Origin of the sequence: uncultured Microscilla sp. (genome assembly GCF_947493425.1) — a bacterium.
In the GTDB taxonomy this organism is placed as follows: Bacteria; Bacteroidota; Bacteroidia; order Cytophagales; family Microscillaceae; genus Microscilla.
The window spans coordinates 1-48,822 of sequence record NZ_CANLRP010000048.1 but is presented as its reverse complement, the minus strand read 5'-3'; the positions used below and the strand labels follow the sequence as shown (position 1 = coordinate 48,822).

Annotated in this window: 34 protein-coding genes; 12 read left to right on the top strand and 22 right to left on the bottom strand. The window is 40.8% G+C overall.

Annotated elements, in window-relative coordinates:
* Positions 1 to 702, top strand: a 702-nt coding sequence (locus tag Q0954_RS14360; protein WP_299457983.1) for a transposase, incomplete at its 5' end; no start/stop codon positions are given.
* A 199-nt stretch (positions 703 to 901) separates the two neighbouring features.
* On the opposite strand, the gene Q0954_RS14355 is transcribed toward Q0954_RS14360, so the two are convergent.
* The 8 genes from Q0954_RS14355 to Q0954_RS14320 all read right to left on the bottom strand — a co-directional run bounded on the left by Q0954_RS14355 (position 902) and on the right by Q0954_RS14320 (position 22,503).
* Positions 902 to 6,529 (bottom strand): hypothetical protein, encoded by a 5,628-nt coding sequence (locus Q0954_RS14355; RefSeq protein WP_299457981.1) that lies wholly within the window; start codon positions 6,527 to 6,529, stop codon positions 902 to 904.
* Positions 6,530 to 6,549: 20 nt separating this feature from the next.
* Positions 6,550 to 13,515 (bottom strand): hypothetical protein, encoded by a 6,966-nt coding sequence (locus Q0954_RS14350; protein WP_299457978.1) that lies wholly within the window; start codon positions 13,513 to 13,515, stop codon positions 6,550 to 6,552.
* Between the two features lie 17 nt (positions 13,516 to 13,532).
* Positions 13,533 to 14,852, bottom strand: coding sequence for a hypothetical protein (locus Q0954_RS14345; protein WP_299457975.1), 1,320 nt, complete (start codon positions 14,850 to 14,852; stop codon positions 13,533 to 13,535).
* Positions 14,853 to 14,858: 6 nt separating this feature from the next.
* Positions 14,859 to 18,875, bottom strand: a complete 4,017-nt coding sequence (locus Q0954_RS14340; protein ID WP_299457972.1) for a hypothetical protein — start codon at positions 18,873 to 18,875, stop codon at positions 14,859 to 14,861.
* A gap of 107 nt (positions 18,876 to 18,982) precedes the next feature.
* A complete protein-coding gene (locus Q0954_RS14335) occupies positions 18,983 to 19,312 on the bottom strand; it encodes a hypothetical protein (protein WP_299457969.1) in 330 nt (109 codons plus the stop codon).
* Between the two features lie 43 nt (positions 19,313 to 19,355).
* Positions 19,356 to 19,754, bottom strand: coding sequence for a hypothetical protein (locus Q0954_RS14330; protein ID WP_299457966.1), 399 nt, complete (start codon positions 19,752 to 19,754; stop codon positions 19,356 to 19,358).
* Complete coding sequence (locus Q0954_RS14325) at positions 19,735 to 20,496, bottom strand: leucine-rich repeat domain-containing protein (protein WP_299457963.1); 762 nt, start codon at positions 20,494 to 20,496, stop codon at positions 19,735 to 19,737. The genes Q0954_RS14330 and Q0954_RS14325 overlap by 20 nt, the downstream gene beginning before the upstream one ends.
* A gap of 456 nt (positions 20,497 to 20,952) precedes the next feature.
* A complete protein-coding gene (locus Q0954_RS14320; protein WP_299457961.1) occupies positions 20,953 to 22,503 on the bottom strand; it encodes a GTP-binding protein in 1,551 nt (516 codons plus the stop codon).
* Positions 22,504 to 23,666: 1,163 nt separating this feature from the next.
* Between Q0954_RS14320 and Q0954_RS14315 the strand changes: the two genes are divergently transcribed.
* Positions 23,667 to 24,050: a hypothetical protein gene (locus Q0954_RS14315; RefSeq protein WP_299457958.1), complete on the top strand. Its 384-nt coding sequence runs from the start codon at positions 23,667 to 23,669 to the stop codon at positions 24,048 to 24,050.
* A 76-nt stretch (positions 24,051 to 24,126) separates the two neighbouring features.
* Positions 24,127 to 26,412, top strand: coding sequence for a TonB-dependent receptor (locus Q0954_RS14310; protein WP_299457956.1), 2,286 nt, complete (start codon positions 24,127 to 24,129; stop codon positions 26,410 to 26,412).
* A 62-nt stretch (positions 26,413 to 26,474) separates the two neighbouring features.
* Here the strand turns inward: Q0954_RS14310 and Q0954_RS14305 are convergent, their stop codons facing one another.
* Both Q0954_RS14305 and Q0954_RS14300 read right to left on the bottom strand, forming a co-directional pair.
* Positions 26,475 to 26,789, bottom strand: coding sequence for a hypothetical protein (locus tag Q0954_RS14305; protein ID WP_299457954.1), 315 nt, complete (start codon positions 26,787 to 26,789; stop codon positions 26,475 to 26,477).
* Between the two features lie 133 nt (positions 26,790 to 26,922).
* Complete coding sequence (locus Q0954_RS14300) at positions 26,923 to 27,135, bottom strand: hypothetical protein (protein ID WP_299457952.1); 213 nt, start codon at positions 27,133 to 27,135, stop codon at positions 26,923 to 26,925.
* Positions 27,136 to 27,189: 54 nt separating this feature from the next.
* On the opposite strand from Q0954_RS14300, the gene Q0954_RS14295 reads away from it, so the two are divergent.
* Positions 27,190 to 28,128 carry a leucine-rich repeat domain-containing protein gene (locus tag Q0954_RS14295; protein ID WP_299457950.1) on the top strand — a complete coding sequence of 313 codons (939 nt, stop codon included), beginning with the start codon at positions 27,190 to 27,192 and terminating at the stop codon, positions 28,126 to 28,128.
* 87 nt (positions 28,129 to 28,215) lie between these two features.
* Here the strand turns inward: Q0954_RS14295 and Q0954_RS14290 are convergent, their stop codons facing one another.
* A complete protein-coding gene (locus tag Q0954_RS14290) occupies positions 28,216 to 28,959 on the bottom strand; it encodes a GNAT family N-acetyltransferase (protein WP_299457948.1) in 744 nt (247 codons plus the stop codon).
* 32 nt (positions 28,960 to 28,991) lie between these two features.
* Positions 28,992 to 29,441: a DMT family transporter gene (locus tag Q0954_RS14285; RefSeq protein ID WP_002698321.1), complete on the bottom strand. Its 450-nt coding sequence runs from the start codon at positions 29,439 to 29,441 to the stop codon at positions 28,992 to 28,994.
* A 181-nt stretch (positions 29,442 to 29,622) separates the two neighbouring features.
* On the opposite strand from Q0954_RS14285, the gene Q0954_RS14280 reads away from it, so the two are divergent.
* Positions 29,623 to 30,843: a leucine-rich repeat domain-containing protein gene (locus tag Q0954_RS14280; RefSeq protein ID WP_299457946.1), complete on the top strand. Its 1,221-nt coding sequence runs from the start codon at positions 29,623 to 29,625 to the stop codon at positions 30,841 to 30,843.
* A gap of 76 nt (positions 30,844 to 30,919) precedes the next feature.
* On the opposite strand, the gene sufD is transcribed toward Q0954_RS14280, so the two are convergent.
* The 8 genes from sufD to Q0954_RS14240 form a co-directional block, all read right to left on the bottom strand.
* Positions 30,920 to 32,248 carry a Fe-S cluster assembly protein SufD gene (gene sufD / locus Q0954_RS14275; protein ID WP_299457944.1) on the bottom strand — a complete coding sequence of 443 codons (1,329 nt, stop codon included), beginning with the start codon at positions 32,246 to 32,248 and terminating at the stop codon, positions 30,920 to 30,922.
* Positions 32,249 to 32,308: 60 nt separating this feature from the next.
* Positions 32,309 to 32,884: a pentapeptide repeat-containing protein gene (locus tag Q0954_RS14270; protein WP_299457942.1), complete on the bottom strand. Its 576-nt coding sequence runs from the start codon at positions 32,882 to 32,884 to the stop codon at positions 32,309 to 32,311.
* A 55-nt stretch (positions 32,885 to 32,939) separates the two neighbouring features.
* Complete coding sequence (sufC, locus tag Q0954_RS14265) at positions 32,940 to 33,698, bottom strand: Fe-S cluster assembly ATPase SufC (protein WP_299457940.1); 759 nt, start codon at positions 33,696 to 33,698, stop codon at positions 32,940 to 32,942.
* A 112-nt stretch (positions 33,699 to 33,810) separates the two neighbouring features.
* Positions 33,811 to 34,893 carry an AAA family ATPase gene (locus tag Q0954_RS14260; RefSeq protein WP_299457938.1) on the bottom strand — a complete coding sequence of 361 codons (1,083 nt, stop codon included), beginning with the start codon at positions 34,891 to 34,893 and terminating at the stop codon, positions 33,811 to 33,813.
* Between the two features lie 188 nt (positions 34,894 to 35,081).
* A complete protein-coding gene (sufB, locus tag Q0954_RS14255; protein WP_299457936.1) occupies positions 35,082 to 36,527 on the bottom strand; it encodes a Fe-S cluster assembly protein SufB in 1,446 nt (481 codons plus the stop codon).
* 248 nt (positions 36,528 to 36,775) lie between these two features.
* Positions 36,776 to 37,117: a hypothetical protein gene (locus tag Q0954_RS14250; protein ID WP_299457934.1), complete on the bottom strand. Its 342-nt coding sequence runs from the start codon at positions 37,115 to 37,117 to the stop codon at positions 36,776 to 36,778.
* Positions 37,118 to 37,911: 794 nt separating this feature from the next.
* Complete coding sequence (locus Q0954_RS14245; RefSeq protein WP_198145037.1) at positions 37,912 to 38,217, bottom strand: hypothetical protein; 306 nt, start codon at positions 38,215 to 38,217, stop codon at positions 37,912 to 37,914.
* A 277-nt stretch (positions 38,218 to 38,494) separates the two neighbouring features.
* Positions 38,495 to 39,673, bottom strand: a complete 1,179-nt coding sequence (locus Q0954_RS14240; protein ID WP_299457931.1) for a hypothetical protein — start codon at positions 39,671 to 39,673, stop codon at positions 38,495 to 38,497.
* 136 nt (positions 39,674 to 39,809) lie between these two features.
* Here Q0954_RS14240 and Q0954_RS14235 point away from each other — a divergent pair, with 136 nt between their 5' ends.
* From Q0954_RS14235 to Q0954_RS14215, 5 genes are all read left to right on the top strand, one after another.
* Complete coding sequence (locus Q0954_RS14235; RefSeq protein WP_299457929.1) at positions 39,810 to 41,093, top strand: dihydroorotase family protein; 1,284 nt, start codon at positions 39,810 to 39,812, stop codon at positions 41,091 to 41,093.
* Positions 41,094 to 41,132: 39 nt separating this feature from the next.
* Positions 41,133 to 41,699, top strand: coding sequence for a DUF4199 family protein (locus Q0954_RS14230; RefSeq protein WP_299457928.1), 567 nt, complete (start codon positions 41,133 to 41,135; stop codon positions 41,697 to 41,699).
* A 27-nt stretch (positions 41,700 to 41,726) separates the two neighbouring features.
* Positions 41,727 to 42,026 (top strand): hypothetical protein, encoded by a 300-nt coding sequence (locus tag Q0954_RS14225; protein WP_299457927.1) that lies wholly within the window; start codon positions 41,727 to 41,729, stop codon positions 42,024 to 42,026.
* 12 nt (positions 42,027 to 42,038) lie between these two features.
* Positions 42,039 to 42,533, top strand: a complete 495-nt coding sequence (locus Q0954_RS14220; RefSeq protein ID WP_299457925.1) for a hypothetical protein — start codon at positions 42,039 to 42,041, stop codon at positions 42,531 to 42,533.
* Between the two features lie 303 nt (positions 42,534 to 42,836).
* Entirely contained in the window at positions 42,837 to 43,244 is a 408-nt protein-coding gene (locus tag Q0954_RS14215) for a hypothetical protein (protein WP_299457924.1), read from the top strand.
* A gap of 16 nt (positions 43,245 to 43,260) precedes the next feature.
* Here Q0954_RS14215 and Q0954_RS14210 read toward each other — a convergent pair whose 3' ends face one another.
* Together Q0954_RS14210 and Q0954_RS14205 are read right to left on the bottom strand one after the other, a co-directional pair.
* Positions 43,261 to 43,707, bottom strand: coding sequence for a GNAT family N-acetyltransferase (locus Q0954_RS14210; RefSeq protein WP_299457923.1), 447 nt, complete (start codon positions 43,705 to 43,707; stop codon positions 43,261 to 43,263).
* 112 nt (positions 43,708 to 43,819) lie between these two features.
* Positions 43,820 to 44,173 (bottom strand): rhodanese-like domain-containing protein, encoded by a 354-nt coding sequence (locus tag Q0954_RS14205; protein WP_299457922.1) that lies wholly within the window; start codon positions 44,171 to 44,173, stop codon positions 43,820 to 43,822.
* A 363-nt stretch (positions 44,174 to 44,536) separates the two neighbouring features.
* Between Q0954_RS14205 and aspS the strand changes: the two genes are divergently transcribed.
* Together aspS and Q0954_RS14195 are read left to right on the top strand one after the other, a co-directional pair.
* Positions 44,537 to 46,321 carry an aspartate--tRNA ligase gene (gene aspS / locus Q0954_RS14200; RefSeq protein ID WP_299457921.1) on the top strand — a complete coding sequence of 595 codons (1,785 nt, stop codon included), beginning with the start codon at positions 44,537 to 44,539 and terminating at the stop codon, positions 46,319 to 46,321.
* 295 nt (positions 46,322 to 46,616) lie between these two features.
* On the top strand, positions 46,617 to 48,602 hold the full coding sequence (locus Q0954_RS14195; protein WP_299457919.1) for a SpoIIE family protein phosphatase: 1,986 nt from the start codon (positions 46,617 to 46,619) through the stop codon (positions 48,600 to 48,602).
* The last annotated feature ends 220 nt before the right edge of the window (positions 48,603 to 48,822 follow it).

The window sequence follows — 48,822 nt, the reverse complement described above, 5'->3', positions numbered from 1 at the left end:
CAGGTGGAAAAGATTTGCGACCTGATTCTGGAAGCCACTCACCCTCACCAACCACTTTTAAACAAGCATCTAATAAGTGTAGATGAAAAGAGCGGAATCCAAGCCTTAGAGCGCATCATTACTTCAAATAACGGAAGCCAACGCTTGGAATATGAGTACAAACGTCATGGTACTACCTGCCTGATGGCTGGGATGAATGTAGCAAATGGAGAAATCTCTCATCACCAGCTTAATGATACACGCAATGAACAGGATTTCCTGTCTTTTATCAAGGTATTGATAGAAAAATACCCTATAAATGATGAGATAACTATCATTGCCGACAATTTAAATACTCACATGTCTGCTTCTCTAACCAAATGGGTAGCAAAACAAATAGGTTTTGAGGGGGATTTGGGCGAAAAAAGAGGTAGAGGCATTTTAAAGTCTATGGTAAGTAGGAAAGCATTTTTAGAGGACAAAAGTCATCGGATTAGGTTTGTTTTTACACCAAGGCATTGTTCCTGGTTAAACCCTATTGAAAACTGGTTTTCTAAAATTCAAAGGCAACTCATCAATCGGACAAGCTTTACATCTAAAAGTACGCTTTGTCAAACAATAGAAAGGTATATCAATTGTTATAATCAGCATTGGTTAAAGCCTTTGAAGTGGAAGTTCAAAGGCTTTACAAAGGAAAAGGAAATTAATATCATACTAACTTAGTTCCTTTTGCACTAGTACCTTAAACATTAAGTAAATGCGCTATTATTTGGGATGAGTTTTGTTTTCTGACGAACTTCAAAAATCGCGCATAGCCTTAGCTACGCAAGTTTTTTTAAGTAAAGTCAGTGGGCAAAAATCGCCGAAATAATGGGTTAGGTATTTAGTATTTAAGGTACTAGTCGCCAGAACCCTGTTGTTGCTACGAATCCTCAGCAACCGTCAATATTTTTTCTTCATTGCTCCACAAGCCCGACGAGTTTTCGGCTACTACTTTGAAGTGATGGTATATATTGGCGCCTTCCGTGTTTTTAAGCAACAAACGATTGCTTTGCAGCGCTGTGTCTACCAGCCCTACTACCAATGAGGCATTGTTAGACACCAACTCATACACTTTTTCCCAACCGCCTTGTTTGTTCATCTTATACAAATGATACTTGCCATTGTGGGTTGTTTTAGTCCAACTTAAGCGCACATTGGTCAGCTCAAACTGGGCATTGACCGGAGCAGCCTCCAAAGCAAGCGATGGAGTGGAGGGAGCGCGACCATCTACCATGCTACTAATGAGTAATTTAGAAGGTAATGACGCCACTTTGCCTTGCACAATGTTTCCTTGTTTGTCGGCATAAGTTACCGCGCGGTCTACTGTAAGCCTGTAATACATTGGTTCGCCATAAGGAATAAAATCAATGTCAGTAAAATCATCTTTGATTACCCAAACACTTTTTTGGGCTTGTTGGTCGCTTAGCTCTATGGTTTTCACCAAATCCATTGATTGAACCGACAAGCTATTTGTGGGGTTGGTAGTACGAAAGACGTTGATTGTTTGAATGTTTTGCAGCGCAGCATAAGCGTTGATTTCAAACTGCATGCCAGGTACGTTCTGGGCAGTTTCATTGGCCAATACTGGCATCACGCTTTTTACTTGTGGCGTCTCTGGTGCCTGGGTATTGACCAAAGTAACCGGACCAAGTATTGGGCTAAACTCTCCCAATTGCATTGTACTACCCATTTCTCGTACTGCATAAAAATACACATTATTGGAGGTGCCGTCCAAACCAAAATCAGTGAACAATACTTGGTGAGTGCCTGTTTTTTTGGCCATAGGCGCTATATCAAAATCGGGATGTTCGGGCAACAGTAGCTGCCCATTTTTGCCCCTTACTACTTGCTTTTTGGGGCTTGGCTGGTAGCTCTCCCCTTTGATGTGTTGATACAGCAAAGGGATTTCTGTCAAGGGGACAAAAGCATTGAGCACGGCTTGACGAATCTTATCCTTGACTTGTCCGGGCGCCTCAGTCCCATTAAAAAACGTAGGGCGATCGGGGTTGGGCAAACGATACCCACTGGCTGTAGGAGGGTATACCCCAAACTGACCATTTTCATTTACGGGGTCGTCTGTGGGATAATTGTAATCAAAAGTCAATACGTTTCTCCAACGATTGGTTACATAAGCCGTGTCTTGCAACCCTGCTAGCGCGGTTCTGATGGTCTTTATTGTATCAGGGCGATACAACGCATTGAGTAACGCCTGCTCGTCCATGCGGTAATACAACAAGGCATGAGGGGAATGGGCAAACTGAGTAACCAAGGTATAGTGAGCTTTGCCAAATACATCAGGGCGGGTAGCATACAAACTCCCCTGGGGCAGTTCTGGTCTTTTGGGTGGCACTACCTCTTGGGCAAACATGAGTTGAGGCGTGCTGATATTAGAAACCATTGCCTGGTGGGTAGCCAGGCTTCTTAGCCCAAAAATACTATAATGCACCCCTTCGCCTACTTGGGGCAACACATTACTTTCGGTCAAACCCCAGGCACTATCGGCGTAGAGGTGTACTTGATAACCGGGGTAAAAATTGACTGAAACCTGGGTACCTGTTTGAATAACATCTTGAGTAATGGTGTTTTGCTGGCGTTCGGCGTCTACCACATACAGCACCAAGTCAGTTTGCCCTATCCCTTCAATTTTCATGACTTGCAAATTTTTTCGCTTGCCTAAAGTGTTGGCTGCTTCATGAACTCTTACAATGCCTTGGTACCAGTTTACCGAATTGCCCTGAGGCTTAAACTGAGGATGATTGGCCAGCTGTGTACCGTCTGTAAACGATATTTTGTATACGCCCACTTGCCCGGTGGTGGCTACCGTGGCCTGCCCCCAAATACCCCGACTCTTTTCTACAAATGTGGCGTTTACATTACTGCCTTCTGGTTGCTGAATCACCTCGCGGTGTACCGCCCATTGTGCCCCAATTTGTACTTTGAACCCAGATGGATTGGCGTTGCCCCAAGCCTGATTGCCTTGCATGTTTTCGACCGCCATGAGTTTGCCATCTGCCTTAAGGGTGGGCAATGGCACCCCTGCATTGGAGGGCAAGTCTGAGTCGATACCACCCGTCATTTCTTGTTTATATATTTTAATGGTAGGTCCACTTCCAGCGTTGGCGTTGGGTACGACCTCTTTGATAAGGTATTGCTTGTCTTCTAACACCAACACCCCCCCGGCAAAGTTACCTGCCTGGTTGGCGGCTACCGTAGGCACCCACTCCGAACCATTGCTCACCACCCGATAAGTGGTGGTGCTTACTACCGCCACCAAAGCATCTTGAGGGTCGGGCTGAATGTGTTGGGCTTTACCCAATAATTGTTGGGGGGCACTGCTTCTAAAAAATATTTCTACCGCATCGGCAAACAGCTCCTCTGCATCTGGAAAAATGGCGTCGGGATGGAGCGCATTGGTAGCACTTCCCATGTCTTCGGGGGTAATCTTGTACCTCACCAACTCCTGAAACCCATGGTATTGAAAATGAAGCCGTACCAAAGTTTTATCTGCGTTTGTGATTTGCTCTAGTCTTTGTTGGTCGTTTTGCGAAGTAAACAACAAGGGACTTTCGGGCTGTACCAACACTGCCTGCAGCCCCGAAGGTGGCAATAAATTATTTTTTAGCGGGAAGTTGGTCGTGACTGAATGTGTTATGCTACTACGGGTGGCTCTGCCAAACCAATTGATTCCATAAGAGCTATATACATGGGTTCCTGCTTTTTTTTCACGGTGTACATACAAGGCTTCGCCAGGGTCTGGCAAGTGTAACACTACCGACTCGGCATAAGGCGTCACTCCAGTAGGCACTGCAGCCAGGTGGCGTGTATTATTGAGCAGTTCGGGGCGTTGCCAACTGCCCCCTTGCGTTTTGTACTCAATGCCTGCATACACTGGGTAAGTACTCTGGGCAAAATTGAAAGAGTCAGGGGTAGCAAAAAAGCCTCCCTCATTGTATTCGGGCAATGCTTGGGCAAACAAGCTAATAAAACGTGTTTTGCCATCTTGAGTATAGCCTTGCTCATCTGTAATCCTGACTTGATTTTCTGCACTTTCGCTGTATTGAATGCCCATTTGTGGCGCCTCCAAATCTACGGCATAAGGCAGGCATTCGTCGTCTATAGCCGTGGGCAACGATAAGTAGGTATGTGCCACAGTTCTGGCTCCTTCGCCGTCTCCCAAATCGGCGGTAGTAGTGTATTCGGCCTTGTACACAAACTTGCCCGACATCACCGCTGGGTCGGTATCCAGGTAGCCCAAACCCAGCATTCGAGCCACGTGGTAGTCAAACGAAGCCAATTGCAACATATCAAGGTTAGAAATTTCCATTTGATCGGTGGTGCCTTCGTCTGTGGTAAACTGCACCATCTCCGTGGCTTTCGGGTTGTTGGCTTGGTCGCTCAGGGTGAGGTACTTTTGCACTACTTCTTTGATGTTACGGTCGGGTGCCTCACGCGTACCGCTCCACTTGTCGTGGTAGCTGGCCGTATTCACAAACGTTTGGTCATTGTAACGCGGCCATTGGCCATGCACCAACCCTGGGGTGGGTTCTAAACCTTGAAAAGCAGTGGCGTCATCGGTGCTCAGGGCAAACTTCCCCAGCGCCTTCCAAACACGATTTTGGTTCATGTCTTCAAGTAGCTCGTCATACAGCTCCAGCTCAAGGGCTGTTACCTCGCATTGCCTGGCGCGCCACCTCACGCTGCGTCCGTTTTCCAGGTTTACCCGAGCCGACGAGAGCGTGGTTTGGTCAAAAGTTTGGCGGGCAACGATATTTTTAGGCGAAGCCAGGGTGTTTTCTTCTACCCCAAAACATTCTACTTGCAATTGACTGTCGGCTTGCCCTTGGTTTACAACCCACCTTACCGCAAAGAATACATTTTTTTCAGTGCTCACTTCTATCAGTCCATCCCCATAATTTTGAATAAAACCGCGAGGGTTTACCAAAGGGTTTATGCTGGATCGAATGGTTTGGTAACGATCGGCTTGGTGGAAGTGAACAGAGATGAACTGTTCATCTACGCTGTACATCCATTGTTGGTTGAGGTCGTCTACGGTTTGGGGCGGAGCGCTCAAATCTAATGAGGTAATTTGGGGAGTATAAACCGCCCGATAGATTTTCACAAAGTCGTTGGGTTTGTTCAAATGATGGGCAGTGTTGGCCAAGTTTCCTTTGGGCAAGTGATGGGTCAGTTGTTTCTTGAGCATCCAACGCAAGTGAATGCCCCGCGCGCTGCCATCTGCCCCGGTAGAGCCTGCCGCTTGGAGGTAGAGGTGAGGAGATTGAATGTTAATAGTGGGGCGATGCAAACAAAATTGCTTATCAGTCCAGTTAAAATCAGTAATAGAATAGAGAGCAATAGATATTGGGCTATGCCCTATAGTATTAGACGACACAATAAAGTTTTCAAGTGTAACATTTGTTTCACCAATAGAAATAGATTCTTGCACATTATTTTGTAGTACTAAGCAATTTGGGGCAATTAGTGGTGCTATGGCTACACTACTATCGTCACTCAATCCAATTATATGATTTCCAATAAATTTTAAATGAAATCCGTCCTTTTGATTGCCCTTAAAAGTACCTTTTAATACCGTATTGCTACCTAAATCAATAATATCAGTTACATTACTATTACTCTGAGCAACATGTATATATCTGAAAACTTTATTCATTGCAAAACCATATTCGGTAATTCCAGTAGCTCCGAAATCATTTGCAAATGATTTGATGGCTAAATCGCCCAATGATACACTTTTAGGAATATTAATGTAATAGTCCTTAGGGTATCTAGATAGAATCAGTTTATAGCCATCTTGTTTAATAGCAAAGTATATTCGATGAAACTGGGTTGTATCATCAGTGATTTCAGCAGGGAATTTTATCTTTCGATTTTTTATTGGGATTAAATCACTGTTTAGAACAAGTACCCCAAAATCTTCTAAATTATGACCGTTTCCATTGGAATGTAAGATCACAAACTCATCATTATCCGCATCATAAAAGATTTCTTCAAGTCCTTTACCATCATTAATATTAAATTTATTTACCTGATTGATATCACCTTTTGAGCTTAATTTAAAAATTAGAGTAACAGCATTACCGAATTTCAATAGAGAAACAACTGAGCCATCATTTGTAACCACCAACGAGAACTTACTAGGAATAGATGGTTCTTTAATGGCTGTATGCCACTTCACTATACCATTTCTACTAATATTAATGATCATAACTTCTTCTGGCGTACCATTTTTTTGCCCTAATATGATAGCCCCTCCATCCTTAGTACACCTTACCCTTCGCACATGTAGGTTATCAATTCTTTTTGCCCATAGTATATTACCTAAATTATCAATATTATATATAAGAAACCCGTCATTTATGCCAGCAAATTTATCTGCAATTAACAATTGACCTTCTACATAGTCTATGAGGTTATTGTCTGCTAATGCAGGTATCTTATTTACAGGATTTCCATTTTTCTCAAAAATAAATTCCTTAATAAAATCCATGATTGATCGCTTTTGGGTGTTTATTGAATAATGAGTTGATTGGTTTGAATAGTTTCTACGACTTCGTAATCATTGCCATTCCATTTTTTGTACTGAAACCGCACCACCAGATTACTGGCGCTGATGGCCTTGCTACTGTGCATAATCAAAGCCTGGGCATAGTCTTGACTCAACAATACCTTGTAGTGAGTGTCTACACTGGCGCCATTCATTACGGCTATAGTAGGGAGGGCTTCTGCCCGAGGCATCTTGGGGTCATTCAACGGTTCGGGGTTGCGAATGAGCAAGGCCACCACCTGCCCCGAATTGGTATCTTTGATGGGGTGAAACTCAGTAGTAAGCGCAGGAGCCAGAGGAGGCATGCCCAATGCCCCCTCTATAGCCCGTGCAAACAAATCGTTCCATTGGGTAGCCAATGCTTCACTGGCAGGGTCCGACACGTTGTTCACTATGTGGTAAGCCGTATTGATGGCGGCCGTGTCTAAGGTCAGCGGCACGGTAAACACCGCATTTTGTGCATTGCCTTGGTTGTCTTGCAAGCGATAGCTATTGACTTGCTCGGCAAAGTGGGCATAACGAGAGGTTTGAAACACAAAATTATGCACCTCGACTGTAGCCCCTTCAAACACATTGTTTACAATGGCGGTGTACATTTTTTGAGGTTTCAAATGGGTAAGTGTTACCTTGGTGACATAGCTCAACGGCTTGATTAGCTCTCCGCCCACCAGCAAACATTGCAAGTCGGGGTGATGGGTTTGTGCCTGGACAAAATTGTTGAGCTGTTGCAAATGAGTGGGCATTGGAGGGGCATCATCTACCTCCCAACTCACTACTGCCTGGGGTATTTCGGTAGTAGTAACGTGGGGCGGAGGCGGGTTTTCAACACTTAAGCCTTCGATAGGGTCTTTGACCACAATTTGTAGCTTCCCCTGCAACGAAGCCAAGCCCTGATAAGCAGGCCACTCGTTCATCAAGTGTGTAGTGTAGGTCTGGGTAAAAAACAAAGCAATGGTATTGTGGCCATTTTCGCTGCTGTAAAACAAGGGCTTAGACCTGAGCAAGTTGCCATCAGCGTTGGGGTAAGAACGTGCATAATCGATGTACTTTCTCATATTTGCGAGGGCATACTTTTCGGGGTTTATCAATTGCCCTTGAGCATTGCGGCTGGCGCCGTAGCGCACCCCCGCTGCATTGTGAAAGTGCCCTACCGGACCAACCGTTTTAAAACCATAGTAATACTCAAAATCGGCCAGCTGCTGCCCATCGTCTACATTGTCTCTTAGTTTGAAATGAACGTAATAGGTCGAGTTGGGGCGCCATACCGGGCGCACGGTTTTGTTGAGGGCATTGACCGACGCCTGGTAGTCTTTCTGAATGGCCGCTTGCCCCGGAATGTGTTGGTTGAGCACATAGTCTTCTACCGATTGCCAGTTGACTTCATGCAGGTAAGATTTAAACGAAAACTTGGGGGTGGGTTTTCGCCCCGTAAACGAGCACAAAGATTGAGGGGTAGACACTACCTCGCCTACGGCCAGGTCTGAGGCGTGTATTGTGCTCCACTGTTCTCCAGCAAACAACCTGCCTGGGAAGTTGCTTGTAATGTTGACATCTATTAGACTCAGGGCAGGGCCTGTTTTTGACCTGCAACTGCCCACCCCAGGGTCGAGCCGCGCCAGGTAATGCTCTTCGTCCTGGGCATCGCTGTGCAACAATACGCTTTGGGCTGTTGCCCAGTCTAGGTGTACAGTTTGGGCTTCCTCACCAAAAACATAATTGCCCACCAGGTTTAACTGACGATCAAACTTGTAGATACGCTCGTTGACCCCCACCAACACAAATTGTGGGCTACACTTAAGGGCGTAGCTGAGGGGATTTACCAGGTCTGTTTCGTTAAACACCTTGGCGGCAAGCTCATGAGGCAATGGAGCAGAGGCATCAAACCTGGCCACAAACCGATCTACATTGCCCAAAGGCACCAAAGGATCGCCGCCATGACGCCTTGGCTTTAGCTCTGAAGCCAGGTCGCCCACTACCACAAATTGTCCTTCACTATAGCACACATGCCTTAGCAAGGCAATACTGCCTGATACGCCTCCCCAAAACTTTTGCTCTACCAGCTGAAAATTTTCGTCCAGCTTGACCGCAAAAGAGCCGAAACTATACCCCACCAACAACAAGTGTTGACCATCAAAAGCGGCTCCCTGTAGTGCAGTACCCACAAACAATTTATTAAACCCTGAGAGGTCGCCAACAGGACGCCTGCCCCCCCTACCTCCATTGCCTCCACCGTTATTCGTTCCTCCTGTTTTGAAAGCAGTATGCCCCCCTGTCAAAAAGAATTGGTCATTGTTCATCTTTACCAAAAAGGAGTGGTGGTCGTTGTCCGGAAAATAGTCATAAAAAGTAGCTTGAGCATCTCTGAGGGCACCGTTGCTTTGCACCCTCAACAAGCCAAACAAGGTAAACAACACCGAACGACGGAGGGGCACTACATGGTGCACCAACAACATCAGGTCGCCATTGTCGCACAACACTGCCTGGCGAAAGCTAAAATCGTTGCCAGAAGAAGGCACATAGCTTTTCTCCCAGAGTACCTCGCCTCGCACATTGAGCTTGGTGATCAACCCTACCTGCTTGCCCGAGGCATGCAATACTTCGCCCACGGCATAAATATCGCCCTCGGGGGTTTCTATTTGGTGGTAATAGGCATGAGGGGCTTTTTCGTATTGGTTCAAGAAAAAATCCAACGTTTCTGCCGGAGTATCATCGGGCAACTTGGTGCCCCCTGCTTCATACAATGTTTCTAGTTGGGTAATGAGCAAATTGAACTGACCCACAAAGCTGGCGCCGTTCAACTCGGGCAAACCAGTACTAAGCGAAGCCACGTAGGCGTCAAAATACAGCTCCGCCAATTTTTGCCTCACGGTCATTACAGCTCCGTGGTCTATCTTGTCAGGAACAATCAATATTTTGGAAACCCCTTGAGTGGGGTGGCTATAGGTTACCGGGTTCGCCAATGCAGCCTTGGTTTTGTATTCTTGCGTCACCAGGCCATACTGTACCTCTGGCGCTGTGTCGGCTTGTATCGCCCCATAGTATTGAATGGTGACTCCGCGCGCCTCGGTAGACAGGTTCAATACAACGGTTTGGGCAGCTTCGGGCAGCTTAAGCTCCAGGTCATTGGAATTGTCGAACTGCAGCGATTGGGCAAAAGCAGGCGTGTTGGCGTCTTGTGCCACACGTCCACGCATTCCCCAGGTTTTTCCTTGCAAATCGCTGAATGCCTGGCCGCTGAGCTTGTAATACATGCCCTGCTGCTGATAATAGCCGCGCAGGTTGGTGGTATACAAGGTATTTGAAGACACAGTTAACCAGTTGATCACCCCTTGTGTACGGGCCACCCCCTCGCAAAACATATTTGCCGCTGTAATGCCCATCTGTTCGGGTACAAACCAACCAGGCTCGCCTTGTTCGGTATAGCTAAACGGGGCGCTGGCCAACAAACGAATGGCGTTGTATTGTTGGTCAGACTTTTGCCAGTGGCCTATCTTCAGCTGAGACAAATCGGCGGTGGTGTTGGCGTGATTGGTCATTGCCTCGTAAGGATGGTAGGTTTGCCAGGCGTGGCCATTCCAGATGTTGATGTTGATGCTTTCGATAGAGTAACGGTGCTTTACCTGGCGCACATCTTTGCCTCCCTTGATGGTTTTTTCGGGAGGGATCAAGTCGGTGTAGCCCGCTGGCGGGTGATTTACCCCACCAATTTTGTGGGCAACTGCATTGGGCAATACTGCCTTGGTAAACTTGAGGTCAATGTAAGTGTCCAGAGGTAACACGCTTTCGGTAATGTTGGCCGCCAAAGGCAGCCCATCAAACTTTTGCAGATCAAAGGTTTCGCCCGTGAGCATGTGCACGCCTTTGACCAGTTCGTGAGCCCTGGCGGGCAACAAGGGGGCTATAGGGCTACGGTCTACCTGTCGGTCTTTTTCCCACTTAAGCTCTACATTGACACATTTCTTGATTTTGATAAAGGCAATTTTGATTTTGCCACATACTCGAAACTGGGCATAAATCAGGAAAGGTTTGGCGGCTTCGGCGGCCAATATGGCATCAAAAGAAAGCCCCAAACTAATAAACCAAAGAGATACCTCTAGCCCGCCTCCTACGGCCAGGTGCCCGCCCAACTGGGAGCGCTCAAAGCTGAGCCTGGCGCCTACCTCGGCATATAGCCAAGCCTTGACGTGGGCTGGGCCAAAGCGTTTGTCAAAGTTAAATTCGGCACGGGCACCTACTGCTATGCCCTTGGCCGATAGCATCAGAAAAGCCCTTACGTCGAGCAACGAAAACAACCGCGCCGAAATGGGTTTTTCTTTGGTGCCAAAATGAATGTACCAGGCCGAAGGATGGTCGAAGAAAAATCCTGCTTGTACTTCGGCATACAAATCTATGATGTGGCCATTGTTTTTGGGCAATTGATAATCGGCTCCAAGGCCCATTTCTATAGAGCGATCGCCTATGGCCAAAAAAGCAAAGAAAGGGGGCTCATTGCTGGCATCCAGGTCAAGGCGTTGGCTCAAAATATTGGCCTTGCCCTCTAGAATAAACACACTGGGCAACGACAATAATAAAAACAACCGAGTAGACAGCAAGAACCCATCGTCCATGGTGGCTAGAGTAGCCCCTGCCCCCACCGAAAAAGGGAATGCGTAGTCTGCAGTTTTGTCGGGACCGCTCAACTTTTCGGCATGAATGCCACTTCGCGGGTGTGCCATGTAGTCGTACCAAGAGTCTTTGCCCGACTCTAGACCAATGGCCTCTTTTTCGGCTACGTAACGGTAGCCCAACAAACCCCTAAAGCCATAAAACCCCAAGCCAGTAGCCCCCAATGGAATGGGCTTGGGCAAGCCTATTTGGGCATCGATCAAAAATGCCGGATATTGAGGAGCCAAACGCATGTCGGCGTTGCCACTGATGCGGGCCTTGGGAAGCTTTACCGACACTCCTCCTTCGTACTCAATCGACTCGCCAGGCTGAGGAATAGACAAATAGCCTTGAATAATGGCGGTGGCACTTTCGGGGGTGGCGTTGCCCGGAATGGTAATGTCTACCTCTATAGTTTGAATGCTGAAATAATCGTGGGCGGGTTTGCCTTGGGCAGGGTCGTTGTCTATAGTAAAAAAGTACTGCATGCCCTTGCCTCGTGCCTCTACTCCAATGGGCCCCAAGCCCAGGGCGCCGTCAAAGCCAAAAACATAATATTTACGCATGACGCCCAAATGCTCGCGTTGGTAAGAGCCAAAGTTGATGCCCGAAATGCCCACTTCTAATGGCCCCAGGTGGAGGCTAAAACTGGCGGGTACGGGAATGGTGCCGCCCACAATCTCGAAGCTGCCATCGCTGTAAATGCGCATGCGAGACACCTCAATCGATTGCCCCTTGAGCATTTTATCCATCACTTGGTTGGTAAAGCGCAACTTGCACCCAATGCCAATAAAGAATTGGTCGTCTTGGCGACCCAGCTCTAGCGAGGTAATATGAAGGGCAAGCACCCCTGGGAGGTTGAAGGCCTCGAAACCTCCCTGGTTGGCAGCAGTAAGCAAGAAATCACCTTCGGCATTTAGGTGCCCATTGATGTCTATGACCGCCTCCTGGCCTTGGCTGTTTTTCAGGCGTGGTATTTTGAGCCGTCCCGCAATGTTGGAGGCCGTCACCACATTTTGTTGAAAGGTGAGGCCAAAGGCCTGAAAACCCACCTCAAAGCCCTGATCGGCGCCTATTTTGGTAGTAAGGGTAGGTGTAGCACTGTGACCCCCTACGGCCTCCAGCGCAAGGGTGCCCGAAAGTCCTCCCGTACCCACCAATAAGTGGCGTGCCGTGATTTTGGCCTGCGATTGGTCTACTTGTTTGAACCATTTGGTGGGGAGGGTAATGGTGGCGGTTTCGGCGTAAATGCCCATGAAATCTTCCAGTCTCCCGTCAAAATCTGCCTCACTTATATTACTGTTTCTGCTTAAGTCTAATTTAAGGTTGGTAAAATCAATGCCAATGCCTGTATTACCAATTTGGGAGGGATAATTGAGGCTTGCTACTTGGTCTTTGTCAAAGCCAATCCCTCTATAGGTGCTAAAATTGAACGTACCAACATCAAACACTATGATAGATTGTTCAGGTTCGGGCAAGGGATTGCCTGTGATAGCATCCAATGGGGTCAAAATGTTTCGGGGGAATGCCAAACCCAAAGATAAATCAAGACTTGCCTGAATATTAGGAGTGATAATTTTTTTGATATAATCCAGCAGGCTTTCTTTATTAAGCTTGTAAGACAACAGGTCTAGGTTTTGATTATAAGTATGGGGATCAGACGAAGCAATGTAAATGGCTTTGATCGCATTGGCAATGCTATCTGTAATTAGAAGGTGCTCTTCCACAGCCCAGCGAATATCTTCTGCCATATTTAGTGGATCGTCTTCAGTGGGGTAAGTTATTTGGTCAACTCCAGCAAGATTATAATGTTGATTTAGCTTATCTACAAGCCTCTGATAACTTTCTAGAGTAGTGTCTGTCTCAAAGGCTTCTATAGCAGTCTGAATCCATGTATTGTCATCCAGGTTTAGAGTTCGCTCCAGAATGTTTTGCATTTCTTCTGGCAGGTACGAAAAATCCTGAAGGTTGAAATTGTTGACCAACGAAAGAATTCCCCAGTTGTAATGGAGCCTCAAGGGTATAAGAGTTTCGTCTGCATTGCCTGGGTTCAAAACCAGCGAAAGCCCACTATTGAACAGGTCTAGTTTGAGGGCTTCGCCAGTGACCAGTATCAGGTTGTAATAAGCTTGCGTACCTTGATCGTTTTTGGTAAACTGGAGGTTTTTATAATAAATATTGTCCAGGGCATGTTGCAGCCCATTTTCCAGAAACTGCAGCTCTGGTGGAAAGTCGTTGAGGGTAACTATAGTACCTAGGTTTGGATAAAATGGTTGGGTGGACATGGGTTGTATTGTTTACTCTACTGCTCAAAAACATTTAAAATTTTTGCTATTCCCTTTGGTTTTTCAGGTTTATTATGATAATACTTCAGGCTTTCAGGAGTAATGGGTTGATTACTTATTCTGTGGGCTCTCAGAGCTTTTTGAGTGATAGTAAAACTTACTCGTTTACGCTTATTGAAATAATGAGTCCTATAAAAAGACTTGCTCACTTTTTCTATGTCATATTGTTTCTGTTTTAGTTTTTGAAGTGTTGCTTGGTTGATAGCAGTTTGGTGATACAAATCAATAAGATAGGTACCAGGGAGGAAGCGCAGTGCTTCTATAGTTATTCCAGGTTGGGTATGGCGCAGGTAGTTGGCTAGGCTAACATAGTTATTACTTTCTTTGCCCAGATACAAATATACATGCATCGTCTTATTTCCTTTTTTTAGCGCATAGTATATCAAAGACTTATAAAAGGTATCTAGTTTCTTAAAAATCATTCTCTTATAATGTTGGTGATCTTGTGTCAACCAAACCAAAGAAGCCTTATAAAGCTCACCATTTGTAAACAAACCATCTTTGTTCAAAACACCTAATCTCTTTATTTGAGTGCTTTTGGTAGTCCAGTTGCACCATAAATATATACTTCTTAATACCTCTGGCTTCGTACTAATGGGGAGACCCTGTAATATTGTTTGAACTGTTGGTGGCTTTTGATCTTTGAACAAGTAATACCGGAGTTGATCAGGGCCAATAAATTTTGGACTGACCTTAGCTTTCAGTAATTCCTTTCCTTTAATTGTCCATACCTCATCTAAGAGAAGGTGTTTTGGAATGGTTGTTTGAACTTGCTCTCTGACCGTATCGATAATGGAAGCTGAGTTGTCAAAAATATTGATGCAATATGTCCCTTCTTTAAACTTAAAGTCATTCAGAGTGATCTTGTGGTGCACAAGATCCTTCATTCTATGATCTACATATACATAGATCATCATCCACTTACCCCTTTTTTCCAAAGCAAACCCATGTACAGAGTTTGTGGCGTAATACCCTAAATAACGGTAAACTCTGTGGGTGATGCCTTTTTGGTTATGCCTTGGATAATCCTTTCCTATAGTTAAAAAATCTTTTTCATACATCAACCAAGACTGCTTTTGCAAAGTTAAACTATCTGTATGATCACCTGTCAGCAATGCATCAATAGCAATTTTGCCCAAGCAATATACTTTTATAGAGTCCAATTCAGGGCTTTTTTCTATTGACAAAGAAGCATAGTCAAAACGTTGGGCTTTTGTTGTTTGTGTGGCCAATATCAAGAGCCATCCTAAGCAAAAACATTTTATAAATTGTATCATTTTTTATTATAGTAAGGGCAAAATTTTATTTTGAAGAGTATCTACAATATCAGCTATCATTTTCTTACGATCGGTATCCACATTATCATACAAAAAGCCCACATGAATATGCCCTGTCCTTACTTGATGGAGGTTTGATTTATTGAACTTTTCCCTTAGAAAAGCTACCCGATAATGTATTTCATTAGACAAATAACTTCCTCCTGATCCATTTCTTGACAGGAGCTCTCTATTGCTATTAATAGAGGTGGCATATATGTTAGATGGATAATTGACAATGTCAGGAAAGCTTTCCAGAGTAGATCCGTCATTTACAAGATTGGAACCTATATAGTTACTCCCGCTGTTGTCATCAATTATTATTTTACCAGAGCTATCGGCTCCTCTAATTGCAAACTTGTAATTTTGGGCAAGTTTAAACTTCTTTGTTGAGTCCAACCAAGGTTTAAAGTCATTTGTGACAGCAAGTTCTCCCAAACTATTTTCGATAAACTCCTTATCATCTTTATCTTTTTGACTTAAATAGTAAGACTTTCCAGCTAACTTAAACTCATTGTCATGCAATGTTGGGTTTCTATGCCTTGAAGCAAATCTATCTAAATGAAAACGTGATGAAGTCTTATGCGCATTAACAAAACCATAACTAACTGTTACAATAATTTTTAGAGGATGAGTTACAAAGTTTACATAGCTTTTATGTTCAAGGTGGTTTTGATCAATGTAGCGTTGAAAATAACTTTCTACTATCCCGTTGTTAAAATCATCGTAACGTACTGGAAATATACTAGTAAGGATTTTCGCTTTTTTGCTCCCATTCACCAATTCTGTATTGTGTAATGCAAGTGCTATATTTCCTGATGGATTAGATAAGTGATACTGTCCATCTAACCCGTTATACTTTCCCCACCCCCGACGAAAAGAAGAGCGATAAATTGATCTGAAAGGATCATAACCAGTAATCAATATAGGGATATGGTTAGGGTAAGTAGTAAAATTTGGCAATGTATCTCTATGTAGTCCTCGCGACACTTTTTCTATTAAATCAATGCACCTTTCCATATCATCAATAGATAAAGTACCCTTGTTTATCAATGACTGTACTAAAGGGTGTTGTTTCAAAGTTTTACGCATTTGCAAACGAGCCAAGTACAAAGCACCATCTTTATTGTACATTGCACTCGTTGCAAGCCTAATTTGCTCCCTGGCTTTGTTTAGTAGTTTTGCTGCCTCATCTCTGATTATTTTCTCTATTTTATTCGCAAAGTTGACGGGAGTCAAAGTATCTAGCTTTGTTTTAAAACCATTAACAATAACTTTGAGAGGTGCACCTATATTGGTATATAAATACTTGTATGTTGAATTTGCTCCATTATGCTGTTTCCCGTATTCAAAGTCTCCTGGTGGCGGTGTTGTAGTCAAATGAAACAATTCTTCATAAGTTAGTTTCGCTTGTCCTAGAGCTTGTTCTTCTTTGTTGGCAAACTCTGGTGTAGTAAAAATCAGTCCATCCCGGGAGTAAACCACAATTGGAGTATTGGGATGAACATTAGTATATGTATTTGATGATTTTTCTAACCCATATAAGACCAGTTCATATTTATAATAAGGTTGGTTGTTAACATCTTTTTTGAGCCCTCCACTTGGGATAAGACGGCACATGAAAAGGTGGTATTGATGCAACAGGTTCTTTGCCGAGATTTGTAAATTCTGCCAATTATCCCTATCCAGTCCCAACAAAAATATATTCTCTTTTACAACAGAAGGTTTGCGATACGCCAAGGTAAAGATATAGTTACCAGGAGCCTCTTGTATGCTTAATTTTTCAACCTGAAAGTCCTTGTTAATTTTCTGAATGGTTTGAAAAAAGCTTTTGTTGTTAAATGTTCCACCTGCGTAATTGAAAAAAGTTCGTTTGTTGCCATTGATGTTCGAAAAATAACTTTGAGGTGCTGCATACAAAATAACTCGATCAATATCTCCAGACGGAGAGCTGTTGAAGTCATTTTCCAATACCATTCCAGTCTCCATCCAACCTCCAAAACCTATGTTGCGTCGTTTGGACAGTGTAATATTCTCTCGAGTAGTAAAAATAGTGTTTTTGCCATCAAATACCCGACTATCAAGTGTATAGCGAACTTTGTGTCCTTGATTGGTGATATTATGTAGCCATATTTTCTGGGCCAAAGCGGTAGGAGTAGAAGCAGGTGATGGTTTAAATGCCACATTATTGGACAGGTCAATACCCAAGGCTACTATTTTCTTGTTTTTGTAGTCTACATTTGCCAAAGATTTTAATTTAAATATTAAGGTAGAATGAGACCTCAATAGCTCAATATCTGGTAATACATCTTGTAACACAACCATCGTTGTTATTCCATTAGAGTGCATGCTTTTAACCTTATATAACCCACTAAGGTCAGGTCTTATGCTACTAAGTATTTCGATTTCGTCTATATCACCCACTAAAAATTGCCCAAAATCAATTGTTTGTTTAGAAGGAAACTGTACAGTTGCATCAATTTGTACTTCGGCCTCACTCTCAATAATTCCAATGCTTAAACCATCCACATACTTATGATGGTGTGAACTTATCCACTGCACTCCATCACTGGAATTCCAAGGAATAAATGTATTGACTGGCCCAAATAAATAATCAGTGTAATGCTCATAGGGAAACTTTGTTGTACCCAATGTATTTCCTACCTCCCGTTGTTTGGCATAGTTTAATTTTATGAGAGTTGTCAATTGCTTTCCAGAGGGGGTACCTGGAGCATTGGGTACCCTGCATCCCAGAGGTTTTGTCCAAACGGGGTCATTTGCATCTACCAAATCATTTTCAGTGACAAACGTTGTCTGCCTATCAACTTTAGATGGTGAGGTAGTGATTTTAAGGTGCTGTCCTACCAGCATTGGGTTTTTATTATCACTTGTTAACCGTAAACTGATGTATAAGGAATTGCTGGTTTTGGTAGTATGTGGGGTGGGATATTCAAAAATATGCACAGGCCATCCTTCTGTATAGTATTCCTTAAGATTAGCCTGTAAAGGATTTACCCCTATTTTCAACTCTTTTTCGTCTTCAGCAGCATTGCCTGTATTACCTTTATAGTTGCCATAGTAGTTGTAGGAATTCCCGTTTTCATTACGAATGTCTATGTAAATCCGGTGTTTACTAAAAAAAGGAACCAATAGATTGTTATATACATCATTTGTAGTTTTTACTTCTTGAGTTACTCCTAGGTTCCTATAATATAATTTGGTTGAGCTTTCCCCTCTAAAAATCTGGTCAGCCAATAAACCGTAAAATGCTGCTACATCTACAAAATGTCTAGACTGCTCATATTGGTAGGCTTTTTCTGAACTGTTGGTAGCATTTGCCAGCAAAACAAAAAAAATCTCCCTACTCATGTCTATGGTGGGATAATACTCTGGGTTTTCTAATACAATATCTACCCCTGCTAACTCATTGGCCTTGAAGTTTCCTAAATGCATGCCTGATTCAGCCATAAACAGCTGAGAACCTGTATTGTTGGCAATAAAAAAGTAATTATCCAAGTAATAGTGATGGGGTTTTATGCCTGTAGTGGGCATTTGGTATTCTCCAAATAGGGCACTGGTAGGCACCTTAGCCCCAGGCTGTCTTTTTTGCTGGATGATTTGTAGAGCATTTATAAATTCTGAACCTGTAGTTAGTACATTTCCCGTATTGCTATCTATAAAATCATCTCGCTTGAGACCACGATAAATAATATATTTGATAGGGAAAAAACCTTGTGGTTGTTGAAAAGGCCTAAGTATAATATTCACCAAACCACCAGGGTTTCCGGTACCATTCCCATTCTGAGATTGAACCAACACATACCCTTTAAGCATGGCATAAGCTGGCACATCACTATTGATTTGAAAAGAAGAGGTAGTACGAAAAGCATCTGAGGACAAAGGTCCAAAGCAATCAGATGCTATTTGAGGAGAAACTAGAGCATTGTTTATGTTCTTATCCACAAAATGATATATAGACGACATACAATTTTTGGTTTTTGATTGATACTAAACTAGGTCACTTACTTGCAAAAGCTGGCGTACAACAAATATTTATTTTTCACTTTTTGTTTCCAATACGGGTAAATCAATCACTTTTGGTCAATATTTACCCAGGCTAGGCTTGGAAAAACGTTGGTTGGAGCATTCGCAGCTATAATTCCATCATCTACAAATAACCTCCCTTTTGCCTGTCCATCCGACACATTGCCTTTGAGCCCTTGGTGTTCTATCACTCCCCCTCTGGTTTGTACCCCTGAATCAATCACTCCCACAACGATACTTGGGTCGCCGTGCCTAATGTCGTTGGGGTTGCCATTGTTCAAATCAATATTGTTTCCACCATTCAAAAGTGTCCAAGCTTCTTCTGCCTGGATAATTTTGAGGTGCCAGTGTTGGGCATAATGTCGGTTCAAAGGCATATTGTGATGTGTTTATGTGTTGAATCATTTGTATCGCTACTACTTAAAAGGAAATCCCACATTTGGGCAACCACCGTCTAATCTTTCGCTGCCTGGCTTTGGAAAAGTGGTTATGCTCTAAATACAATTTTTGTAAGTTGCTCAGTTGGCCTATTTCTTCGGGGAGGTTTCTCAAACGGTTATTCTCCAGGTCAAACTCTCGCAAACTGCTAAGCTGGCCTATTTCTTCAGGAAGCCTTCTCAAACGATTATTCTTTAGGTTAAACTTTTGTAACTTGCTCAGTTGGCCTATTTTGTTAGGCAACTTTTTCAAACGATTATTCTTTAGATTAAACTCCTGCAAATTGCTCAGCTGACCTATTTCGTTAGGCAGTTCTTTCAAATGATTATTTTTCAGGTCAAACTTTTCCAACTTCCTTAACTTACCAATACCAGTATGCAAAGCAGTTAACAGGTTGTTTTCTAAATACAACCGCCTTAAGTTTAGTCAATTGTTGAATTTCATTAGGCAAGCTATTTAGGCTGTTATACCCCAAATACAATACTCTTAAGTTTTTTAGGTTTCCTATGCTCTTGGGCAAACATTCAAGCTTATTACCCACTAAATACAATAATGTTAGCTTCTCCAAATCACCTATCTCTTGGGGTAACTCCACCAGCCGATTGCCATGCAGTTCCAAGTAAATTAACTTTGTTAGTTTCCCTATCTCCTTGGGTAGCTTCATCAGTTGATTAATACCTAAATCCAGTTCCATTAAACTTGTAAGCTGACCTATTTCCTTGGGAAGAGAGGTAAGTTTACCTCTGCGTATCGTCAAATCTTTCAATTTTTTAAGCTTGCCTATGCTCTTGGGAAGAGAGGTAAGTTTACTCCCTGATAATGTTAAAATCTCTAAATTTTCAAGCTCGCCAATCTCCTCAGGTAATTTCTTGAGTTGCTTATACTCAATCGTAAGGCGTTTTAGGCTTTTAAACTCTGCAATGCGTGAAGATAAAACAGTCAATGAATCGTTTCTCAATATCATGCTTTTGAGCCCCGAAGAAGAATGAGCCAGGGCATCTTGCCAGGAAAAAAAGGCCTTGGCCTGCCCTGCGGAGGCTTGCCACGAAAAACACAACAACACTCCAGCAAAAAGCTTGAATCTATCAAAAGCGCTTAGAAAACGTTCATTCAAAGGTTTCATATCCATTATTTTTAGTAGGGTATTTTTAACAGTAGTGAGACGCAATCTGTGATAAAACACCACTACTTTTACTTTTATTGGTGGTATATTAGTGTTGTGAGAAACCAGTCATGTAATTTTACAAAAGTTACTCATTTATTTTGTGAACCATTGATGATCGGCGGTAAAGTTTTCATAGGGAGGGTAAATTTGGTCATTTTTTGGCTAAAATTTATCAATCTTTGGGTAGTCAATGTGTAAAGAAATGTTTCCCTAATTCTTTGAAGTCTTAATCAATGCTGTTACCCCCATTCAATAGCTGCCAGGCTTCAGGCACCTTGGCTAGACGCAAATACCATTGCTGGTTATAAAACTTATTGTTCACCATATATTTTCACTTTAGTTGCTGCTCTCGAAAAAGAGTAAAGCGTGACAACAAAATTTCACATGAGGCATGCACCCTTTGTGTAGATACATTTAAAAATCGGTTGCCCCAGGAGAAGCCCGTTCCTTAATGGCTTTTAGTTCCTCCTGCGAAAACTTATTATGGGCAATGAATAAGTTCATCAAATCAAGTTTGTAAAAACTTTTGGGCAATGCCTTTAATTGATTGTAGCGCAGTTGTAAATACACCAGCCCCTTAAGCGCTCCAATTGATTTTGGTAAACTTGTCAGTTGGTTATGATTTGCGTTCAAAGCACCTAAACCACTTAATTTACTTAAACTTTCAGGAAACCGTATCAAGCGATTGTGCGATAAATTTAAATTACCGAGATTCTGAAGGTTGCCAATGCTTTCAGGAAGCCGTGTCAATTGATTGTGAGACAAATTCAAGAGAACAAGATTTTGAAGATTTCCAATGCTCTCAGGAAGCCTGGTTAGCTGGCCATTTCTACCTCCCCAACGATACCTCAGCGACTCGCCACTTGGGTTGTACCTGTACCGAAACAACAGTTCTCTTAGGTTTTTCAAGTTGCCAATAGCTTCAGGCAAAGTAGTTAATTTACTTTTCAATACTTGAAGTGTTCTCAGCTTTTTTAGGTTGCCAATGCCCACGGGCAAGGTGGTGAGTGGCACATTCAACAAAAATAACATTTCGAGGTTCGGCAAGTCTCCTATGCTTTGGGGAAGGGTAGCAAACTGTCCATTGACAATTTTTAAATACTTTAGCCGTTTAAACTGCCCTATGCCTGGGGTCAATGCTACCAAATTATTTACCTCTAACTCTAACATTTCCAACTCAGGAAAGTTGCCAATGCTTTTAGGCAAAGTACGCAGGTGATGTGCTATTAATGTCATTTTTTTTAGCTTGGGGAGTTGGCTCAGGCTTTTGGGTAAAGTGGTTAACCTGTTTACCTGTAATACCAGCTGCTCTAAATTTAGGAGTTTGCCTATGCTTTTTTGGGGTAATTTTTTCAAAGCATCTGCTCTTAAGATGAGTTTTTTTAAATTTTGAAGCTTGCCTATGCTTTGGGGCAAAGTACGAAGACCATGGGCTTGTAACCTCAGTGTGTCTAATTTTTGAAGTTTGCCTATACTTTTAGGCAAGGCACGAAGGTTATTAGACCTTATTTCTAGCCTTTGCAACTTTTGAAGTTTGCCTATCCCTTTTGGTAATCTCGTTAAACTATTTACATTTAACACAAGGTAAGATAAATTCTTAATTTTACTTATGCTTTTAGGCAAAGCAATAAGGCTATCTGCTTCTATCCTCAAAAAAGACAGGTTAAGCTCTCCAAAATTCTTTGGTAATGTCTTTAGGTTTTTACACCTTATTATAAGGCCTCTTAAGTATTTAAGCTCGCTTATTCGTGGAGACAAATTTATTACATTATCACTATATAATACCATGGCTTTTATACGACGAGAAGATTTAGTTTGGGTAGCGAGGGCATCTTCTAATGAAGCAAACTTTTTGTAATATTGCCCATACCCAACCGATATTTGAGCCATTACACAAAACAATAAACAAGCAAAAAGCTTGAATCTATCAAAAGCGCTTAGAAAACGTTCATTCAAAGGTTTCATATCCATTATTTTTAGTAGGGTATTTTTAACGGTAGTGAGACGCAATCTGTGATAAAACACCACTATTCAAAAGCTCTTTTAAGTCTTCTGCAAGAGACTTGAAAGCTTCAGTCACTCGATCCTTACAGGACAAGCTTTCCTTGCGCAGCAAAGCTACTTTGCTTATAACTCCGACATTTAATGAATGTAGGCAAGGGCTGCATTCGGAGAATTTAGAGACTCGCCCTTTGGGCTTCGGTTTTTGTGCTGGCGAGGCGTATTTTTAAGGGAACCGATGGCTGTAGCTATGCTGTGCCGAGCTCGGCAAAGCTAATAGCCATAGCCCCGAATACAAGTTCGCATTAGCATCTACTTAACTTTTTAGTTGAAGAGTTAAGTTGCTGATAAACAATGTATTAAGTTTAAAATAAGCCACTTTTAAAGTTACTTGATCTTGATGTACACACGCGGGACGCGTGCGCCAGCCGTGAGAATAGCTATAGCCCCGAATACAAGTTCGGGGACACTTTTTTAACCCTGATTATAACTGAGCGTAAGCGAGTTTCTAAATTCTCCGAATCAAGTTCGGAGTTGTAAACCGAACTTGATTCGGAGCTCTGTTTCACCATTGACAATAAACAAGAAAACTAATTTTTAAACATACTCTTTGTTTTTCGGATAAAGATACAAGGTTTTTAGATAAAAGTGTAGGGGGCTACTCAAGCAAAAACATCATCCCCCTTTTACTACTACAGCTTGCCCACAACAAGCCTAAGGAATGGTACCAAAATAAATTTACATTCTTAACCTCATCTTTTGAGGCTATACTTTGTTAAAAAATAGCCGAATAGCGATGCTATTAGCCGATTTTTTACCGCGTCTAGCAACAAAATATTTTAGCGTTACTATAGAAATTTATTTTTACACCATTCCTAAGCAGTCAATGAAGTAATATTGGCTATTAAATTTAAGTACATTCAACCTAATACTTTTTTAGCAATACATTTAAAATACAAGCACTAAATTATAATTAGGTACCCTCCATTACTAGGTGTAATTGTTTGATAATAAGTGAATTACTGCCTGTTGCAGCTTTTACCTAATTACTTGCTACTGTTTATTTATAAAAAACAGCAGGTAAAAACTGTTGAATAACCTCTATATTTGAAGCCGCATCATTGATTGTGTCATTCTACAAAAAATATATCGCCCCTTATTATATATATCTACTTCTGTTACTGGGAGCAGTAGTGCTAGAAGTAGGGCATTATTGGTTACACCATCTTGATGCACATCACTCTCATGGTGCGCATCATCATTCCCACACTCATACCACAGAAGATCACCATGGGCACGATCACATCAAAGAGTTGTTTGTATTGGTGGCACCACCTACGCACTTGCATACTCATCAACCATCTGTAGTTGCGCCTACAGGCAAATACTTTACTAAACCAGGGTTATTTTTTTGTTTAAAACAATCCTTGTACACCTTTTCTCTGTCTTTTTATCAAGCAAGCAATGTTTCAGTTACAATTGTGCCTGCTTCTCCTCCACCTCAAGTCTAATGTTTTGTTTATCAGTTGTTTAACCAGTCTTACCACTTAATTTTTTTCACTTAAAAATTGTAGTAAAGATATTATTATGTCTTTTTTAAAAAATATTTTTACCTGTGTACTATTATTGGTAACAGGTATAAGCAGCTCATTTGCAGCTCATCAAGGCTCTATACAAGGAGTGGTGCAAAGCGTTAACGATCATTTACCATTGGCAGGAGCCAGTGTGTTATTAGTGGAAACCAACCAAGGAGTTGCCACCGATGCTTTTGGCAAATACCAATTCGACCACTTAAAGGCAGGACAATACACATTGAGGTTTTCTTATATTGGGTACCAAACCCAGCAAATAAGTTTAACAATAAGAGACAATGAAAGTGTAAAACTGACTACTTTGTTGGTTTCCAGCAATCTTATGTTGTCAGAAATAATGGTATCGACTCCAAAGATCATAGGAAGCGAAACGCTCAACCCACTGAGCAATGTCGATATTTTGTTACGCCCCACCCAGTCCTCACAAGACATATTGCGCATTGTGCCTGGGCTTTTTATCGCCCAACACGCTGGAGGCGGCAAAGCAGAACAAATATTTTTGCGTGGCTTTGACATTGACCACGGCACCGACATTCACTTGTCGGTAGACGGCCTGCCAGTAAATATGGTGTCGCACGCACATGGGCAGGGTTACTCAGACTTGCACTTTGTTATTCCGGAAACGGTAGAAAAGGTAGACTTTCAGAAAGGAATGTACAACGCCGATAAAGGTAACTTTGCCACGGCAGGCTTTGTGGCTTTTCAGACCAAAGACGCGCTAGAGCAGAGCAGCATTTTGCTGGAAGCAGGGCAATTTGATACTTATAGGGTAGTAGGTATGTTTGATTTGTTGAGTAAAAAACAGAAAAGAGAAAACCGTCAAAGTGCTTACCTTGCCGCCGAATATATGGGTATGAGAGGTTATTTTGATAGCCCACAAAACTTTGGTCGTTTGAATTTACTGGCAAAGTATCACCATTATTTGAGCGACAACAAAGTACTGACTGTACAAGCGTCTACTTTTAGTAGTCAGTGGGATGCCTCCGGACAAATTCCTCAACGAGCCATTGATCAAGGGTTGATTTCGCGCTGGGGCGCAATAGATGATACCGAAGGGGGCGAAACCAGCCGTACCCAAGTGTCAGTAAAGCTTAGGCAAATGATGAACAATGGGGCTGTTTGGGACAATCAAGTATATTTGATCAATTACAACTTTGAGCTGTATTCTAACTTTACCTTCTTTTTGAACGATCCGGTGAATGGCGATCAGATTCGCCAGAAAGAAAACCGTAACATCTTTGGTTACCAAACCAACTACCACCTAGAGAGTAATTTTGGTGGCACTACTTTATTTAGCCACTTGGGGGGTGGCATTCGCCGCGACAATGTGTTAGATAATGAACTTTCGCGTACCTTGGGGCGACGTACGACCCTTAATCCAATCTCGTTGGGCAATGTGTATGAAACCAATGTTTTTGCGTTTGTAAACGAAACCCTGCAGTTGACTCCCCGCCTTAGGGCAAATCTTGGGGTACGGGTAGACCACTTTGACTTTGAGTATGTAGACGCGCTCAGCAATAACTATCAACGACAAAACCAAGCGCAAACCATTGTAAGCCCTAAACTAAGCTTGAGCTATACATTGAACCCATTGGTAGAGTTGTTTGCCAAGTCGGGTTATGGTTTTCACTCAAACGATGCGAGGGTGGTAGTGGCACAACAGGCTACTCAGACCTTGCCCAGAGCCTTGGGTGCCGATGTTGGGGTAAACCTGAAACCCTTTGCCCAGATGTACCTTTCGGTAGCGGGTTGGTGGCTCGACCTTGAGCAAGAGTTTGTATATGTAGGTGATGAGGGCATAGTAGAGCCCAGCGGCGAAACACGTCGTCTGGGGGTAGACTTTGCTTTACGTTACCAAATTACCCCCTGGCTATATGCCGATGCCAACGTAAGCTGGGCGCATGCACGTAGCACCCAAGCGCCCGAAGGCGAAAACCTGATTCCGCTCGCGCCTTCTTTTACCAGTATAGGAGGTTTGACTTTTAAAACCAAAGCGGGTTGGAGCGGTAGTTTGCGTTATCGTTGGATGGACGACCGGACTGCCAACGAAGACAACAGTGTGATTGCCCAAGGGTTTTTCTTATTAGACGCCAGCCTAAATTATACCCGCAAACGGTTTGAGGTGAGTTTTTCGGCGCAAAACCTGTTAGACCAAGCCTGGAACGAAGCCCAGTTTGATACAGAGTCACGTTTACGCAACGAAACCAACCCTGTATCTGAAATTCATTTTACCCCAGGCACCCCATTTTTTGCCAAAGTAGGGGTGAAGCTCTTTTTTTAGTAGACTTCTGTGCTGAGCAAAAGCCCTTGTACTATCACAATTAGTACAAGGGCTTTCTTTGTTTATTCAACTTCAATGCTTCGATTTTGTTCCGCGTTTTTAGTCAGGTATGTACATGCTTGTACATCAGGTATCAAATTGTCTATTTTGTTGCGTAATAGACGTAAGCTTGGATACAATTGACTTACCGTAATAGTACACTTAATGCCCAGTTGGTAAGGATACATCTCTAGCAAATCGTCTGCATCGAACTTGATCATTTCCAGGGTTTCACGAATGTTTTGTTGTAAACACCATATTTCCGCGGCAAGCATATAGGTTTGGGCTTTCTCTTGGGCGGTGTTTTTCTGAGCCAAATAATTTTCATTACTTTGCATACTGTAATAATTTTTTGTTACAAAAAGCCCTTGAGGTAGATCTCCAAATCTTTGACCTCTTGGGCTATATTTCACTTGAAATACAAAGTAAATATAGTTAGTTTATGTTGTTTATGAAAATAATAGACAATGTTTATTCTTCCTTCTTTGTGAATTGGTATACAGTTTTAAACTCGCCATATTCGCTTAAAACCCGCTTCATTCTTTTCTCTGATACCTTTCTATCTTCACTATAATAAGAAAACTTTACATCTCGCAGTTTTACTTTAGATGTGGTAGGTAACTCAGGAAATACGTTTTCAAGAAACCATCTAAAGGCTTCTTCTATGGTGTCAAATTCTTGCATGGCAATGTTTGTTTTGTTGATAAATATACAGGATTTTTGGGTAAAAAAGTATTCATGAATTTATTGAGCTACCGTCACCAGGGTTTAAGGGAGTTTCCTGAAGAAATACGGCAAACACCCAACATTACCAACCTTAACCTAAGCGATAACCAGATTGAACGAATACCTGCCTGGATTGCGACATTAAAAAACTTGCAAGTACTTTATCTCAATAATAATCAAATTACCAACATAGACAAGCTGTGCGCTTTGCCTCATCTCGAAGTACTTCAGTTGAATAATAACCAAATTAGTCGTATTCCTGAGTCAATCAGAGGTTTAACCAACTTGAAACGCTTGTACATCAATAATAACCTGCTGGTAGAGGTGCCCACAGCATTGGGAGAACTTACCCAGTTGAACCAGTTATTACTTGCCAAAAATCAATTAATTGACTTGCCTGACACTATAGGCAAACTTATAAATTTAACAAGCTTAAACTTGTTTGACAACCGCCTGGAGCAACTCCCTGACACTATAGGCAATCTTACCCAGCTTACCTATTTGCAGCTGGGTTTCAACTGCCTTGTCCGATTACCCCACACCCTAGAATGTTTACAAGCGCTCACTCATTTAGAGGTCTTTTCTAACCAATTGCATACATTGCCAGGGCTTGCCCACCTTCAAAACCTCAAAAAGCTCAATGTAGGCGATAATTATTTGTCATGTATTGAGCAACTCCCTACCAGTTTAACCGAAGTCAGTATTTACCATAACCCCCTCAAGGCGATTGACTCAGGACTGACCAGCTACATTGAAAACAAAGGAGATAATAAGTTTGAGTATTTGTATGTAGATACTCAACAGGTTCAAAGGCTGAATATTGACCCTCAGGTGCTTGGCAAAACCCTCAAAGTAGTAGATTTGGCAAACAAGAAAGCGAGTGCGCTAGACCTAAACTATATGCCTATGGAGTTACGACAAAAATGGCAAATTATAGGTGAATGGACTTAAGCTTGTTGCTTTCTGTTGGCAAGGGTATAGAGTGATTTCCGACAAATTCAGCATTTAAAAGTTAACCTGATAAACAAACCCCTGCAATTACAAAACATAACTCTTCATCACAAAGTCTTCTTCGAAACCCAACTTAAAGTAAAGGCCTTTGCCTATTGCCGAGGCTTGCAAGGTAGCATACTCAAGCTGTTGGGTAGTGGCAAGGTGCAGTACCTCGTGCATAATGGCTTCGGCGTACCCTTGGCGACGCATATTAGGCGTAATGCCTATCATGTGTATGCCCGCTATGTTTTGAGTGCGATAAAGCATAGCCGTGCCTGCGGGTTCGTTGATTGGGTTATATACGATAAAGAATTGAGCATCTTTGGGGTGATTAACTACAAACTTGGGTGAAATATGGTAGCCAAAGGCTTGTTCAAACAGCTTAGACCAAAGAGTTGCTTCATTGACTTGCAGGACTTTCTTCAGCGTTACACGATTTTGCTGGTGTGGGTAAGTATTGCCCAGTTTGAGCGACATGCCTATTTGCTCAAAAGCTACCTTAAACCCTTGAGCCGCAAAAATCTCGTCAGCGTTGTCGTTGGGTTGGTGTACATACGGCACTACCATTGGTTGAGGCAAACCTTGTATCTTTTCTTTTACCTCTTGCAAAAGTTTGGGGCTCAAAGGTTGGTGCATCCACACTCGATTAGGCCACAAGGCGTCAGGGTTTACACAATAGCTAAAAGACTCTCCCGCAAAATACATATCATACAGTTTGCTGGTTTCTGCCCAATAAGCAGTTAAGTTGTTAAAATTTGCTTTAGTAAGATTCAATGTTGTGGTGTTCATGTTTTTGTGTTTTTTAGTGAATTTTATAAGAACTATTTCCAGTTAATCAATACAATACCCGTTACCATTGCCAATACACCCAGCAAACGTTGTAGGTTGATGGGTTCTTGGGGCAAGCCAAACCAGCCAAAATGCCCCGCAATTACGGCAAATGCCAGTTGTCCGCTTAAGCCCAGCGAGATCATAGTAGACACACCCAAACGTGGAATAGTATAGTAGTATAAGCTAATGCCCAGCAAACTAAACAGCCCACCCGCAAACCATAAATAATAGGGCACCTCTCTGATTTGGTGCCAGGTGGGTATAGTACGCACGCCCAGCGTTACAAATAGCAAGGCAAATACAGCGCTCCCAAAAAATGCCACCAATGCTCCCAACAAAGGATGTTTGAGCAATACGCTTAGTTGGGCATTAAGTCCGCCTTGAACGGCAAGAAAAACCCCACCAGTAAATGCCAGTGTTGATAATATAAATTGATTCATAGTGCAAAGGTAGGAGAGAGGGAGGGGCTTTGCATGTACATTTGTTGAGAGCAGGTAATTTTTTTGAACAAAAAGGGAAAAGATACTCGTTAGGTTTTTTCTACCAAAAGGGTTAAATTGTACGTTAAAACTATAACTAAACTAATTTATAAAATATGTTATTTTCAACAATCTCCAGGGTATGATTAATAAATTACCCCCTACATTGAATCTGGCAGAATATATTGCCAAAATACAGCAACTTTTACATACCAACAATGAAATAAACATTGGCTTAGCCTGCGAGCTAATGAAAGGACAAGGTATTCCAGCTTCGCTTCAAAATATTCTGCTGAATAGCTCAGGCAACATTATTTTACATTGCTTACGCAATCACTTGATAGCCCCTTTTGCCCGCCTACAGCATTTAGACCTAAACAATACTGAGCTTACCGAATTACCATCCGAAATAAGTCGCCTCAAAAACCTGACAAGCATCAACCTGGCCTTTAACGAAATAGATGAGTTTCCGCCAGTATTGATTGAACTAAGACACTTAAATACCCTCAACTTGAGCGAAAACTACCTGAGCAGCCTGTCGTTTGACATAGTACATCTACACAGGCTAAAAACGTTGCATTTGGGGTGGAACGAGTTCGAGGAGTTTCCCTTAGAAGTATTAGGGTTGTTAAAGTTAGAACAGTTATATTTAAACGAAAACAAGCTCGATAAACTACCTAAAGAAATCAGCGAATTACCTTGTTTAACTTACTTGAACTTACGGTGGAACGAGTTTGAGCAATTCCCCATAGAACTTACCCTAATTGCTCAACTTAAAAAACTTAAATTTAGTGAAAACTGGATCAACGTACTCCCTCCCGAAATTGCTCAATTGCAAAAATTAGAGCAATTATATTTGTCTAAAACTAACCTGGAAAATGTACCACCCGAAATAGCCCAACTACGCAACTTGCGCATGCTCGATTTATCTGCCAATCAGTTAGATATTTTTCCGGAGGAGCTGTTGGAGCTATATCAACTCAAACAATTAAACCTTGCCCATAATCACGTAAATAGTCTGCCTGAAGGCATCAGCCAACTTACTCAGCTAGAGGTATTAGAGCTACAGGGCAATTATATAAAAGCACTTCCTACTGAGATTACACAATTACAACACCTCAAAAAGTTATCGCTCAACAACAACGGCCTAACCCATTTACCGATAGAAATGGGCGAATTAGAGAGTCTTGAATACCTTGCCCTTGAACAAAACTGTTTGCAAAAGTTACCAGAAGGATTGGCACAACTCAACAAGCTCAAAGTATTGAAACTGGCAAACAATGATTTCCCTGAAAAGGAAAAAGAGCATATCCGACAAGCGTTTGCCACAATCCCTCAGGTAAATATTCAAGGCTTGACTTAAAGGGGACAAAAAAACGGCAAGATTCAGAGCGTTACTCCAAATCTTGCCGTAGTATATAATTTTATATATTTAAAGCTTAAAATTGTACTTCTAAACGCTCCATTACAAGGTTTTCGAGGTATATACGTAAAGGTTCAAGCTCAATTTTATCTACTATTTCATTACCAAAAGCGTGAATTAACAAAGCGCGGGCTTCATTTGTTGCAATACCACGCGAGCGTAAGTAAAACAATGCTTCTTCGTCGAGGTTTCCGGTAGTAGCCCCGTGCGAACACTTCACATCATCTGCCCAAATCTCAAGCTGAGGTTTGGTATTGATAGAAGAGTTATCAGACAACAATATATTACGGTTTTGCTGGTAAGCGTTGGTTTTTTGCGCATCCTGTCGCACAAAAATTTTACCGTTAAATACCCCCGTACTCTTTCCATCCAGCACCCCTTTGTACAACTCATTACTAAGCGAATGAGGCTTAAGGTGATCGGCCACACTGTGGTTGTCTACGTGTGTATTACCCGTAAGCATATACAAGCCAAACATGTTCGACTCTACATTAGAACCATCCAAGGCTATGTTCAAGTTGTTACGAATGACCCCACCATTGAGCGATATGGTAGTATTGGCATAGTAGCTATCAGATGCTTGCTTTACCTGAGTAGTGCCCACATACGATGCATTAGGCTGATCGTTCTGTACTTTATAATGAGTCATTCGAGCGTTGGGCTCTACTACTACTTCCATTACAGCATTACTAAAGCTTGCCTGGCCGCCTATAGTATCAGTTTTGTCTACAAAAGTGGCTTGTGCACCTTTTTCTATCACAATCAATGAGCGAGGCTGTACACCTACATTTTCGTTGCGGGCATCATTGATAAAGTACAACACCGTAGGCTCTTCTACTACCTTATTGGCAGGTACATGAATAAACACACCATCTTGAACAAAAGCAGTATTGAGAGCAATCAAAGCTTCTTCTTCACTGTTGGCAAGTTGGGCAAAATGAGGCTCAACCAGTGCTGTATGGGTATCGTAGGCTTCTTCCAGGTTTTTTACTACCAACACATCTTCCGAAGATACAATCTGAGAAAGTGCAGGCTGATACACCCCGTTTACAAAAACGATGTTGTTGGCTTTGGGCATATTAGGCAAGAAAAATTGCTCAATATCTGCCTTTTGCAAAGGAGATGTTTGCCCAAATGCATACGCTTCTTTGAGTACCTTGCCAAGGTTGGTATACTTCCATTCTTCGTGTTTGGTAGTAGGAAAACCCAACCCATCAAACGATTGAATTGCCTGTTGACGGATTTTGTGTATAGGTTTTTGGCTTTTGCCGTTGAGCGTATTCTCAAAAGTTTTGAACTGCTCAAGCAAAGTAGATTTTAGATTTAATTTATCTATAGTACTCATGTTTGTTAAAATTCTAAGTCAAAATTAGAGACAATGCCACCCCTTTGGCTGAGGGAATAGTTACACTTGTGTGTCCATTTTGGCATCCTTGAGTATGGCATTTTTAAAACTTGTGGATTGATCAATTTTGGCTCCTCTAAAATCAGCTCCAGTCAAATCACAATCTTCAAAATCGGTATTCACTAGGCTTGCTCCTTTAAAACTACAATTACGCATCTGTGAGCGTGAAAAATCAGTAGAGTATAGATCAGCCTTATCAAAGCAGCAATCGTTGAGAATAGAGTCTATAAACAAACTCCCTTCAAGGTCAGAGCCACCCCAGTCTTTCTTGATGGCATATACTGCTGCACAATCAGCATAAGGGAGGCGAATTTGGCTCAAGTCTATTTCTTGTAAATTTTTGAAGCATAATTTGGCCTGTTTACCTGTTTTTATATCATCAGTATCAATGCCTTTATATACTCCAAATATCAGGTTTTTGATATAAAAAGTAGCCCAGTGTCCTCCTGCACCTCCATTTTGCAAAAACATATCGTGGTCTAGCAATAGCTCGTTAAACTCTTTGTTTAATACAGGCTTGGCCTCTTTTACCAAGTTTTTCATCGAGTCACGAGTTTCATCAAAATTGTCTGCCATAAGTCCGATTTTAGATTAGAGATTGTCCAGAGCAGTCAAGTTTTAGTTTTGTGTACTACTGCGCAGCTGCTACTTCTTCCTTGATCCAGTCGTACCCTTTAGCTTCAAGTTCTAGTGCCAAATCTTTAGTGCCTGATTTTACAATACGTCCATCAAACAATACGTGAACAAAATCAGGAACAATATACTCAAGCAATCGTTGATAGTGAGTCACTACAATAGTGGCGTTTTCGCTGCTTTTCAATTGATTTACTCCTTCGGCCACAATGCGCAAAGCATCAATGTCCAAACCTGAGTCAGTTTCGTCCAAAATAGCCAGTTTGGGCTCAAGCATCGCCATTTGAAATACTTCGTTACGCTTCTTTTCGCCACCTGAAAAACCTTCGTTCAAAGAACGCTTCAATAAGTCTTGGCTAATGTTTACCAAGCTGGTTTTTTCTTTCATTCTTTTCAGAAACTGTACCGCATCCAAAGGCTCTTCACCTCGGTATTTGCGTATTTCATTGGTAGCAGTTTTCAAAAAATTAATAGTAGTTACACCAGGAATCTCCACAGGGTATTGAAACGCAAGAAAAACACCTTCTCCCGCTCTTTCTTCCGGCGCTAGTTCTAACAAATCTTTTCCAGTAAATTCAATGCTCCCTTGTTCTACTTCATAATCCTCGCGTCCAGCAAGTACCGAAGCAAGTGTACTTTTACCCGATCCATTGGGGCCCATAATAGCGTGAATTTCTCCCGCTTTAACTTCCAGATTAATTCCTTTTAGAATTTTCTTACCCTCAATAGAGGCATGAAGGTCATTTATTTTTAACATGATTGTTTCAATTTAAGCATTCAAAAATTCAACATTTAAAATCTGTTACCAATCTTGCAACAAAAGACTCCTATGTTTGTTTGATAACCGACATTAAAAATTTGTGTGGGTATTAAAACCCAATTTTAATACTATTCTCAGAAAACTTAAGTTCATCCTGATTATATATGTTAGCCAGCGTCATGGCTTCTTTTACTTCATTTTTATAGCCCAGTTTGTCCGACAATTGCTGAGCTTTTCTCTTGGCCAATTTTCCAAATTCATACATGGCAATCAAACGCCCCTTACGTAGCAACGCCTTATCTATTTTGCTAATGTGCGCATTAAATGTACACAGTATTTGAATATTAAGACAGTCAGACAGCAAGCCATCTGCTACATTCAGCAGGTTTGCTACCGAAGCGTTTCGATAACCATCCCTTTCTTCTACTATGTTTTCAGCATCTTCAATGATCAGTATAGAATTTGGGTTGGCAATCAACAGTGTCAAGAAGTCCGGCGAAGCAATCTTGTGGGCATACTCCGGCGGAATGTAAATCATTTTTTTATCTATCAAAGAAGTCAAATAACGAATATAGCTTGTTTTGCCCGTACCCGGTATGCCATGCAACAGTACCAGCCCCTTGTCGTCAGGAGTATTTAGCCTTTCTACAATAAGCTGATGAATATCGGCAAAGCTGTCATTATAATTGCTGCCAATATCCAGCACACTTTTCTTTACTTCAAAATCTTTGAGATACAAGTAATTATTATTCTCATACAACAAAAAAATCTTACCTTCAGCTTTGGTTTCGCCAAAGCTTTCTCTGATATGATTGACAATTGTATCAATAGTTTGTTGGGGGATATTATCGCTGTATAGAATTTTGATGTAGCTATCATCTTCATCAAAGCACACCAACAGGTCTTGCTCAATGTGAATGATAAAGTTAGAAATGGCTATTTTATCTTTTTTACGGGAATAGCTTTCATATTTCCACATTTTGCCTGCGTCTATATCAAAGCTTGATTGTATTTTGGCGAGAAATTTCTCAATGTCTACACTCTCATAAAAAGCAATGACATTGGGAATAAGGCTATTGACAGCTACAAAGTATTTAGAGGCTTCAATCTGACACTGATAGTCTATAATATTGGCATAATCATAATTGAAAGAAACGGGTGAAGAATCATTTTGAAAAACATAATTTTTCATGTGCAAATCCTATTAAACTAATATTCGTATGGAGTTTATTTTCAAATCTAATGATTGATGCCAAATGATTGGGATAATATCAGTATTTTTTATTGGTAATCGGACAGATAAAATTGAGAGGATGCCTCAACATAAATTTGCGACATCCTCACTATATTAGTTTTGTATATGTAATTACTAAGTATCTATTAACCTACACTACCTTCCAGGCTAATCGCCAATAGTTTTTGAGCTTCTACTGCAAACTCCATTGGAAGTTGTTTGAGCACTTCTTTGGCATACCCATTGACAATCAACGCCACTGCAGCTTCTGGGTCTATACCTCGTTGGGTACAGTAAAACAATTGGTCTTCACCAATTTTAGAAGTAGTAGCTTCATGTTCAATTACTGCTGTAGGGTTGTCAGCTTCTATATACGGAAAAGTATGTGCTCCACACAAATCACCCATGAGCAGCGAGTCACACTGCGAATAGTTACGGGCATTGTGTGCACGTTTCATTACTTTTACCTGACCCCGGTATGAGTTTTGACTATGCCCTGCAGAGATCCCCTTAGACACAATACGACTCTTGGTATTTTTACCAATGTGAATCATCTTAGTTCCAGTATCTGCTTGTTGGTAATTATTAGTAACTGCTACCGAATAAAACTCTCCTATAGAGTTGTCACCCTTGAGTATACAACTGGGGTACTTCCAGGTAACCGCTGATCCGGTTTCTACTTGTGTCCAGGATATTTTTGAATTTACCCCGTCACAAATTCCACGTTTGGTTACAAAGTTATAAATACCTCCCTTACCGTTTTTATCACCAGGATACCAGTTTTGTACAGTAGAGTACTTTATTTCGGCATTGTCCATGGCTATCAACTCAACCACTGCAGCATGCAATTGGTTTTCGTCACGCATAGGAGCAGTACAACCCTCAAGGTAACTTACATAGCTACTCTCATCAGCTATAATCAAAGTACGTTCAAACTGCCCGGTTCCCGCAGTGTTGATACGGAAATAAGTAGAAAGTTCCATTGGGCAACGAACGCCTTTGGGTATGTAACAAAACGAGCCGTCACTAAATACAGCAGAATTCAACGCTGCAAAATAATTGTCGTTGGTAGGTACTACTTTACCTAAGTACTTACGTACTAACTCAGGGTGTTCCTGAAGAGCATCACTCATAGAGCAAAATATGATTCCCAACTCTCCTAATTTTTCTTTAAAAGTAGTAGTAATAGACACACTATCTACTACGGCATCTACCGCAACTCCAGTAAGTCGTTTTTGCTCTTCTAAAGAAATACCTAGCTTCTCAAAAGTTTTCAGCAACTCTGGATCAACCTCATCAAGGTTGTTTAGTTTTGGCTTTTTCTTAGGAGCAGCGTAATATATAATATCTTGATAGTCAATCTTTGGGAAGTCTACATTTTGCCAATTGGGTTCAGTCATTGTTTTCCATTGAGCAAACGCAGCCAGGCGCCACTCAAGCATCCATTCTGGCTCATTTTTTTTGGCTGATATAAAACGTATGGTGTTTTCATCGAGACCTTTAGGAGCCGATTCGGTCTCTATTTTGGTCTCAAAACCATATTTGTAGTCAGAATTGATGTGTTCTTCTAATATGTCGGTTTCTTTACTCATGCTACCCAATTTTGCATTCGTTATTTAGAATGATTATAATCTTTACAAAATTACAAGTAATTGTACAAACTATCAAAGTTTGTTGAACCTAAAACCCAAAAGAGGTGCTTTTTGTTCAAAAAAAATTAAGTAATTAGATTAAAAGTGATAGTATTACTATTTTTTTGAGAAGTATTATTACCAATTCAAAGGCTTTGAACCTGCGGAAAACATCAAATAATAGCATTATAACCATTACTTATTTTCTGTTACGTACAATGCTTTCGGTACTCTTCGCTTATAAGATCAACCCCAGTAGGGTGTGCCAACCCCAGCTCAATTGCCAGCGACCATTGGTGGCAAGCCTGCGCTGTATTACCTATTTCGTGATAAGCTTTCCCTTTTAAGTATAGAATGTATCCTTTATCAAAATCTGATAAGGGAGCATTTAAAGCCTGACCTAATAACCTGATTGTTTTACGGTATTTTTTTTCTTCAAAAGCTATATCAGCTTGGTTGATCATTTCAATGGCGTCATTACGCGAGATTTTTGGAAATAAATTTTCTGGAGAGTCACTCATTTTCTTTCCATCGTGCTTATTGTCACACATAAATTTTATAGTGTCATATTTAACCATGTCTTTTAGCATTGACAGGTATTTGGAACTTAGCCAGCGATTATTTTGAAGCATTGTATTAAAAGCGCTCATAGCTTGGTTGTAAAATAATGATGTATCATTGATTTTACAGCCTATACTCAACCATATACAACAGTAGGTTGTATGAGAGGTAAAGGTTATAAGTGAATAGGATAGGGTTGAATAAATTAGCAGAAATTTAGTTTGAGAATGGTTGATGTGGGGATTTTTGAAAGATGAGTCCACAAATGTAGTAAAATTCACGGGAGTAATAAAATATTCCACCCATTAACTATTGACATGTACCTAATAATTAGGCAATTATACCTATACTCAAAAGTGGGGAAAATCTACATTTTTGATATTGAGTGAAGGGTTTTTCTACTTTTAACAGTTGATGAGACAGTATTACAACATGGAGAGTGTCATCAAATGCTTGCAAATAAACTATGTGTTTTATTGGGTGTAGGCAAGGGAAGGGTTCAAGCGTAACAATGCTCGATGTAAAAGGCAAGTGGTTTACAAGCTTTATATTAGTCGTTGGTAGGACATTCAGTGGATATGATAGACTGCTGTTGTATTAATAATATAAATTGTATCTATTTTATATTACTATTGTATATAAACTTGTATACCAGGCAACTAATAGCCTGTTGTAATATTAGTTGTATCATATATTAAATATGAAGGAATTTAGTCTACTGTTTAATCCGATTTAAAAGGCAATGTTATTATTTGATGGATATAAAAGGTTGGGTGAGGTGTCTTTAGTTCACCTGGTATTTAGACAATGCTTCTTCTACAAAGTCTACTCCTAAAGAATGTACGATGTTTAATTTTTGTGCTTCATTCCAGTCAATGCATGCTTCTTCTATGTTGCCTACTGCTTCATAAGTACAGCCTCTCATATACAATGTATAAGCCAGGTTATTGAGCGTAGTACCCAAGTCAATGACTCTTGTATAGTATTGTATGGCTTCATTATAGTTATTAGATTCAAATAACTGCTTGGCTTGCTGCATGAGGATAATAGCTTGATGACTGCGCGAGAGTTTTGCTTTATTATTCTTCATGATACTGTTTTTAATATAGCTTGGGTTGGTTAAAGTAGTCATAATAATTCCTGAAATTTATAAGGTATGTTAAGAAAATATAAGTGTTGGGTGCCAGAAATCAAGTTTTTGTTTATTCCCGACTATATTGACCAAACGTGTTGAATTTTATAAGGTTTCATATTTTTATTGAATTGTAAAACATTTTATAAGTCATGTGATGAATTATTGTACTTTTACAATAATCATGCAAACTTTGCGTTCGATGTATCACCTGTAATTTTGCTCCAGTTTCGGTTTATTGTAGGTGCTGAGAGGCTGCTTCCAGTGTTTTTAAATGAGGGAGTTTTTGTTGGGCTTGGGCAAGGCTATATTGAAATCTTTTTACCACATTATCTCGTTGTTTTATGTTGTTTTTCAACTCTTTGACCAGCTGTTTATTTTTGATAATCTGCACTTGAGCCTTTTTTACTTCGAGAGAGTTCAAATAACTAAAATGATTGGTACGCCTTTCTAGTTTTCGGTACCTCACCCTGAGTTGTCTGAATTTTTCAAGTATTGTCCCATGCTTGCTTAGCATAGCATCTGCGAGTGCTACAGGCTTTTCTTTTTGTTCAAGCCTTGCCTGTACTAAACCTTTGATATGTCCCATTACCAATCCATTAGATTTTACTACCCGCTCTTGTTTCCATACCTCATTATGCCCTATTTTTTGTAGTTGCCTTATTTGATAGTTTACCTTGTTGAGATGCCTCAAGTAACGACGGAGCTCTATAATTTGCCTGTAATGTTTTTGCATGCCTTTGCGTAAGCGTTTGATATATATTTGATTGTGTTTGATGAGGCGTTCAGCTTGTGTTATCATTTGTTCGCTTTGTGTATTGAGAGCATTGAGGTGGGCTATGCGCTGGCGTTTTTGTTCAATGGCTTCTTGCATGCTCTTGACGAGTGACTGTTTGCGGAGGTTCAAGGCATTGATTACTTTTTTGGGGGCAGTGCTAAATATCAAAGCAAGGCAAAGGGCGATTAGATTACATTTTAAAATGGCTGTTTTGCTGTACCACTCAAACTGTCTGAGTATTCTGCGTTTATCAAGTGGGATAAAGGTGTGTTGTTGGTCGTTAACAAGCTGCCGAACTTCTTCTAAAAATCTGGCGTGAAAATGATTGCCTTGTTCACGAAAATAAATAAAGAGTAATAAAGCCACGAAGAATAAACCTAAAAATACCTGTAATACAGGCAGCCAGTTTGATAGCTTCCAAGGGAACAAAAATATAAATAGGGTAATGCCAGTGCCTATAGCTGCCAATGCTATAAGTACCATGACAATACCACGAAGTTTGCGGGTAGTAATAAACAGCGCTTGCCAAGGTTTTTCGTTGACCATTTCAGGTGCGATCACAAACCAAGCATTCAATCGTTTATGCCATTGTTTAGGAGTTTTATCAGGCGCTGGTAAGCTATTTAAATTTTGCATCAAAAAAACTAAAATTATGAATTATAGTACAAGCCAAGTGGTTATATTGGGTGTACTTGTTACAAATACCGCATTTTTCTGTTTTATCCAATGAATATTACTTTTATTTGCAAAAATTTTGTTGTCAAGCCTATCAATGAACTACTTAATTCACAACGTAGAAATAATAGACAAGCATTCCGAATTTAATCGCCAACGCAAAAGTATTCTCATCGAAAACGGCGTAATTACTCAGATTTCTGATATTTCACCCACACAATCTACTGACCACCTAACGGTCATTAGTGGGCAAAATCTTCAGATATCGGTTGGTTGGTTCGATATGCGCGCATCATTTTGCGACCCCGGATTTGAGTACAAAGAAACACTCACTACCGGATGTAATGCTGCTCAGGCAGGAGGTTTTACCGAGGTAGCCGTATTGCCCAACACCCAGCCAGTAATACAAACCAAAAACGAGCTGGCTTATCTAAAGAGCCATAATCTAAGACATTTGGTTCAAATTTACCCAATAGCTGCAGTATCTGTCAATGCAGAAGGCAAAGAGCTTACCGAAATGTTGGATTTGCATACCCATGGGGCGGTGGCCTTTTCTGATGGCATACAACCTGTGTGGCACTCCGACATATTGGTAAAAACTCTACAGTACCTTCAGAAATTTGATGGGTTACTTATTAATCGCCCAGAAGATTTGATGCTTACCCGCTTTGGAACCATGAATGAGGGCGTGAGTAGTACTATGCTGGGGCTTAAAGGTATGCCTGCTCTTGCTGAAGAAATGATGATTAGGAGAGATTTAGACTTTTTGGCTTATGCTGGAGGTAAAATTCACTTTTCTGCTATTTCCAGTGCTCGTTCGGTACAATTAATTCGTGCAGCTAAAGCCCAGGGGTTACAGGTAAGTTGTGATGTGGCAGCACACCAAATTGCTATAGATGATGCTGCTTTGATGAGTTTCGATTCGTTTTTAAAAGTAAACCCTCCCTTCAGGGGAAAAGCGGACATAGAAGCATTGTTGGAAGGTTTACAAGATGGCACCATTGACGTAGTGGTGTCTGATCATCGCCCACAAGATGAGGAAAGTAAAAATCTAGAGTTTGATCTTGCCGAGTTTGGTGCACTAGGGCTGGAAACAGCTTTTGGAGTCTTGAATACTTTTGGTAAAAAACACCTCAGCCTGGAAGATAAAATAGATAAGCTCACATTTAGACCAAGGCAAATCTTGAACTTACCACAAGCACATATAAAAGTAGGGGAGGAGGCCAACCTTACCCTGTTTGATGCACAACAAGAGTGGACAGTAGAAACAAAGTATATTCAGTCAAAATCTAAGAACTCTCCATTTTTGGGTACTACGCTTACCGGGAAACCTGTCGCAGTATTTAGTGGGGCGCAAACCAATTGGCAAGAGAAAAATTAATCAGGTTAGTTTTTAATTATTATTGATAAAATAGAAAGTATGAAGCAGTTACTGAAAGTTGGAGCGATCACCGGATTGATTGGGGGAGGTCTTTTCATACTATTTTTTCTGATTCTTTTTTGGGCAGTAGATAACCCTATGGAAGCCGGCTATAAATCAACCGATTTCTTTGTATACCTTGCAGTGTTTGTAGTGTTGTATTTTTTGTATCGTTATCAATTAAGCTTCCGTCAGGGATTCTTAATGGGTAATGTCACTACACTAGTAATGGTGGTAGTGTCAGTACTGTTTATGTACTTGTTTTTAGGCAGTAAAAGTAATGGGGTGTTAGATACTCACATTAAAACTGAAATAGCCTTACAGGAAAATTCGCCAAGTAAGGCAAAACGCATTGAGAAGTTAAACAAGCAAGGTAAAAATGGGCAAAAAATATTTGATGATTATATACAATCGCTAAAAGACTGGAAGAGAAGTAGTTGGTTATCTCACGTGATACAAAAAGAATTCGTGTCTAAAATATTTTTAGGCATTATTATCTCTTTGTTGTTGTCTCTGGTACTTAGAAAATACACGCCTAAAGAACCTATGCCCACCGTAAAGGAATAACTTATTGACATAAAACTTAAATGAACTATGGCACTGGCAAAAAAAGGATCAAGAAGTATATTAGTAGACGAGATTCAATATAGATGGAAAGCCCGCAGCGAACCCGATGGCACCACCCATGTAGTAGTAGAGCTCTACGATAACCCTCAGCAATCAGTAGTCGCATTTTTTCAATCGTCATTGCCCAATAATCCTGACGAACGCCGAGCCATTACCCCTGCTACAGTCAGCGCTATAGTTACTTATGCACTGGATAATGGGTGGAACCCAGAAAAAAAAGCCAAGCAATTGAATTTAGGTTTTTTAGATGATAAAATCACAGTCTAAATAGGTTCAAATATGGGGTGGACAGTGGTTAAAAGAAAACTAGGAAGAGCTGGAAGCATCAAGCAACGTACTGTCCGGCAACGAGAGTGGGACAAAACCTATGGAGATGGCAACTGGGCAGTAGGGTATGTGCTAGACGGAGAGTTTATAAGTCAGGATGATGCCTATCACTCAATATATTATGCCAGCTATGTAGCCCATTTTGAAAACCACCCAAAGGACCTTCAGGAATTGATCATTACTGCTAAAGTATTGCGAAATCCTCATGCTGAAGCTACCACTGGGGTAGACTTACAAGTCCCCGCTATACAACAATACCTTGACGAGCATCATTTACATTTGCAAGGTACCCAAGTTGTAGACATAGGTTCCTGGCAAGGAAAGGCTTCGCATGCGTTGAGCATACGACTGAGTCCTTTGCATATTAAGTTTGTGCATAATCCTAAAATAACCCTTGAGAAATTTTGGCAGGAAAAAAAGTGCCTGGCTATTTGGGAAGAAGATTGAAGCGTGGTATATCTGTAAATATTCATTATCTTACTAAGAATTCATCTTGGCTTTTAGGTTAAAAGTAAAAAAGTGAGCCGATTTCTAACTGATAAAATTATAAATGCTTAAAAATAAGCAACTTATGAGTTTGTTGGCTGCGTATGCACCGAATCTATTTCTAAATCCCGATTCATTTCATCGGGGCAGCTTGCTGTGATGAGCTCAACGCGGTTAAACAGGGTATAGCACCGATATGCATCTGTATCTAGGGGCTTCTAACTATTGATCGTAGCTGTTATCTTAAAAAAGGCAATTATCTCTATGCAAGACACTTTTTCAAACAAAATAGTAAATATAGGCTATGATGCTAAGCTTCAAATTATGCGCATCAATTACAAGGGGTTTGGAGTTTCGGAGCTTTATCGCGAAGCAGTGACAAAAAGCTTTGAAATTGCTTATAAATACTTATGCAATCGTTGGCTAATCACTCAAGCAGAGTTTAGGGGGGTAAGCCCGCAAGACAGCCATTGGCTTACCAATGAATGGGGGCCTTACATTGCAGATAAGTATAAAGAAAAAGGCATTGCGAGGCGCAAGACAGCTGTAGTAAAAGCCGATAATGTTTTTACAGATTATATTGCCGAGAAAGTAGCTGAGGGTTTGCAAAACAGCGAAGAATGTCAGTTTTTTGATAATGAAGAAACTGCTCTTGCCTGGTTATTAGCCTAATGTTTTACATAACCCATTACTTTAGTTCGTAGGTATAAAACGGTGTGATTTCCAGCGAACCTCCTGTTTTGGCATACAGTTTTTTAGCTGCTTCATTGTCCATAGAGGTGCCAACAAAAATAATGGCAATGTGCTGTTGATAACAAGTTTGCTTCAAGGCTTCAATGAGCGCAGTGGCAATACCCTTTTGTCTTGCTTCTTTATTTACTCCTATTTCAAACAAAAACATCTCCGTTTCTTCAGTATCAAACATTTCCATTTCATAGGCGGTTAATCCTCCCACTACTTTATTACCTACCATTGCTACATAGGCGTGAAAACTCTTTTTGGTGAGCAGTTTGGCCAAATACTTTTCCCTGGGATAAATCACTTGGGTGGCCCCATCGTCTGTATGCCAAGCTTCAATGAGTTGCTTTGCCAGTGTTATATCTGCCTGGGTAAGCTTTTTGATGGTGTAACGCATGTTTTTTATGTTAAAATGTAAGCCCAGATCAGGCATGCATGCTTTGTCCGTAGTTAGGCTTATACATTTGTAGATCTTATCAGAGAAAATAGTGTTTGAAGGTTGTCATAGTTTATACTACTTTGCCACCCCAACCCATGATCCCACCTTTTAGGTTGTAAACCTGTTCAAACCCCTCTTTAGCCATAATTTTACAAGCCTTGGTGCTACGCATACCGCTGCGACAATATACATAATAAGTTTTAGATTTATCTAAACCTTGAAGCTGGTTCTTAAATTTAGGCGTCATTACATTGATATTACGTGCTTTAGGAATATGGCCCGATTGAAACTCTCCAGGAGAGCGAACATCTAATAGTTGCACTCTTTGATCGTTTTTTAATATTTCTTGAAGTTCACCTGAGCGAATGGTTTGATAAGTTACATTTACTGAACCTCCCAATAGTTTTAACAGTTTTCCTAACATTATATAATATTATTTATGAACATATTTAAATGTATTAATGTAAAAGTAGGGATTTTGAATTAAAAAACAGCGAGCTTACGATTTTTTATGATATAGATGGTAGTGTCTGCTATCCATTAGGTAGAATTTTGTAGACAAAGGTGTCTTACCTGAATGAAAAAAAACATAATGCCTGACTCAGAAATAAAAGCCAATTATTTTTTCCTTATCCAAATCTCTCCTAATACCAAAAGACCTCATTTTTTTTTTTAGATTTGTTCATGGATTTGCCCTTTTTTGGCAATTTTAATAAATTAATAAAATAATTGGCTTGTAAAGCACTGATAAACAGTGGTTTGTATTTAAAATTAAAAACAAAATTCAATGCTACGTACACATACTTGCGGAGAACTCAGGATAGACCATGTAGGGCAAAAAGTGACCTTGTGTGGTTGGGTACAAAAAAATAGAGATAAAGGCGGGTTGATATTCGTCGATATTCGTGATCGTTATGGGGTTACCCAATTGCAAGCCGATGAAACCAATACTGATGACCAAGTAGTAGAACGTTTGCGTCAATTAGGGCGTGAGTTTGTTGTATATGCTACAGGCAATGTCATTGAGCGTGCATCTAAAAACCCCCAAATGCCTACAGGTGAGGTAGAGGTGCAGGTAACTGACATAGAGATATTAAATGAGTCTAAAGTACCTCCCTTTTTAATAGAAGATGATACCGACGGAGGAGACGAGTTGAGAATGCAATACCGTTACCTTGACTTACGTCGTAATGTGGTACGTCAAAAATTGGAGTTGCGTAATCAAATCAACCGCGAAGTACGCAACTTTTTGGATACTCAGGATTTTATTGAGGTAGAAACCCCAGTCTTGATCAAATCTACTCCTGAGGGTGCCCGCGATTTTGTGGTACCTTCACGTATGAACGAAGGACAGTTTTATGCCTTACCTCAATCTCCTCAAACCTTCAAGCAATTGTTAATGGTTTCGGGTTTTGACCGCTATTATCAAATCGTAAAGTGTTTTCGTGATGAAGACCTCCGTGCCGATCGTCAGCCTGAATTTACTCAAATAGACTGTGAGATGTCTTTTGTAACACGTGAAGATATTTTGTCTACTTTTGAGGGCTTGATCAGGCATTTATTCAAAACAGTGAAAGGTGTAGATTTGCCTGAAGTACCTATAATGGAGTATGATGACGCTATGCGTTTGTATGGCTCAGACAAGCCCGATATCCGCTTCGGGATGGAGTTTGTAGAACTGAACGATGTGGCTCAAAACAAGGGTTTCAAAGTGTTTGACGATGCCCAATTGGTAGTAGGTATTTGTGCTAAAGGAATTGCAGAAGAGTATTCTCGCAAAAAAATAGATGAATTGACCAACTTTGTTAAACGTCCACAAATAGGGGCAAAAGGCTTGGTATATGTAAAATACAACAAAGATGGCAGCTTTAAATCGTCCGTAGACAAGTTTTATAGTCAAGAAGACCTGAAAGAATGGGCGGTAAAAATGAATGCCGAACCTGGTGATATATTGTGGGTGCTTTCAGGCAATACCAATACGGTACGCAAGCAACTCAACGAGTTACGTCTGGAGATGGGCAATCGTTTGGGTTTGCGTGATCCTCAAAAGTTTTCGGCTTTGTGGGTGGTAGATTTCCCATTGCTTGAGCAAGACGAAGAAACCGGAAAATGGCATGCTATGCACCATCCGTTTACTTCGCCCAAGGCAGGACAAGAGGCATTACTAGACGATGACAGCCAGTTGGCAAATATCAAAGCCAATGCTTATGATATGGTCATCAATGGTGTAGAGTTAGGTGGTGGATCTATCCGGATTTACCAACGACCTATGCAAGAAAAAATGCTTTCTTTATTAGGGTTTACCCCAGAAGAAGCCAAAGCCCAGTTTGGTTTTTTGATGGATGCATTTGAGTATGGCGCGCCGCCTCATGGAGGCATTGCGTTTGGTTTTGACCGTATTTGTGCTGTTTTTGGTGGGGTAGACTCTATCCGGGATTTTATAGCTTTTCCTAAAAATAACTCAGGGAGAGATGTGATGATCAATGCACCTTCAGTCATTGACAATGAACAATTGACCGAGTTAGGATTGAAATTAAGTCCTGTAGAGGATGCAGCAAAAGTAACAGAGTAAACCAAACAAATTTTAAAACCATAGTTGTTGACTGTTTTTTCAACAGCTATGGTTATACTCAACAAATAGAGAATATTACCCGAATATAAGGGCGTGGAATGGAAATTGTTATTAGCTTGTAGTTAGTCAATGAGGCATTTGTAATACTATGTTTTTTTAATACCTAATAATCAACATTTAAATTAGTTCAACGTTTTTAAAAAAAAGACAGCAGCCTAATTACTACCACATTGTTTGTATCTTTGCAATCAAATCAGGGATGCTGGTATCCAACTAAACACCAATCTTTTTTACAATGAAAGTCAGAAGCGTCGCACACCATGGGCTGTTTCAAAGCATCAGATCAAAATTGTTGATAGCTTTTTCTGCTTTCTCTCTTATTGCCTTTTCCATTGTATTCGTATTCTTTTGGCTTGAGCGTCGCCAACACCGCATAGAAGATATTACCAAAAGCCTTACCCGCCTTAATCTACAAATCAATGATGTGAATAGCCTTGAGAAAGATTTTTTCAGTGACGATGTATTTGACAAAAACTTTTATGTAACAGGTAAAAGTGACTATCTTTTGAAGCATACCGATTTACTTGAGCAAATCAAACGTGAACTGACCCTTTTGAGCGATGTAAAAGATTTACAGCGTAAACAACTTGCTCAAGAAATTGTAAAAGTAAATCGCCAAATTAATAAGCTTGAAAAGTTGTTCGAGCAGTTAGTGCAAATTATTAGAACTAAAGGCTTTAAGGATGTTGGTTTGCAAGGAGATATGCAAAAGTCTATTGGTCAGTTATTTAAAAAGCAACCTGAATATAACTTAACAGAAGTTTATATCCTGAAAATTCGCAAACATGAAAAAGATTTCATCATAGCCAAAGAAATTCAATACGTAGAGAAGCTTAAGCAGGCGGTAGAAGTTGTGCGTCAAGAAGTTAAACAAAAAGTGCAAGATGGACAAGCGCAAGCAGGCTTGTTGAATGATTTGAATACCTACCAACAAGCCTTTTTAGATTTGGTGAAAATAGAAAAACGCATAGGTTTTCACAACCAAAGTGGCTTAAAAAAGAAACTCAATGATTCGCTTGAGGAGCTTGAAAAAAACATTCAACAAATAGATACCCTTGTATTTGATGCTGCCAGCCGGGTAAGAACAATCGTAAAATACACCCTGGTTATTTTGCTCATATTTTTTGTTATATTGAGTATGGTACTAGGGTACTTTGTGAATCATAAATTTGGCAAACCCATTGCCCGCCTGTCTAACTCAATCAATTGGGTGATTCAAAATAATTTTAATGAAGATAGCAAAATCTATCAAATCAACAATAAAGATGAGATAGGGCGACTTGCCAATGACTTTCAGCATATGCTAGAGGCGGTTCAAGCCCGAACCGAGGAGGTAATGAAGCAAAAAAACTTGTTGGAGAAGAAAAACCACGACATTACCAAAAGTATTAATTATGCCAAACGTATTCAAGACGCCAAGCTTCCTCAGCTAAGTACAATCCAGGAAGTTTTTCCCCAGTCTTTTATTATGCTCAAGCCACGTGATGTAATCAGCGGCGATTTTTACTGGTTTTCGGAGGTAGTAGATAAAAACGGCGATACCAAGTATGTCATTGCCTGTAGTGACTGTACTGGACATGGGGTGCCTGGAGCTTTTATGAGCATGATTGGTTCAGATTTACTCAATGAAACCGTCCACGAAAACAATGTGATTGAGCCTCACCTTATTTTAAATACCTTACACGATAAAATACGCAAAGCCCTCAAGCAACGTACTACTGGCAACCGTGATGGAATGGATATTTCTATTGTGGTAATAGATAAAAAGAAACAGGTAATGGAGTTTGCCGGAGCAAATACGCCAATTGTATATATCCAAAATCATGAACTAACCCTAATCAAAGGCGATAAGGAAGGTATAGGCGGACTTGAAAATGAGCGTGACCGTGATTTTACCCATCATACCATCAAACTACGCCCCAAACTAAAGACCTCATTGCCAACAGCAGTGGCTTCGCATTTATCGCCCGATGCTTCCCAAAAAGAAGAAGAGCGATACTCTCCCACCACTTTTTATATTTTCTCTGATGGCTACCAAGATCAGTTTGGAGGGGCTAAAGGGCGTAAGTTTATGTTGAGGCGGATGACTGATTTATTTATGAAAATATATCAGAAACCAATGAGTGAACAACACGAAATTATGGAGCGTACCCTTGCTAATTGGGCAAACGGACAACGACAAATAGATGATATTCTTGTTATGGGAATACATTTACCATAAACTCACCCTAAACATTCCCTGTTTCCCTCCTGACAATTGCCTTCCTGACCAAAACACTTTTAAGAATAAAGTGAGTACGCAATATTAATATAAAATACTGATTTTCAGCATTTAACAAGGTGAATATTTACTCGATAGTCCACAGCATTTAGTCCGTAGTCCATAGCGGATTCGAGTAAATGTTTACCCTATGAATCATTGTAAACCAATGGCGTATATT

Bases quoted from the DNA above. Each gene is read 5' to 3' on its own strand.
- Q0954_RS14355 (WP_299457981.1), bottom strand. From the start codon at position 6,529: ATGGATTTTATTAAGGAATTTATTTTTGAGAAAAATGGAAATCCTGTA.
- Q0954_RS14350 (WP_299457978.1), bottom strand. From the start codon at position 13,515: ATGTCCACCCAACCATTTTATCCAAACCTAGGTACTATAGTTACCCTC.
- Q0954_RS14345 (WP_299457975.1), bottom strand. From the start codon at position 14,852: ATGATACAATTTATAAAATGTTTTTGCTTAGGATGGCTCTTGATATTG.
- Q0954_RS14340 (WP_299457972.1), bottom strand. From the start codon at position 18,875: ATGTCGTCTATATATCATTTTGTGGATAAGAACATAAACAATGCTCTA.
- Q0954_RS14335 (WP_299457969.1), bottom strand. From the start codon at position 19,312: ATGCCTTTGAACCGACATTATGCCCAACACTGGCACCTCAAAATTATC.
- Q0954_RS14325 (WP_299457963.1), bottom strand. From the start codon at position 20,496: ATGAAACCTTTGAATGAACGTTTTCTAAGCGCTTTTGATAGATTCAAG.
- Q0954_RS14320 (WP_299457961.1), bottom strand. From the start codon at position 22,503: ATGAAACCTTTGAATGAACGTTTTCTAAGCGCTTTTGATAGATTCAAG.
- Q0954_RS14310 (WP_299457956.1), top strand. From the start codon at position 24,127: ATGTCTTTTTTAAAAAATATTTTTACCTGTGTACTATTATTGGTAACA.
- Q0954_RS14305 (WP_299457954.1), bottom strand. From the start codon at position 26,789: ATGCAAAGTAATGAAAATTATTTGGCTCAGAAAAACACCGCCCAAGAG.
- Q0954_RS14300 (WP_299457952.1), bottom strand. From the start codon at position 27,135: ATGCAAGAATTTGACACCATAGAAGAAGCCTTTAGATGGTTTCTTGAA.
- Q0954_RS14295 (WP_299457950.1), top strand. From the start codon at position 27,190: ATGAATTTATTGAGCTACCGTCACCAGGGTTTAAGGGAGTTTCCTGAA.
- Q0954_RS14290 (WP_299457948.1), bottom strand. From the start codon at position 28,959: ATGAACACCACAACATTGAATCTTACTAAAGCAAATTTTAACAACTTA.
- Q0954_RS14285 (WP_002698321.1), bottom strand. From the start codon at position 29,441: ATGAATCAATTTATATTATCAACACTGGCATTTACTGGTGGGGTTTTT.
- Q0954_RS14280 (WP_299457946.1), top strand. From the start codon at position 29,623: ATGATTAATAAATTACCCCCTACATTGAATCTGGCAGAATATATTGCC.
- sufD (WP_299457944.1), bottom strand. From the start codon at position 32,248: ATGAGTACTATAGATAAATTAAATCTAAAATCTACTTTGCTTGAGCAG.
- Q0954_RS14270 (WP_299457942.1), bottom strand. From the start codon at position 32,884: ATGGCAGACAATTTTGATGAAACTCGTGACTCGATGAAAAACTTGGTA.
- sufC (WP_299457940.1), bottom strand. From the start codon at position 33,698: ATGTTAAAAATAAATGACCTTCATGCCTCTATTGAGGGTAAGAAAATT.
- Q0954_RS14260 (WP_299457938.1), bottom strand. From the start codon at position 34,893: ATGAAAAATTATGTTTTTCAAAATGATTCTTCACCCGTTTCTTTCAAT.
- sufB (WP_299457936.1), bottom strand. From the start codon at position 36,527: ATGAGTAAAGAAACCGACATATTAGAAGAACACATCAATTCTGACTAC.
- Q0954_RS14250 (WP_299457934.1), bottom strand. From the start codon at position 37,117: ATGTGTGACAATAAGCACGATGGAAAGAAAATGAGTGACTCTCCAGAA.
- Q0954_RS14245 (WP_198145037.1), bottom strand. From the start codon at position 38,217: ATGAAGAATAATAAAGCAAAACTCTCGCGCAGTCATCAAGCTATTATC.
- Q0954_RS14240 (WP_299457931.1), bottom strand. From the start codon at position 39,673: ATGCAAAATTTAAATAGCTTACCAGCGCCTGATAAAACTCCTAAACAA.
- Q0954_RS14235 (WP_299457929.1), top strand. From the start codon at position 39,810: ATGAACTACTTAATTCACAACGTAGAAATAATAGACAAGCATTCCGAA.
- Q0954_RS14230 (WP_299457928.1), top strand. From the start codon at position 41,133: ATGAAGCAGTTACTGAAAGTTGGAGCGATCACCGGATTGATTGGGGGA.
- Q0954_RS14225 (WP_299457927.1), top strand. From the start codon at position 41,727: ATGGCACTGGCAAAAAAAGGATCAAGAAGTATATTAGTAGACGAGATT.
- Q0954_RS14220 (WP_299457925.1), top strand. From the start codon at position 42,039: ATGGGGTGGACAGTGGTTAAAAGAAAACTAGGAAGAGCTGGAAGCATC.
- Q0954_RS14215 (WP_299457924.1), top strand. From the start codon at position 42,837: ATGCAAGACACTTTTTCAAACAAAATAGTAAATATAGGCTATGATGCT.
- Q0954_RS14210 (WP_299457923.1), bottom strand. From the start codon at position 43,707: ATGCGTTACACCATCAAAAAGCTTACCCAGGCAGATATAACACTGGCA.
- Q0954_RS14205 (WP_299457922.1), bottom strand. From the start codon at position 44,173: ATGTTAGGAAAACTGTTAAAACTATTGGGAGGTTCAGTAAATGTAACT.
- aspS (WP_299457921.1), top strand. From the start codon at position 44,537: ATGCTACGTACACATACTTGCGGAGAACTCAGGATAGACCATGTAGGG.
- Q0954_RS14195 (WP_299457919.1), top strand. From the start codon at position 46,617: ATGAAAGTCAGAAGCGTCGCACACCATGGGCTGTTTCAAAGCATCAGA.